We start from the raw sequence: 57,671 nt of genomic DNA, 5'->3' as shown, positions 1-57,671 counted from the left end.
AAGATCAGATCCTCCATGGTCGGCTTTCGCCAGCCATGCTGGCCGAGGTCGAGTTGTCTGGCGCCGATCTGGACGAAGTCGGAAAGGCGTTGCGCGACCTCTTGCACCTTTTGCTCGGTCGATAGCATTTCAATCCAGGGCACATCGCGTTGAGCCAGTGCTTTGGCCATTCGGACTACGACGCTGGTGCGGAGACCGTCGAAGCTCGAAGCGACAGCGCCGAGCAGAAAGCGCTCGTGAGGTTCGAGGAGATCCACCCAGACGATGTCCAGTATTTTCCAATCTTCGTTGTTCGCGAGGCTTCGCTCGACGCGCAGCCGGAAGCCTGACTGCTTACGACGGAGATGCGACAGCTTCTTCGCTATGTACGCGAGCTGGTATGTTATCCCGCTCACCTTGAACGACGAGGAGGACGTCTCATCGACTTCCGACGCTTCTCTCAAAAATTTTAGATCCCGGTTGATCAGCAATCGCCGGGGCAACCGGAACACCTCCGGCCGGATCCCCCGACGCGAAGCTTCTTCCTGCATTGGGCCGAACTTGTCATGATCGTGAGCGGTCAGGACGACCCGTGTCTCGTGATTTCCGGAAAGCAGATGGCTGACTATTTCCGCGACGCGATCGTGATGAAGGCTTCGCACCAATTCGTCGCTTTCCATCGGCGCGACGTCGGCCAAGATGACGCAAGCCGGCTGCCTTTTGCAAAGGCGCTGGACATGCTCCACCTTGGCGGCGACGGTCAAGCCCTCGTCGCCCTCGGGCGTTTTCACTGCGCTGGGATCTCCATTCCGGAAGAATTGGAAGACCTGGTCTACGAAATCGCCGGGCGCCAACTCGTCCAGCGCGAGCGCAAGCACGGGAATATGAGACCCGCTTTCCAGCTTCAATAGCTTTCCATTTCGGAATCTCTTGCACAGGTACCTGAGACTTGTCTTCTTGCCGGAGAGATGGGGGCCCGCGACAAGGATAAGCCTCGCTCCATCCAAACCGCGCAACTCATCATGTATTTGGTTCGCCATCTGCTCGAGCGGCGCCGGCGATGCGGCTTGAGGCTCGGCCGCGAATCCCGGCCCCAAGATGGAAGCGAACGGCGGCCTCGCCCGGTAGGTTTCGGGAGCCGCCGGCCGAAGGCTGCCCAGCACAAGTTCCAAGCAAGCCGACGGTGAGATGTGACGCTGCTTCAATACGTGGTCGATCGCAGCGCCTTCCCTGTCCCTGCTCCCGAATTCGCGGATGGCAATGCCAGTTGCGGCTTCGGCGACCGCCTCCCTCTCTTCTGCATCGGGCGTGATCGTGCCTCCACGGAGGTAGTTGTTGAACGTGATCGTATCCCAATCAGCGGTCACGACCTTCGTTGTCCCCTTGCCGGCGCCCTTCTGAGGAAGGGCTCCCTCCATCGCTACTACCAGCTCGTCGCAAAATGCAGTTCTCTTCTTCAGCTGCGGAATAACGAGTTCGAGGGCTCTTTCTATAATCAAGGTACGCTTGAAGGCCGAAAACGCGCCGGATAAGTGGTCATCCCGCCACCACTCCTCGTGCTCCTCGAAAGTTTCGCTTTCGAGTTCACGCAGCTCCTTGTCGAAGGATTCGACCTTCGGGTGCTTTCCCGGCTTTTTGTGACGCTTAGCGTACGCCATTCTGGCTCCCCAATTCTTAGGCTTTCAGACTCCGCTGGTTTCGTCACCGAAACAAGCCAATGCAGCGCGGATGCAGAATTATGCGGTCGCTCCCCGCCTGTCGGGAGTGAATCCGGTCGGCATGCGAGCGCGACGGGAGACAAAACCTATTTCTTCGGTCGCAATCCGGGTGGACGGTGTCCAAGTAGTTCTGGCAGGCGGCTCCTGCGATATTTCGTTTCGGTCGCTCATGGATTTCGAGTTTCCGCGGCTTCCATATGCCGAGACCGAAACAGGCCCCCCGAACACCGCAGGCCGGCGGATGCTCAAAACGCCTCGTTGCAATCCGTCCCGCGCAATGCGCAAGTGCAGCGACCACGGAATTCAGCCAGTAGGTGGATCAGATAGGGCGCAAGGTATTCCGGTGGGACGATCGCCGTCTTGAACGCAAAACGACGAGTTGTCGCCGGGGGCCGCGGGCGCTGTCGATTGACCAGCCATTTTGGCCTCGGGCGCGGATGTGTCGATCGGTCTGGCACGCATAGGGTCTCCTCACCTCCGACGCCCAGGTCGAGGCCTAGTTATTCGGGTGTCTGGCGGAAGGCTTGATCCTGCGCCGGCAAGCGATCAGGGGAATGCCTTCGAATAGGTCGAACCTAGGCCTAGTACCGCGCCGCGCTCTCGATCGGAAATATCCGAGCAGCATTGCTCGTCTTTTCGGGCACTAGAGCCATGACGTTCTGCAGGTTCTCAATTTTGTTGTCAGGTGGAGGAAGACTCGCCGGAAGTTCTCTGCTGGACGTCAGAACCTTCCTGTCTCCATTTGACTGATACTGCAGCTTGCCTTCGTAGACCTTCGCCAAATATCGACGTGTCCCTGCAGGTAACTCCCAATATATCTTGTAGTATCCATTATCCGTCGTTGCTACGAGGGTTCCCGATTTTTGCTGCTTATCGAAAGCCACCCGCTCTATGAAGCCTCGTTTCGTGGGATTTTCCGCGATGGTCGCCAACAGATGATACTGGGCGGAAGTAATTCCGTCATATCCCTCGACAAGATGGAAAATTGACTGCGCCAGTACGATGCCGACGACGAGGCTGCAGATGCCGCCCATGACGAGGCCCGACCACGCTCTTGTAGATGGCAGACCCGTTGCGAGAAGCCAGGTCAACAGCAAGGTGCACGCTACGATACCTAGGACGATAGCCGCTACGGCGGGCATCTTGTCCCTGAGCAATCCGAACAGGATTACGTCGCTTTTACTCGTGAACGCGAGACCGACCAACATCATTAGGAGAAACACGAGAATGGGCGCGGTATAGCGCGTCGCTGTCATCACGGGGTGCTGCGGTCGTGGAGGCGGCTGCTTGGGTTCGCTCGCAGCGTCTTTGATCGCATGGCCGAACACATCGTCGAACCAACGAACCGGAGGATCCGCCACTTCGATCATCGCCGCACACATCGCGCACGTCTCTATGTGAGACGCACGATCGTCCGTGAGATCGCCCGTGAAGAACCGATCGACCTCACTTGGATCGAGACACGTCGGGGTGGGGTATTGCGATTCGCGCAATACTTTATGATCATGCTCTCGAAGCTGATCAAGTCGCAGGTTCAGCCGCTTGGCGCGGGCCGTGAGGACGGCTTCCATGCGGGTTTTTCCTTCGGGACGCACCAAGGCGTCCGGTTCGGCTTCTTCGATTCTCGTCATAGGGACTGCTCCAACCGGTACTTAGAGAAACCGCTTGGAGCGCCGGTTTATTACAGCATTCCACAAAATTAAATTACTTCACGATTTCAATAGCTTATCTAGCTTGCGGCGAATTCGATGCACCCTCACGGCAGTGGCGGAATATGCGAGCCCGAGTTCGCCCGCTATTTCGCGAATTGTGAGGCCGACTACGAGGCGCTTCAAGATTTCGTTCTCGTCCTTCGAAAGATCCTCTTGGGCAAGGCCCATCACTTCTTCGAATAGCAGACGTTGATCGGCCGGATTGAGTTGGACCCATTCATCGGCCCTTCCAAATTTCGACACGGCCTCCTGGATACGGTCCGAATGTTGATTTTTTCGGGCGATGTCGTTCGCCACATTCACTGTCATCCGCCATACGTACGCCTTGAACTCTTCTGGCTCGTTGATTTCGACGAACGGCTTCATCTTCAGAAGTCGCAGAAAGACCTCCTGTGCCGCATCTTCCGCCGCGGTCCTGTCCCTGAGACGTCGCCAGGCTATCGCGGTGACGAATGGCCACAACCGGTCGTAGACGGAGCGCCATGCGGTCTCGTCGGCAGGCTGTGCCGCCAGCCGTTTGAGACCTTGTGAAAGAACCTCTTCCCTTCGATCAGAGCTCATTTTCGCCGACGATCTGTTCGATATAGGAGGCGATCGCAATGTGCGGATGAAGGGAGCGGGCTACTCGTTCGTTCAGCGGGTTGTTTTGGGAAAAATGCTCCCTGTCCGCGTCCGACACCATATTGTGCAAACCGAATTTTACCTGTTCCGCCAGCGTCGAGACCAATGGTGCAGTTGGCTTCCACCGCAGATGCTTGACCCGGGCGGCAATCTCACTTCTTACGTAAGCCTCCAGGGTGCGGCCGCCGGTCCAGGAGTAGGTGCGCTCCCATATCGCATCGATCAACAGCTCTGCTTCGCGATAAAGCCCGTTCGCGTGATGCTGGGCTGCTAGGTCACAATCGTCGACGAACGAAATGAACTCCTCCACTTCCAAATTCCAAAGGAAGGGAAGCCACAACGAACGCGCATGATTCCGGGTCAAGAACTGGTCGCGATGCCCGAAGTTGCGCAGACGAACGTTATGGACGACGGCTTGATTTTCAGCGGTGCATCGTGTGCACGTTTCCATGGGCCCCTGAACGGAGTGCACGTCTGCGCCTTCAAGAAATCCGCGGTTTCCCGCGGTTCCCACATCTCGGACGAATAGTCGTATGAGTCCGATTGCCCGGACCACGTTGTCCGATAGTCCACACTCACTGCGAACCTTGCGGATACTGCTTTTTCGTTCCCTCAGGATGCTCGACCAAGGGAATGAACGCGGCAGTATCGCGCCAACCAGAACAACGTTCTCGACTCGAAAGTCCGGAAACTTGTCGAGCGTTCGTCCAATGAGATATGAGCCGAAACTGTGGGCGATGACGTGGGGCCGGCGCAATGCCCTGACGTCGACGTCAGCCCTGAGTTCCTCTGCGGTAGCAGATCGCTTCATATATGAGTAAAGGAAGCCGGATGCCACTACTCCCGCTACGGCGGCTACCGCCCAGAAGCTTAGGGCGATCGCATGGAGGGAAAGAGGCCAGCTGAGTTTGACGAGGCCGATTTTGAATATACCTACGCTCAGGATCGCGATCACGAGGGCAATCACCGGCGACCAAGGGTAGATTACAGCCCTCACCACGCCGTACTTACCTTCGTACCCGCCATATTTGTACGGATGACAGTCGAAGTGCGGTGTCATCAATATCTGCAATTCGCGCTGCCAAACACCGTCCGAATTCGCGCCGTGCACGGTAAGCAACGCCGGTTTCCGCCGAACATTCCGATCGTCCGGCGGCTTCTCTTCTGTCATGTGAAGCCCCCACAGCCGCTCCTACCCCGATGAATGAGGGATCGCTGGGGGTGTGTCGCCTAGGGAATCTACGAGGTCCAACAGTTGCTTCGAGCCGGAGACGAGAGGCGATGTGTCGCTTGCTCCCGATTTGAGGGTCCAATCGATGCTCGGCGGATGGCGTGGCGACGCACCCCTCTTTTCCCACCTGCGACGGCTGCGGACCAGGAGGCGTTGGCCCCTGCAAGTGCTCCCGGGGCTTATCCTAGAGGACAATCGCTGATCGGCCGTGTCATCCTTAATGCACAGCTTGCGCGACCATGGAGGATACTATGTCTAGCGGAGGACCCCAGACGACGATCCGGTTCGGCCGGCTGCGAAGGCGGTAAAGCCGAAGGGAAGAAAGGGCTCGGACGGAGGCGGCACCGGTGATGGCGCCAGCGCTTGCAACATTGTCGAACGAACAGAAGTCAATTCTCCGGATCGCGGATGGACTTGAGGCAGCCAGTAGCGTTGCAGCGAGAGCGGGTACTGTTGACTTCATATCCGAATTGCCTGTGCCGGAAGCGGCGGCGGCAAACCATTTTCTCCACCTCGGAAGACTTTCTGCCGGTCGCAGTTGCCCATCAGGAGTCGGATACCGCTGAAGAGCAGCATCAGGCCGAGGCCGAATACCGGAATGGTGAGGATCCCGTAGGCGATCCTGAAGAAGCCGGTCTGCGATCAGATATTGTGGCGGTCGACGACGGCGAGTCCGTCGGCTCTCAATCCCCAAAGTTGGCACCTCAATGTGTTGTTGCTGTTGAACAAGCAGTCCACGTAAAAATGTCCGCTTTGCCCGAGTTCGAGGACAGCGCCGATGTCGTTGCAGACGGCAACCTTCTCGATCAACGTTCGCCGCCCCGAAACGTCGGTTATCGCGATGTAGGCGTAGATCATGACATTATTGTCGAAAACGTTTTGACCCAGCGCCGTCACCGTACCTTCAACCTCGAACAGATTCATGCTGATCCTCCTGCTGAACCGCCCGAACTTAGCGGTTTGCGGGTAAATATATGATAAATCACATAGACCAGAATCGACGTATTGCCCGACCGTGCCCCTATGGCACGGTCGGGATTCGAAAAGAGATTTCCAACGCGGGATTCGGTAGCCACCAAGGCTCTGGCTGCGAACGTCCGGCGGATCAGGAAGGAAAAAGGATGGACGCAGGACGTCCTGGCCGCCGAGATCGACGTCGAGCAGGGCTTCATCAGTCGAATCGAGAATGGGCGCGCGAACCCCACTCTTCTTGTTCTCGAAACGCTCGCGACGACGCTGGAAGTGCGGGTCGAACAGCTGTTCGAGGTTCAAGCGAAGTCGAGACGCGCCAAGGATCGTTAGGGAGGCATCTCAATGGCTAACAGGATGGCAAAGCTATTGATGGTTGCGGCCGGCTTGGCCGCATGTGGAGCAACATACGCTCAGCAGCCCTCGCCCGAGATCGCGCGCTTCACATTCCGTCAGATGTCCCCCAAGAAGGAGCTGAAGCACTTCGCTTTCGAGGTCCGCGGCAAAGCGGGGATCGACGAGTTGCGGGCCGCACTTGCCAACCCATCGAACGCCAAACGTCACGTTTCCGGTGTCATCGATCAGCACAAGGCGACCTATAATCCAGAATGGTCGTTCCATCTCATCCCCGAGACGGTTCGCCTGTTCGAGATGCAGATTGAAGTTTGCGACGCCAACGTCACCTACGTCGAAGAGCATCTCGACGAGGTAGGCGGAAGCTTCCTGCCCAAATCGTTCTGGTGCCCCTGGTCTTCGGAGTTAGAGTCCGAGATCCCCGTCCGCCCTTGATCCACCTGGCGTAGCGACGTCGACGGCTTGGCTATCGTCTCACTTCCGTCGTGCACTGCGCATTGCTGCCATGCCTCCCAACACTGACACCAGGAGATCGGCGTCCTCTGGAGTGCCGTCCCACACCGCAAGCGCACTTTCCATGATGCGCTTCTTGGCAAACTCGTCCTCGCGCGAAGGAACGAAAAATCGCATGGGATCAATTCCCAGATGTATGCAAATTTGCATTACATTATGGCTTACGCCTTTGAAGTCGCCAGCCAGCACCCTGCTGATTTGGCTTTGATCAACCCCGCAAGATTGCGCAAACTGCGTGGTTACCAGCTTTCTAGCCTCCATCCGGGCTTGTATCTCTCCCACGAGCGCCCGCTTCGATTCGCTTGCTAATTTCATGCAAATCTGCATAAATTGGAATATACGATTTTGCAACCTTGTTCAAAGAGGCGTGTGTGGCAGACGCGGTCGATGGAACAACACCGGATTTCCGGGTTATAGTCGGAGGGCTTTATGGCGTGGGAAGCGAATAAGGTGATTGCTGTCAGGATAGATGTTGGACCGTCGATCATGCTCCAAAGCGGAGCATGGTTCGATTTCGCTGCGCCGCACGCCAGCCCCTTCACCATCGAGGACATCGCGCACGGGCTTGCGCACATCTGCCGGTATTCGGGACAGTGCAATGGCTTCTATTCGGTTGCGGAACACAGCCTGTTGGTGAGCGAGACGGCCACCGGCTTTGAGTTGGAAGCATTGATGCACGACGCGGCGGAGGCCTTTCTCGGCGACATCACGCGGCCGCTGAAGCAGATGCTTCCCGAGTACAAACGGATCGAAGGCGAGGTGGAGCGAGCGATCTTCTCCCGGTTCGGCATTCAGACACCAATACCTCGCGAGGTGAAGCAGGCCGACCTGCGCGTGCTCGCCGCCGAACAGCGCCAGATCATGCCTCGAGGAACGGACGACTGGCTGCGTGGACAGGATGTCGTCCCGGCCCCCATCGTCGTCCGCAATTTGCCCCCGGTAGAGGCGAAACGGGCTTGGCTCGAGCGCTACGAGGCGCTGTATCCCTTGCGTTCGAGAGTCAATAGCCTTCGATCCGCCCGGTGAAATGCGGTGATATCCGCGCAGCGCGCTGGACGTAGCGGGCGCCCGCCTGTAGCACCCGCGTTAGTTTAGTTCTCGATCATGTTCGCGACGAGGTCTTACAATGTCGCTCAGAAAAGACCAATCGCTCGATGAACTCGCGAGGATCGGCAACGTTGCACAGTTCATAAGTTATTCGCCCGGCGGGACGCTTCCTCTACAGCAGTACTGCCGTGTCGCGGGTTACGAGCCGAACCATTCGTTCGATTCCGTTCGTGGGGGACTGGTCAGTCTCATCGAACGCAGCCCTGAAGGCACAATCAACCTCCGCAGCTTCACTCCGGATAGTCCGCGCAGCAGGGATTTCCACTACGGCCTGGCGAATGTCGACGAAGCGCAATCCCTCCTCGCTCGGATGTCGGCGGAAGGCTTGTTCGTCATCGCGAACGAGACGGTGGACATTTCCGATGGCGGCGTTTCGGGCGTAATCCAAGGAGGGGTCGCGGAATTCGCTCCGGACGACACTCCGCGATGCGTCGAGAAGGAAGGCACCGCGTCCATGCCGTCCGACCTGGCGCGAGCGGTCATCCGCATCGTATTCGGCTTCGAACCCGAAACGGTGGCGGCCGATCGCGGCCGCTTGGAGTTCAGCATCCATCCGAAACCCCGCGGCTGGCGCCGGACGCATACCCTGATGTGGGAATACGAAGGCACGGAATCGGCGCCGGCGCGACCAGCCATGAAGTGGCCGAACAGGTTCAGCCAGCACATCGGCGACAAGACGTTCGGGCTTCTCGTTGCCCACGCGATAGGTTTGCCCGTCCCTCGCACGACCTGCTTCGCGAGAAGGGTCGCGCCCTTCACGTTCGGCCAGGATACCGCATCTCGCGAGGTATGGACCCGAACGTGTCCGAGAGAGCAGGAACCAGGCCGTTACACGACCGTCAAAGGCTGGACCGATCCTTTCAAGCTACTTGCGATCGAGGATCCGCAAGGCACCGCCATCCCGGCGGTACTCTGCCAAGCCGCCGTCCCGGCGACCTATTCGGGTGCCGCGATCACGGACGCTAACGGTCAAGTGGTCATCGAGGGTACCGCCGGCGAAGGCGACCATTTCATGCTCGGTCGCAAGGTACCGGAGAAAATTCCGACTTCTATTTCTGCCGACGTCCACGGACTCTACGAACACGCGAAGGCGGCTCTGGGTCCCGTACGGTTCGAGTGGGTTCACGACGGCTCTCGAGCGTGGATCGTCCAGTTACACAAAGGCGCGACGGACAGTGCAGCATCCACCATCGTGCCGGGCGACGCCCACCGTTGGGAGGTCTTCAAAGTTTCAAGGGGATTGGAAGCCTTGCGCGGCTTCCTCGATCAGCTTCCGGGCGACGTCGGGGTCCGCATCGAGGGTGAAATCGGACTTACCAGCCACATCGCCGACCTGCTGCGAAAGGCACGGCGGCCGGCTCGGATCGACAACCCCGCGCTAACGCGCTGAATTCAGGGACCGTCTGCGGAATTCGTTCCCTTCCGGCGCCAAAGCTCGGTGTGCTTGCCATTGTGGATCGAATGCACAGCTATCGCGTGATCCCTGATGTCGGACACGCCTCCGAGAACGGTGAGTTCGACGATCGTATTTTGGAGCGTCCGCGTTTTCCGCCTTTTCTCGAACGGGAAGTCCGATATCGGGAGAAATGTATCGAGCCCCCGGGGTGCCGGATTGTAAATAGTGGCGCCACTGTTGATCGGGCTCAATCTGACGCGCTCCCGGTTGGCGCCGACCAGGCTCGCCGTGTCCAGCGTCAAGACGGTCTGCGGTCGGTCCCGGTAGGCTCTTGCGTCCAGCAGCCCTCTGAGCTTTTCCTTCGAGAGCCAGAAGAAGACGCGTGAATTGAGCGTCTTAAACCATTCCGCCGGCGTGGTGCCGTCGGTCAGGCATTTTTCGAGAGCGGATGCCGTCATCGGCTTCTGGTCGCGTACGATTGCATGCGGCAACCCATCGGACGCGATCAGGACCGATTCCGGCCGTCTTGCAGCTTCGAGTTCGCGCCGAGCTTTGCCGGTGTATCCGTAGAGATCTAGCAGCGACGACGTCGAAAGGAGACCGTGCTTGCGGATCGAATCCCAACTGCCGTCCTCGGCCATGTGCCATAGACGCGGATAATGGCGGAGCAGATCTTCTTCCTTCAACGCCAGTTCCTCCGGTCGATGACGCCAAAGCGTTCGAAGCGAGTCGAAATCAGCGACACGGGGGCGTTGGCGACGCGTTCGACGTCGGCGACGAAGGCCCTGGTTTCGTCCGTGAGCTGCTCGAAGCGCCGAGCCTGGCGATTTTCGACGCTGATGTAGTCGGAGAACGACAGCGCGATGTCGGTCGCGCCGTTCATGACGGCAGAGCGTCTAAGCTGCTCCCAATCGAATTCGGCTACCCTCCTGGGGTTGCCCGACACCGATCCGATCTCCTTTTCCTTGAGCTCTGCGGCCGGGATGCCGGAACGGTCGGCGATCTTGTCGAAGTCGATCACGATGCCCATCGGCCCCGAAGCGCCGCCGACACGGATGGGATATCTCCTGACCACCATGACGATCCTTCGCACCCGTGTGGGCGCCACGCCGGCATCCGCCAGACAACCCGATGCGGTCGTCTCTCGCGCCGTCACATGCGGATAATGTCCGTGATGCAGGCTCAATCCCGTTCCCTGCGTGCCCTCGATCATGATCCGCGTTCCGTTTGCATAGGCATTCTCCAGCTCGCGCTGCACGGGCTTCACGTAGGGAGCCAAGTCAGTTTGATTTTTGGCGAGCCGGACCTTTGGCCCCAGCATCGGATTGTCGCTGCGATTCAGAATCTTGCGCGCGAGTGCTGCACCGGCGCCCTGCTTGGTCGAGCCGATCGCCCCCAAGCCACCGTCCTGACCTTCGAATTCCCTGTCCCAGTCCTCGATCACCATCGCCTGCTCGTCGATGACCAGCCGATCGGGCGTCAGACCGCACTCCTTGATCTCCTTCAATATTCGTTCAGGATGGATCGTAGAACCTGCGGCGATTAATATCTTCGCCCTGTCGTTTGACTGCGTACCTGACGGAAGTTGTCGATAGTTGTACGGCGGAAAAGCCACCTGATGACCGGCATTTGGCCCGCCGACACGGACCATAACGCCGTATCCCTTGGCAATGTGGGCGCAAACGTGCCCCTTGCCCTCGCTGCCATATTGACCACTGATGATCACATCGACCAGCGGTTCAGCGACCGACGGGAAAAGACCCAATCCCACGACCGCGCGCGCCAGCAATGATGACGGCTCGCACCTCCAGTTTTCCACGACGCGATCTGCGATGCGGCCGAGAAGCCAGACCCCGCTTTCGGTGGAATCGGCCCGAACCTGATCGTATTCCATGCCGGTGTCGGCGACCGAACCGCGATCTTCGTAGCGCTGCTTGATAACCTCGTATGGCGCGGTCACATGCATATGCACGAATTTCTCGCCGAACGTTTCTCTCAAGTGTTTGACCTGGTCGGCGGTCCTGACGGAGTCGACGAGGACGATCTCCTTTTCGCCGTGCACACCGAGATGGTCGACCACGCCGTCACGAACCCACGTGCCGCCGGTCTGGACGTCCAGGCGCTTGCCGGCCTCAATCAGTTCAGAGCGCTCGTTTTTGGTCCCGGCATCGATAAGCAAGGTGCGCGTCGAGATCCGATAGGCACCGAAACGCCGTTCCAATTCGCCTGCAAGCGCCGACTTACCGACCGCAACCGGCCCGGATATCGCGATGACGTATCTCACAAGACCTCCCTCCCTCGTCGTGGCGACGAGGACGAATCCCGACTTTTCATCTCAAGCTGATTAACGGGCGGGCAGTACCTGACAAGCTAGGCATTCTCCGAGGTCCGCCAAGGCGTCTCCTGCCCTAATGAACACAAAACTTTTGGTAGCAAATCAATGGGTTGCGCCTCCGCTCGACCGTCGCTCAAGTTCTAGCCATTGAATATATGTTCCCTATATGTTCTCATGCTGAGTGAGATGATACGGCGGGATCCGCAGCGAAGCGAACGAGCGCGCCGCCGAGCTGGATAGAGGTGTGGACATCGCTTCCATGCCGCGTCGCAGAAATGGCGAAGCAGCCCATACCGGGTCTAATCCCGCAACGGATCGAACGACGGGGGAATCATGACCTTCACAGCCACGGTAACAGAGGCGCACGAACCGGTGGTTCGATGCCCCAACTGCAGTCACGACATAAGGCTGACCGAGTCATTAGCGGCCCCCCTGCTGGAGGAGAATCGCCGGCGCTTTCAGGAGCAGATGGCGCATAAGGACGCGGAGATCGCCCGCAAGAACGAAGTGCTGGTCAAGGAGCGGGACGATCTCGCAAAGGCGCGCGATCAGGTCGAGGACCAAATAAAGCAACGGCTCGCCGTTGAGCGGAATCATTTGGTTGCAGCCGAGGCGAAGAAGGCGCGGGAGGCAGCAGCCATCGAACTCCAGGCGAAGTCCGCCGAAGCCGCCGAACTTCGCAGAACGCTCGAGGCCAACAACGTCAAGCTCGCCGAGGCCCAGAAGGCGCAGGCCGACGTATTGCGAAAACAGCGCGAACTCGATGACGAAAAGCGGGAAATCGACCTAACCGTGGAAAAGCGGGTGCAATCCTCCGTCGAGGGCGTCCGGATCAAGGCCCGGCAAGACGCCGATGATGCGGCCAAGCTGCGGATTTCGGAAAAGGACCACACGATCCAATCCATGACCCGAACCATCGAGGAGCTCAAGCGCAAGGCCGAACAGGGCTCCCAGCAGACGCAAGGCGAGGTGTTCGACTGGAACTTGAGGAGATCCTTCGCGGCAGGTTCCCGACCGACATAATCGAACCGGTCGCCAAGGGAGAGTTCGGTGCTGATGTGGTACAGCAGGTCAATGGCGCCGGCGGGCAGCCGGCCGGCATCATTCTTTGGGAAACCGAACGTACCAAAAACTGGAGCGATGGTTGGCTCGCCAAACTGCGCGAGGACCAGCGCCGTTGCAGCGCCGATGTCGCGCGTCTCTCACGCCCTTCCCAAAAACGTCGAGTATTTCGATCTTGTCGACGGAGTGTGGGTCGCTCATCCCCGTTGCGCCCTTCCCGTCGCGGTATCGCTGAGGCAGGCGCTAATCGCCGTGTCTAACACGAGGCTGGTCCAGCAAGGACAGCAGACCAAGATGGAGCAGGTCTACAACTATCTGACGGGTACGAAATTCAAGCAGCGCGTCGATGCCGTCATCGATAAGTTCAACGACATGCGGGACGACCTCGATAAGGAACGCAAGTTCATGAACCGACAATGGGCGAAGCGCGAAACGCAAATACTCTCCGTCGTCGAGTCGACCGTCGGAATGGTCGGGGACCTGCAGGCGATCGCCGGCAAGGCGATGCCCGAGATCCCCAGCCTGGATCTTCCGCTCCTTGAGATATCTGACGCGGCCGAATGATGGAGCGCCGAGATGCGTCTTGCCCAAGAAATTGGCAGACGCAGTCCCGGCGTACGCATCGCTCGCTCAGATAACGGTGCTCGTCCACTTGCGGACCGAGCGCATGATCCGCTCCACCCATCGGTAGCCCTGCCGGTCGCTGGCCATGAGCTTGCGGATGTCAAAGGTCATGTCGCCGACGGCCGCACTCGGGTAATGCGTGCAGGAAGCCGACCAGCGCCGAAATCGTTCGGTCTCGGTGACCAAGCCGGAATTGCCGTCGTACGAGAGATAGGCGCCTGGCCTGGCCCGTCGACTCCAGGGCGTCACCATCTGCACGACCAGCCCGACCGCCAGCGACGCGAGCACACCGTTCGACCACACCACCTGCGGTCGTCCGCCGGCGGCACCATACTTACGGGACTCTTCTGCCAGCGCCGCATCGGTGACGATTCCCATGCAGCGCAGGCACGGGCTGCCGGGCTCGGACAGCACCACCTGGCCCGCGACCAGGTGGCCGTGGCCGCCGCCCAATTTGTGCACGTCCATTCCCTGATCGATGTACGGTATCAGGAAGCGTCGGCAGAAGGCATCAAGTTCGTCCTTGCCGCGCACGTTGTCGAGACCGCCCACGATGACCTCGCAGCGCTTCAGCGCATCGCCCGCAAGCTGCCACTGCTTGCAATGAATCTCGACGCGGGCCTTCGGATTGATCGCAAGGATCATCCTTTTCATGATCGCGACCTTTGCGGTCCGCTTCAACACGTACCACCAGGTGCCCCCGATCAGTCTGTTGTGGTTGGTCAGCGAGATGTGGTCCCCGTCCGCCAGCACGAAGTGGCCGACTCCGGCGTGCGCAAGCTGCTGGGCGACGTGCGAATTGCCACCACCGAGCCCAACCAGGCCGACGGTCATCTCGGCCAGCCGCTGCTCGCTGTTGGCGCCGAGAAAGCTCTGACGATCAAGCCAGCTCATATTTCGCACTCCATTGCTCGACGATCGGCTGATCGATGCGGATGAAGCGATCGATCGACACGGAAGGTTTGCCGGCCTCGAGCCAGAGAAGGCCGGTCGCGCCGTTGTTGCTCAGCACCAGCAGCCCGTGCGGCATCTTCGGGCATGAATGGAAGAACCCCGGCACGAATTTGTTGCCGCTCTCGAGGTCCACCCCGCTGAATCCGGGAAGGCCGCGACCGCCGTGGGTATGGACATGCAGAAGGGCCGCGGCTGGTCGATAGGCCGCCTGCGCAGCCTTGCGCATTGCGTTGGAGCCGATCCGTGCGCCGACCTTGGGATCGACCTCGTAGTCCTCGTCGGCAACCGGCATGTATTCGCGAACCAGCAGCATCAGGCCGCCCGGCACCGCGGCCGCACCTGCGGTCAAGAAGCCGACGCGCTCGTGTGCGAAAAAGTGGAGCCGAGCGAGGTCGCGCCGGACCAGATCCAGCAGCGAACCGGTGATTTTAAGTGCTACTTTCATTGGAGCTGTCCCAAGTGGATGGCGAGGATCTCGGACCACGGCAGCGCTGCCGGCACGTTGTTGAACGACATCGTGTGCCAGGCGCGGCCCATGATCTGGTGCGCGGTCCAATTCTGGCCGCGGTTCGGAAAGGCCTGCGACAGGAACAGCCGCGTGGTGTAGCTGGCGTGGTTGCGGGGACAGAGCAGACCATCGACGGTCACTTTTCCCCCATTGTGCTGTACCGGCATGCTCGGCAGGTAGACGAGGGGCTGTCCCCCCTCGTCCCAGATTTCGGCGCGGCGGTTGATCCGCCGCAGTGCCGCGAGTTGGAGTTCAGCGGTCACGAAGACTGTCCCACCGGCGGATGGGAGGCGAACTCCATGCCGTCCTTGACCTTGAGGCGTTCGCCCGGCGCCATCTCGCGGAAGACGCCGTCGGCACCGATGAAGTCCAACTTGTAGCCGGCAGGAACGCCGAACACCGTCATCAGTTCCTCGGTGGTGTAGACGCGGCGCTCGAGTTCGAACTCGGCATCGCCACCGTAGATCACCGTCACCGTCTTCTTGCGGTGCCGTAGCTTGAAGCGTTCGGCACCGCCACCGCCGATGTCGACGACGTCGTCATCATCGAAGACCTGGTCGACGCCGGGACGCTCGAGCGACAGGGACTGATCGTCGCCGGCGCCGGCGAGGAACTTGATCTGCGAGGCGAGCAGCTTCGCAAGCGGCCATTCCATCGCCAGGCCCTCGACGAAAAAGCGGTGGATGTCGCCGCCCTTGATGACGAAGAAACGGCCGACGTTGTTCTTGTCGAGGTCGGAGGTCTCGGTGGGGCGGAGCGTTTCCAGTTCACAGGTCGCGAGGTGCCGCAGCACGACGTAATCCTCGACCGGGTGCTTGCCGGCAGCCATGCAGACTTCGGCCCCGGTGACCTTGGCGTCGTCGAACGCCACCGTGTGGAACTCGAATTGGTCGTCACCGACCTCGGCTTTGAACGAGCGGGCCCGCTGGGCCATTTCGCCGCCGGGGATCTTCAACACCGTATCCATGCGTCTTCTCCGTCTCATGCGCCCGGACAGGCGTCGTTTGGCTTGACGAAATCCCGGAAGAGACCGATGATTCCGAATCAGTCCGTATTGGGACTATATTTAATGGGACTAAAATTGTAAATCAAGTCCCATTTGGCACAAACCGAGGAGCCCTATGGACATCAGCAACCGGACAGAGACAGCACAGCAGCCACAAGGACCACGCCCATCAACACTCGATTTCTTCTTCAAACTTGCGGAGATCTGGGATTTGAGCACTGATCAACAGATCAAGTTGCTGGGATCGCCTGGCCGCTCGACCTACTTCCGTTGGCGCAAGGACGGCGGCGACGTTTCTGCGGATACCCTCGAGCGGATTTCGCATCTGGGATCCGTCTACAAGGCTCTCGGCATCCTGCTCGATTCGCCGGAAGCCGCCGTACGCTGGATCCGCCAGCCAAACCGGTTCTTCGAGGGGGCATCTGCCCTCGACATCATGCTCACCGGCAATCTGAGCGACATCATCAGGGTACGACAGTACGTCGATGCCCAGCGCGGAGGCTAAGTTTGGCGTATCCGCAAATCTCAGTCGACGGCCAGTATCGGCGGTTGATTCCCTCGAAATGGCCGACCATCGACATCTACGAGAAATTCGGTTCTCGCGAGATGCAGGCGGTTGCCGCCGAGATCGAGACGATCACCAACCCGCGTCTTGCTGCCAAGGCCCGCATCACCGGCGGCGACATTTCCGCCGATTCAAATTCGCCGAGGCTTCAGAACTGGAATCACGCGCCGTTCGCCTATCCCATGCCGGAGGGCACGTATTCGCTTCCGCCTCCTTATTCGGTCCTCGAGCTTGCCGCCGAAGAGCGCGGCGCTCTTGCCCGGGCAATCCTCCGGCGCGAGGAATTCCTTTCCCGTACCGACGAACCGGCCTGCGGCATCGACATGAGGATGATCACGAACAGGGTCGTCGGGAATTTCGTCGATCTTCGCGGACTGCCGGCCGACACATCGCAAACCGCAAGGTGGATGATGGGGCGGCAGCTATATGAGGATGGCGTTCACGGCGTCCTCTTCAAGATGACCGAACTGCCAGGCAGTGAATTCATCTGTGTTTTCACCAACGAGGTTTTGGTGGACCGTGGCGTGCAAGGCGCCCATTACCGTTTCCGATGGGATGGTCAGCGTATCGGCCGCCTTTATGACTTCGCCGCCGACCGCGACATCGATCGCAACGACATTATCGCCGGGTCCATGGCGGCTTAAGTGCGGTCGAGCACGGCGCCGCCGGAGGACTGGCCGCTGCGCCGCTGCTAGTCATTGCGGGAGCAGGTTCGGGAAAGACCAACACCCTCGCCCATCGGGTCGCCCATCTGATCGTTCAGGGCGCCGATCCGCGCCGAATCCTGTTGATGACGTTTTCCCGGCGCGCCGCCGCCGAGATGACAAGGCGGGTCGAACGGATCGCCCGCAAGGTACTGGGCGAGAACGCTGGGATCATGACCGACGCGCTCACCTGGGCCGGCACCTACCACGGCATTGGCGCCCGGCTGCTGCGCGAGTATGCCGAACAGATCGGCCTGGATCCCGCCTTTACGATTCACGACCGCGAAGACTCTGCAGACCTGATGAACCTCGTCAGGCATGAGAGAGGCTTCTCGAAGACCGAGAGCCGCTTCCCTACCAAAGGGACGTGCCTCTCGATCTACTCGCGCTGCGTCAACGCCGAGATGCCGATCGAGCAGGTAATCGGCGCTTGGTATCCATGGTGTTCCGGGTGGGCCGCAGAGCTCAAGGAACTGTTCGCGGCTTATGTTGAAGCCAAGCAGAAGCAGAACGTGCTGGATTACGATGACCTCCTTCTCTACTGGGCGCAGACGGTCGGCGACGCTGCCTTGGCTGACGACATCGGCGGCCGCTTTGATCACGTCTTGGTCGACGAGTATCAGGACACCAACCGCCTGCAGTCCTCGATCCTGCTCGCGTTGAAGCCCGGAGGCCGGGGGCTGACGGTCGTCGGCGACGACGCTCAATCGATCTACTCGTTCCGCGCCGCGACCGTGCGCAACATCCTCGACTTTCCTGCACAATTTTCGCCGCCCGCCAACATCATCACGCTCGACCGCAATTATCGGTCGACGCAGCCGATCCTTGCCGCCGCCAATGGCGTTATCGACCTTGCCAAGGAACGCTTCACCAAGAACCTATGGACCGAACGCACCTCGGCAGCGAAACCGCAGCTCGTCACCGTACGTGACGAGGCTGACCAGGCGCACTTCATCGTCGAACGCACTCTCGAGAACCGCGAGTCCGGAACGCTCCTCAAAGAGCAGGCTGTTCTGTTCCGGACATCCAGCCACAGCGGTCCGCTTGAGATCGAATTAACGCGTCGGAACATCCCGTTCGTAAAGTTCGGCGGACTGAAGTTTCTCGATGCCGCTCACATCAAGGACATGCTGGCATTGCTGCGGTTCGTCGAGAATCCGCGCGATCGTGTGGCCGGGTTTCGTCTGCTGCATTTGCTGCCTGGCATCGGCTCAGCCACCGCGCAGCGTGTGCTTGACCACATGGCGCAAGCCTCCGATCCGATCACAGCGCTCGCGGACATACCGACGCCACCGCGCACGGGCGACGACTGGAAGGGCTTCGTCGAAGCGTTGGGCAATCTCCATTATTCCGAGTGGCCCGTCGATCTCGAGCGTGCCCGCCTCTGGTACGAACCGCATCTCGACCGCATCCATGAAGACGCCGAAACACGGCGGGCGACTTGCTCCAGCTCGAGCAGATCGCCTCCGGATATCCTTCCCGAGAACGCTTCCTAACTGAACTCACGCTGGATCCGCCCGACGCGACTAGCGATCAGGCCGGCGTGCCGCTGCTCGATGAGGACTATCTGATCCTGTCGACGATCCACTCCGCCAAGGGTCAGGAATGGAAGTCGGTCTATCTGCTGAACGTCGTCGACGGCTGCATGCCGTCCGATCTCGGTGCCGGGACCTCGGCCGAGATCGAGGAGGAACGCCGCCTGCTTTACGTCGCCATGACCCGAGCAAAGGATGACCTCCATCTGGTCGTGCCGCAGCGCTTCTTCGTTCACGGTCAGCATTCGCTGGGTGACCGCCACCTCTACGCCTCGAGGACACGGTTCATCCCAGAAAAGCTGCTGGATCTGTTCGAGCGGACGACTTGGCCAGTTGTACCTGCCGGCGCACGTGCTCCTAGCCAAGGACCCAAGGTGGATATCGGCGCGCGCATGCGTGGAATGTGGCGGTAGCTGACCGCCACAAAAGGGGCGAAGGCGCATCATAATACTAGTGTCGCTACACGGCGTAATACTAGTGTAACTACACAACATAATACTAGTGTTTGAACACAACATAAAAGTAGTGTAAACATACAGCATAAAAGTAGTGTAATCACCCAACCCAAAGTTAGTGCGCGCAAACGCCGGAGCCGGAGGTTCCAGATGCCGAGCCTGAACCAAAAACTGGCCGATTCTCTTAGTAATCTCAAGAAATTATCTGGAGACCCCTCTCGGCGGGTGTTCAAGTCAACTGACTTGTCCCGCACGGACCGCGAGCGCCTAACCGAAGCCGGCTTTCTGACTGAAATCATAAAAGGATGGGTTATGACCACCCGTCCGGCCGACCGCCAGGGCGATACCACCTCTTGGTACTCGTCGTTCTGGGAGTTCGCGAGAGCCTACCTGGATGACCGCTTCGCCAAAGCGTGGGTCCTTTCTCCTGAGGTCTCCGTCTTGCTGAACGCCAAGAACCTCAACGTCCCGCAGCAGATCATCATCCATGCCCCGGACGCCAACAACCAACTGCTCAAGCTACCGCACGACAATTCCTTCTATCTGCTCAGGGTCCCGAAGCTCGCCGTCACCCCGATCGAAGTCGCTGGAATGCGGGCATTCCCGGCTGAGGAAGCCTTGTGCTCGGCTGGACCAGCCTTCTGGCAAAGCAACAAGAACGACGTCGTCGCCCTGATCGGCGCAGTCCGCAGCCCCGTCATCCTGCGCGTTCTCCTGGCCGGAGGGCATGCGCTGGTAGCCGGACGTATCGCGGGCGCCTATCGGACGCTCGGAAATACCCGGGTCGCGGACGAAATCGTCGCCACAATGCAGCGCGCAGGACACGATGTCCGCGAGGATGCCGATCCGTTCAAGGGGCCGGTGCCCATGCAACTAACGGGCGCGCGCCAGGTCTCCCCGATCGCCACCCGCGTCCGTCTCATGTGGGCGGAGATGCGCGACAAGGTCCTGCAGAACTTCGACATCGAGCCGCGGCTGATCAACGATCATGACGCATACATGGCCTCGGTTGACGACATCTACACGTCCGACGCCTACCACTCCCTGTCGATCGAGGGATACACGGTCACCGAAGATCTGATCGAGAAGGTCAGAAGCGGAAAGTGGAATCCCGACGATGATCCGGAAGATCGCGAACAGAAGAATGCGTTGGCGGCCAAAGGATATTGGGATGCATTTCAAGAAGTCCGCAAAGCCGTCGACCGCATTCTCAAGGGAGAGCAATCGGCAGAAGTCGTCGAGGCGGAGCACCTCAATTGGTACCGCGCGCTGTTCCAGCCTTCGCTCGCCGCCGGCATCGCCAAGCCAGAGAACATGGCCGGATACCGCCAGCATTTCCTCCATATCCGAGGCTCTCGGCACACTCCCGTGAACTGGGAGTCGGTACCCGATGCGATGGAAGCGTTCTTCGACTGCCTGAAGCAGGAGAAAGACCCGCGCGTCCGCGCGATACTCGGGCATTTTCTCTTCACGTTTATCCATCCGCTGCCGGACGGAAACGGCAGATCGGGCCGTTTTATCATGAACACGATGCTGGCATCGGGCGGCATTCCTTGGACGATCATTCCGGTCGATCGGCGGGTCGAGTACATGCAAGCTCTCGAAAATGCCAGCAGCGACGGCGACATCGTTCCCTTCGCCAAGATGGTTGCCGACTGCGCGAAACATGAACCGCCGCCGCCGAGGCGCAGCCGCCCAGGCGAGAAGCTGGCGGAAATCGTCGAAGCGGCGTCTCCACTCAAACCATAAGGGATTCCATCCGCTCCGCGCGAAACAGGGATGAGACTTCCCGCCACAAGCTCAAAGATGTGCAACCTCTATTCGATCACCACCAACCAGGCTGCCATAACCGCGCTGTTTCGCGTCGTGAACCGATACGTTGGCAATCTGGCACCGATGCCGGGCGTGTTCCCGGACTACAAGGCGCCGATCGTGCGCAACGGCGCCGACGGACGCGAGCTTGTCACTGCGCGATGGGGGATGCCGTCGTCGCAGCACGCGCTCATGGAGGCGACCAAGAAGCGCGCCGCGAAACTTGAGGCCAAAGGCAAGTCGGTCGATTTCAAGGAATTGCTTCGAATGGAGCCGGACGGCGGAACAACCAACATCCGCAACGTGAAGAGCAAGCACTGGAGGAGATGGCTGGGAGCGGAAAACCGTTGCGTCGTCCCGTTCAATTCTTTCAGCGAGTTCAACAAGCCCGAGGGCGGCGATATATGGTTCGCGCTCGATGAGACGCGTCCCCTCGCCTGCTTCGCCGGCATATGGACCAACTGGACCTCCGTCCGGAAGGTCAAGGAAGGTGAGACGACCAACGACCTCTACGCGTTCCTCACGACTGAGCCGAATGCCGAGGTCGGCGCCATCCACCCCAAGGCGATGCCTGTAATCCTGACGACTCCGGACGAGATCGAGACCTGGATGACGGCTCCTCCGGACGAGGTCTTGAAGCTGCAACGGCCGCTTTCGGACGGGTCGCTCAAAATCGTCGCCCGCGGCGTCAAGGAAGACCCGCCCGGACAGACAACGTGACCATCGAGTACGAGGACGACCAGGCAGTTCCCCCGGGCCGCCAGCGAAAGATCATCCACGTCGACATGGACGCCTTCTACGCGTCCGTCGAACAACGAGACAATCCGGATCTCCGCGGCAAGCCGGTCGCCGTCGGCGGATCTCAGGAGCGGGGCGTCGTGGCGGCAGCCAGCTATGAAGCTAGGAAGTTCGGGGTGCGCTCGGCCATGCCGTCGGTAACCGCCAAGCGGCAGTGTCCAGATCTGATCTTCGTGAAGCCGCGCTTCGAGGTCTACAAGGCGGTATCCCAGCAGATTCGTGAGATCTTCGCGGAGCACACCCCGATCATCGAGCCGCTGTCGCTGGACGAGGCCTATCTGGACGTCACGGAAAATCTTCAAGGCATTCCGCTGGCGCGGGACGTCGCCTTGGCGATCCGTGCCAAGATCAAACAGGAGACCGGCCTCAACGCCTCCGCCGGGATATCCTATAACAAATTTCTGGCGAAGGTCGCCTCCGACTTCCGCAAGCCGAACGGCCAGTACGTCATCACGCCGGAGATGGGGCCGGCGTTCGTCGAAGCTCTCCCCGTCGGCAAGTTTCACGGCATAGGTCCAGCGACCAACGCTAAGATGAACTCGCTCGGATTGTACACCGGTCTCGACATGCGTAACCAGTCGCTCGAATTCATGCAGGCAAACTTCGGCAAGGCCGGCGCGTACTACTACTGGATCTCCAGAGGCATCGACAATCGTGAGGTCCGCGCCGACCGCATCCGGAAATCCGTCGGCGCCGAGAACACGTTCTCCAGCGATCTGACCTCGACGCCATGCTTTCAGAATTGCAGCCCTTAATCGACAAGGTCTGGCGGCATTGCGACGACAGGGGGTCTCGGGGCCGAACGGTGACCCTGAAGGTGAAATTCAACGACTTCGAGATTATCACGCGCAGCAGGTCCGTACCTGTTCCGGTTTCTAGCCGGCGCGAGTTGGAACGCCTTTCGGTCGCCTTACTGCAGGATGAGATCCCCTTTTCCAAACCGGTGCGTCTTCTGGGGGGCGCGCTCTCGTCGCTACAAGGTGACAATCAGGCAGAGCCGCAACTCGGGCTACCGATCTAGCTAACTGCTATCAACGAGGGATTCCGGTGTCCTCACCGACCCTTTACCCACTCCCAGCACGATGTTCCGGCGGACCGCATGTCCGCAATCTCGATCACCTAGCGTCTCACAAGGAAGGCTGATCGACCGCAGCCTGTGGCGGCGGTGCGTTTCGGTCGGCTTTAGCCTTCTGAAACTTGATGTGGTCCGCGAGGTTCTCGGGCGAGTACTCCTCGGTGGAGTAGAAATGCGGGACGCGCGCGGCGGCCGCCCTTGCGTAGACGGATGAATGCAGGATCGCCTCCGGATCGACGTGACGCAGCCCCTTCGGCCATCGGACGCCCCAGAAGCCGGGTTCGCGCTCGTCGTGCTGGGGTCCCAGTGCATCCGGCCGAAGCTGCAGCAGGAGCGGGTTGACCTTGATGCCGGCGCCGTCCGGTCCGGTCTCGTCCGGAAGCGCGGTCGCCGCGTGCACCATCCATTTCAGCGAAATATCGGAGAGCCGGGATTCGTTTTCCAGATAGCTACCACCAACGTCCGAATGGTTACCGGCGAACCAGACCTGTTGCAGCCAGTCCGGATCGCTGTCCTTGCGCGGCGGACCTTTGTTGCTCTTGCTGCCCCATTTCACGATGGCGAAATCGTTACGGTTCTCGTCGAGCGACAAGGCGTGGCGGGCATACCGCACCTCATTGTCCAGGTGCGGGTCGTAGAACCTCATCTTCGGCGAGGTGAAGTGCAGCGTTTCCCAAAATGTGTAGCCTTCGAGGCCGGTGGCATAGCGCAGGTGGGAAACGACATACCAAATGCCGGCGACGGCAACGGCGAGCCCTCCCAACACCAGCATCCACGTCCAGAACGTCAGCGCGAACATAGACAGGGCCCAGCTTCCGAGCAGCAGGAGCGCCGCAGCGCCGGCCACCATGGCCGCCGACAGCCGGTAGCTTCCGAGCGATGCGACGGTGTCGAACACGCCGATGAAGTACGGGTTGACGTTCGGAATGCCGGCAACATCTGAGTTGTATTTCCGGCGGAAGCGGAGCGCGATGGCCTTGCGCTGGCCGACGTATTTTTCGTCGGCCGGCGAACTGACGTGCTGGTAGACGTTCTTGACGGCCTCGTTTGCAATCTTCTTGATGGATTTCGCATCGCGCCGCAGCGGCGTCTTACCGTCCGCCATGGTGGTCGGTACGCCGCACATCGACAGCACCGCCGCGAGGCACCGGACCGTGTAGGCGCCCCTAGAAAATCCGAACACGAAGATCCTGTCGCCAGGCTCCCACATGCTCAGGATCGCGCAGTAGCAGTCGATGATGTTGGTGGTGATTCCGAGCCCTGTAGCGAGGCTGAACAAGTTGTGCAGCCAGCGGTAGGCGCGGACGACGAAAAAGGCGCCCTCCGGCGGCATCGACCCGAGCCCTGCGTCATAGAAGGTGACCTGGTCGGCCGGGTCGATGTCGGAGTCCGGTCCGCAACGTGTTGCCCGGTAGAGCTTGTAGATGTTGCTGCGGCGCTCGTCCGGGCGAAGACCACCGACCTGTCCGGTGCCGTCTGAGAAGATTAGTATGTTCTTTGCCATGATGTCCTGCTCCTACCGGGGATACGACTTGTGCAGACCGTAGCGCTGCCGCAACGTGTCGCCGTTGGCGTCGAGAATTCCGCTCTTCTTCGACACGAAGTCGACTCGGGACGATTCCTTGCCCGATTTTTCGATCAGGTTGATGGCCTGGTACGCGCCGGTGTGGTCGCCGGTGGAACGGACGATCACGTCGCCGGTCTTGGTGGTCATGAGCCGGATGCCTTGCTCGTGCAGCAGTTCCCGGATCTCTTCGCGTGGATGGTCATACTGGTTGTCGTAGTCGGCCGAGCAGATCGCCAGACTGGGCCCCAGATGGGTAAGGAATTTTTTGGTGGTGAAGCCGTTGTCGGCACCATGGTGGGCCAGGATCATGACGTCCGTTTCCGTCGTCAGGACCGGTGACCGGCGAAGCCGCGCGCCGATCATCGGCGACTCGACGTCGCCGAGGCTCAGGACGTTGAAACTGCCTTTGCGGAAATGCTTCACCGTCGAGTTGTCGTTGGCGCAATCACCGATGTGATAGGGGTTGTACAACGTGTTGCGGAAAGCCTGACTCTCGGCCCGCTCGAGCCCATTGATATAGGCCGGCGTGATGTGTGTGATTTCCGGAATCCGATTGGTGTTGCGACGGCGGTCTCGATAGTCCGCGATGATCTCCAGACACCCTTCGCCGTGGTCGGTATAGGGGTCGTAGCCGGGACACTCGATCCTCAGCGGTTGGATCAGGTTCAGCAAATCGAGAAGCTCGTGCCTATTGCAGTGATCCGCGTCCCAACTCGTGATGTGGAGAAGGTCGGCCTGCTCAACGCCGCAACGGTTCATCATTTCATGCTCAAGCTGGCGGCGGCTCTCGTCGGTGAGCCGTCCTTCGATGACGGTGAAATGGCCGCCTGCGAAATAGGAGAACGAAGAGCCGGGACAACCCAGGTGATAGGCACGGAACCGGGTGATGATACTTTTCATGATCGGGTCTCCCACTGAAGCGATCGCGGGAAACCCGCCGGGGTATATGTCGTCAAGGTCACGTCAGCGACTTCGAACCCGTGCCGCCCAAGAGCGTCGAACTGCGTTTCGGAGAGCGCCTTGAGGTCGGTCGGATATTGCAGGGCCGTCACTTCCTGCTCGTCGGACTGGAACTCGTCGTAGAACCCGACCGGGCGTGCTCGGTCCGACTTGATGTCGACGCTGCGCACCGAATTGCCCATGCGCAGCAAGACGCCGCTGACGTTGCCGGACGCGATATCCGCGATGAGCATCCTGCTGCGGAGCGCGCGGATCTGGTCGCCGGCGATGTCGAACAACCGGGGCTTGGCTAGAATTCCCCTGAACAGCGCTGCGAGCGGCGATCTGCCCGGTGGCCGCAGCGGCCCCGAGGCATCGCTGCAGATCAGAAAGTCGCAATCTTTTAGGCCACAGCCCGGCTTAGAGATCGCCTCAAGGCCCATGTTGTCGTAGGCACCACCGTCCCAAAGGCGCACCGAAGTCGCCGGTGGCGGCCGCATTTTGATCTGCTTGCCGGTCGCCGGATCGGTTTCCCACCAACCTCCGGGTGGTAACCGGAGCGTCAGCGCGCCGATTGCGTACGGGACCGCAGCTGAAGCTGCCGCGGCCATGCTCAAGGGCACGTCCGGCGCGTAATTCCGGCCGAAAGTCCAGTCGCCCATTTCGCGCTTGGCGAAGCGCCAGTTCTTTCCGATCTCCAAGCAGGTGGCGTTGATCAGCCAACGCGGATGGTCCGGAAGGTCGCCGAGCCGCCCGCGGATGCCCCACTGCCTCTCAAGGAGCGTTGACAGCACCGCGGCACGGTCCATGAATAGGCGAGCATTGAATTCGACGACGCCGCTCCAGCCTATTGCCTTGAAACTGAACAGATCGGCCGCTGTCATGCGGCGGCGCAGTTCCGGATAGATGTTCTGAAGGTAGCGCCGCGATGATGGCCACGACATTCCCGAGTGCGAAATGACCGCAGCGATCACCAGGCTGCCGCCGGATACCGTTGACACGGTCGAGACCTCCTCGAGAAGCCCTTCTTCGGCGAGGCGCTTGATTACTCCCAAATGGAAGACTGCGGCACGCACTCCTCCGCCGGACAGCGCGAGCCCGATCTTCCTGCCAGCGAGACCCGCCGCAGGCGGCTGCGGCGCAACCGCGGTATCGATGCCGTCACTCATGACCCAAATAATCCTGCCCAAAAAAACACGATTAGAAAAATGGCACACAAAGTATGCCTACTCCGAACATGGAACGCGGGTTTCCATTGTCAAGCAGTTTTGGTATCGCTACTCTGAACTTATTTAATTCGTTGAATCGCTTGGAGAAAAATGAGATGGCGCAAACGTTCGGAGAAAAGATCCGAGCTCTCCGGAAGGAAAATGGGCTCACGCTCGACCAACTGGCCGACAAGACTGAGTCGTCGAAGAGCTACATTTGGGAGCTCGAGAACAAGAATCCGCCAAGACCATCGGCGGAAAAAATAGCAAGGATTGCTGCGGCACTTGGCGTGACCAGCGATTATCTGATGGATGAAAAGGATCAGAAGAAGGAGACCGCACAGGATCTCGCCTTCTATCGCAAATACCGGACGGTGGATCCCGCAACCAAGGATAAAGTCAGGCAGATGTTGGATCTGATGATCAAGAAATGACTGACGTCGGCGCGGTCATCGGTCATAAAAAGTGGGCAACCGAATTGACCCACTTGCTGCGCGCAGTTCTCGGCGACGAGCGATTTCCGGTCGACGTCGAAAAACTTGCGATGGAGGTGTCGGCAAGCCGCTTTCCAAAGGATCCTCTCAAGGCCATCAAGGGGGGTAACCTCCCCGGATTTGAGGGCGCCTTATATCCGCTGGGCGAGCCGCGCGACGGATGGGCCATAATCTACAACAATGCAAACGTATCCCCAGGACGTATAAGATTTACGACGGGGCACGAATTCGGCCACTACTTGGCTCATAGGCATTTGCTGCCCGACGGGATCGAGTGTGACGACAAAGTCGTCATCCAGCGCGCCGGCATTGGCATCGAGAAGGAAGCCGACGAGTTTGCCGCGTATTTGCTCATGCCGTTCGACGATTTCAGAAAGCGGGTGTCATCGACCGACAAGCCGGGCGTAGATGAATTGAGTGCGTGCGCCGAGCGCTACGGAGTTTCACTCGTTGCTGCTATCATGCGATGGCTTGAATACACCGAGCGCCGCGCAATCCTGGTCGTTTCGCGCGATGGCGGAGCCATTTGGTCAAAGGCGAGCGATGCGGCATTTAGGTCAGGGCGGTTTATTCGCACCGCCAAGCAGACATTTATGCTTCCAGCGGGGAGTCTAGCCGTTCGTGAACAATTCGACGGGGCTGGCCGTGCGATCGGCACCCATCCTCCGGGAGTATGGTTCCCCGAGGTGACGGAGGAGATTTCGGTTAGGTCGAACCGATATGATTTGACTCTCACGTTGCTGCATCTTGCGAAGGAATACCGCTACCAGCCGAGCGCCGAGCCCGAATTGATGGATACTTTCGAGAAGTTTTCAGAACGCCGATAAGGCCTGCGCCGTGATGCTTGGGCTCGGTCAATACTTCACGACCGCGATCATCTCTCGTTCGTCATCCGGCTGCTCTAATACCGATCCGCGAACGAAAGAATATCGGCGCCGGATATTGACTCCTGACCGACCGCAAAAGACTGCATGGGGGCAGCAGAGGCAAGAGACGGCGTGATCACTGCTGGACGCCTCGATCTGACCGAGGTTCTCCACCATTGCGCAGCCAAGATCATCCAACAATTTTGCCGGACGCGTGCGTTGAATACGAGAATTGCAAATTCAGCGAGACACAAACTGGACACCCAGTTCTGTCAGTACGCTAACTATTTGATTTGATGGCGCTCCCTAGGGGAATCGAACCCCTGTTTCAGCCTTGAGAGGGCAAGGTCGATCCACTCAGCGAGTATCTGAAACGAGTCCTATAGAAGTCAATCACGGCTCGTCTGCACGAGCAGGCGTGACCGCACCAATTTCGCACCAGAAACGACCTCACGGGAACGCAACAAACGCGATGGAACGCAGACGAAACCGCAGCAAAATCAACAATCGCATTCTCTATCCTGCCGCTCATAACGGTCTGGTTGCAGGTCGCGTCCGACTCGGTCCACCAGTGAGATCAGAGCACTATACCCAGGAGCGCAAAAAGCGCCCCCACAGTAATCGCCGTGGGGTCGAGACGACAGCGCGTTGTCTAGCGGATCATCCGAGCAGCAGCTATAGAACGCTCTTTTCCCATGCGATTTAGGTTCCGGGCCGCGATTGGAGGACATGCCGCAGCGATGCGCCGCGTAACAGGCTGGAAAGAGAAGACCGAGGGACTCTGCTTCCCCGGAATTTGTGAACAGCCTGTGGTCAAGCCCGATGACGAGATCATCACCCCGATCATGATATTTTCGCGCTTGAGGCCACACACATAGCCGGCAAGTGTCGATGATGAATGCAAGAGCGCTTCCCGGCGCGTGAAACCAATCGATCGCAAATCGACGGATGGCTCGCGACAGATGCGGAGCAGATACGTCCAATGCGTTGTTCTTCTTTCGGGTGGGCAAGCTTGTACTACCAATGCCGCCGCCGGCCTGGTTTGCCGTGGTGGCCTCGATGTAGATCTCAAACGCCATTTTGTCGGTATGAAGCCAGCAGGTCGGTGGCTGCGATCGATCGCCCTAGCTAGACGTCCTCTCGAGTCTTGGTTTGCGCGTCATAGATTCTGACTCGAAGCATGGGAAACCGCTTCTTCAGCTCGCGCGCCAGTTTTGGTCCCGTCTCCCGTCGCTAATTCAGTCTCGAGTCGCCTATCGATTTCAAGTGTGTAATCTGAATGCGGTAATTCACGGGCCATAGCGACCATCTTTTCGCTTGAGCACAGTCGGAATCGAGGTTGGCTATTTAGCCCAAGTCGCGCAAATAGCGCCAGCTCACTCCTATGTTCACTGCGTTTTCGACCGTTGAAATTCTCGATTTGCTGCATGAAGGCACGATGGAGATTTTCGGTTGTCGACTGCGGCCGAGGGCACTCGCAATCGCAATCCCAACGTCGCGCGGCGGATTCCGACCACCACGATCACGATGACGTGGTGCTCGGGGCAGCGGCAACGCCGTCACATTTCATAGAAACCCGCAATTCAACTCATTTCCGAAAGAGCTTGAATCGTACGTAAGGTCATATTGTACTCTATCGATCGCGCTGAGCTGCGCCTCGGTTGCCGCAATTGGGACGACATTCATCGCGAACGTGTCGACTTACGGAAAGCACCGCCTGGCATGAGTGATGCTTGTTGAAGTAAACGAGACGTTAGACCAAATCAATCGATGCAAGCGCACACGGCAGCGCCCGATCCTGCTGGACTAGGCGGGAGAGAGCCGTGGCGCTTTCTTCATCTTTCGCAAGCGCGCTTGCAGCGGTGCCGTGTCGCGCTGATGGGCGACGAACGAAAATGATGCATGAGCGAACTGGCATGAGGGATACAGCTCGACGGTCACCCTCAAGATCACTTATTGCAAACGGGGAAGCGCGGAAGTGGATAATATCAAATCGATGACGCTACAGGAGCTGCGCTCTGCAGTCGCTGGCGGCAGGGTCTTGGAGATAAGTACGACAACGGGCTGTGTCGTCGGGTGTTCTTATTGCTCGCAGGACAGGTTTGCTGAACGGCAAAGAGCGAGATCCGACGTGAAGCATCTTTCTCTGCAAGATTTCAAGCGATGCCTGGGGAGCGTACCAGCAGCTGTCGACATCAGCTTTTCCGGGTATTCGCAGCCTTGGCTCAATCCGGCTTGCACCGAAATGGTTGAGCATGCCTACGCGCGTGGCCATGGAATTCGGATTTTCACAACCCTGGCCGGAATGAATGGGCAGGATCTAAGACGCTTACGTGCGCTGCAGTTCGGCGTTTTCCTGGTGCAGGTTGTTGATGACGGCACGTACATGGATAGCGGTCTCGTCAGGCGCAACTATGTCGATTTGATGCGCCAACTTGTCGACGCCGACATTTCATCACTGCTCTTCATAGTCATGGGCGAGGTTCATCCCGAACTTGTCGACATCATTCCTGACGAAGCGCTGGTCCGCTTGCGTCCGCCGCGCAGGAGGGCTGGCAGCGGCGAGCTTGAGATGGTTGAAGCACGACAGCCAATCGTTGGAAGACTGACATGTCCTGACGAACGGCAATATCGTAATGTTCTTCTCCCAAACGGCGATGTTACTTTCTGCTGCATGGATTTTGACCGACGACACGTCTTGGGCAACCTCCTGCGCGACAGGTACAAGGATCTCTTCGAAGGGGCGACTTTTCGTAACATTGCCGATCGCATGAACGGAACGGACGGCTTTCTGCTTTGTCGATCGTGTGAATTCGCTGAACCAACAACGTCGGAGAGCTGATCTTTGAGAGCAGTTAGGCCGCTGCCTGATCGAAGCGAATCGCGAGCCCTGGCGAAGGTCGGCCTGCAGCTCATCATTACATCAGCCGCGGGCACGACCCTGCCATAAACGGAGGGTCGCCATGGCCTGGAGCATTTTGTGGGTCGCCGGTCTGCTGGAGGTCGCCTGGGCTACCCGGCGGAATCTGATTGTTGTTTCCGTGCCACGCCCTTGTCTTGTCAGGCCCTGGAGAACCCCATCATTCTTCTGAGGCGAATGCCGCTCTCTCTCGAACTCAAAAGGCGGCGTCTTGGCATAACCGCGAGTCCCTGGTTTCCAAGAATCAGGGCCGAGATGGCATCGTTCCTGCCGAGCTCGCGACTTTGTGTCTTGCGCCGTTCGCGCTTACGAGAGTTTGAGACCATCTTACTCCTTTGAGCATGGTCGGGAGGACGTGGCGCCAAACCGGACGCTAAGGTAAACATGGATCAACTTGCGCCCGGCAGGCCTGCCATCTGCGGAAAAGCGGCGTCCGCCTCGCCGCTGCTTGGCCTTCTGCCGTGATTTCCCTTGCTAGGCTGTTAACGAACGGTTCCGTGATCCGCCAGCAGCGCACCGCGCGTGCTGCAACTGAGCAAGAAAGCTCAGAACTGCGGATCTTGTGATCTTGTGCTCACTATAAAGACCCGAGCTTGACGCGGCCGGGGACTGCGACCGGGCGTGCATAGCGGCTCCGCGTCGGGATAAACGTCAAACGGAGGACAAAGGAACTACGCCGCGACTTTCGACGCGGTTTTGACCCTCTGCAGGGACTGTCCTCAAAGCGCCCTGAACACTCACACGCCGTCGGCGGCTCCCCTCAAGTCCGCGTTCGAACCGATCCCGGCATGACGATCCTTCGCTGGCTCATTCAGCAGCCCGGCGAGCCTGAGGCCTTCAAGGACTCCTTCGAGCCGCTGTTCGCGAATGATTGCGGCGAGCAGCAAAACGGCCTCCTCCCGATGGACGGTGAAGCAGACGTCAGGCGCTTGCTGAACCAAGAAGTCCAGCAAGTCCGGAAGGTCAACAACGTGGTGGCGTAAGGTCGAGACCGCATCATTGGCGAGATAGGTCGCCAAATCCGCATTCGCCGGCGGATCAAAGTCCAAGTCGACCTCGGCGCGCTTCTCGATCGCCTGTCGGATCAACTCGCCCTGCCGTCTTGCATTCATCGAGAGCATGAACACCGCATCCGCGAGCTTCTCGCGCGGCAAGCTTCTCAGTTCGGCTATGCATGCCTGGATGTCGACAACCGAACTCTCACGGCCTACCTCTGCTCCCCGCGCGTTAGCGGCTGCCCTGCTCTTTTGTACTCGAATCATCATAATGCTCTCCGGCCGGCGATATATCCCCGCGATACAATGCGTCGCGCCCTTGTTTTGGATCCGCTCGATTCGGCTGTCTTCGGGAATATCATGGGGGAAGCTGGGAAGCTGCGGTTGTCCACCATGCAAGGGCCTGCCCGTGGCCCCGATTGAATGTGCCCGGGTGAAATCTCGAGTCCCGCGCATCTCGTTGCATCGCGACAACGCCGCATCCTGCCAAAGTCAGGCGCTCCCCTGAAGCTTCAACCAAACTTGAATAGCACACCGTAACCGCCCCGTGGGTAGCTCCACTTGATATCACCGCTTCCTTCGCAAATCACCCGGCAGGTGCCGCACTCGAGACACCCGTCGACTGTAACCTCAACATGACCCTTATCGTTGAGATCGTAGCACCGTGCTGGGCAAGCCTTCAGCATCGATAGCAGCTGCGACGATGGCGTGGTGTGCGGCCGCACCTTGATATGGGCGCGGCCGGAATCAACAAGATAACGGTTGTAGAATAGTTTGTCCTCGACACGTTGGGATGGCTCGCACGGCATTGATTCTGGCTCCGTCAATCGTCGTTATCTTTGCTTCGTGATCAGCGCCAGGCCCGGGCAATGCGGACGGCATCGCTGAACAGTCCACTCCACGATCGCGCCTTGATGAACGAGTTCAGCGTCAGCTTCTCTTTCTCGAGCTTTGGTGTGCCGTCGACGCGCACGTAATCCTGCATCGCCTTCGAGAAGAGCTGCGGATATGTGAGAAAGAAGTTCTGCGAGTGGGTATGCAACAGTGCCGGCATATCCTTGTACTTCTTCAGGTCCTTGATTACGAAGGAGTCATTCAGCATTTTTTTGTAAAGCGAAAGATTCTTCGCCGTCATCGGATCCTTTCGCGATCTGATAAGACAGATCGCTTCCGCCGCGATACGGCCCGACGTCATCGCCAGATTGGACCCCTCGCGATGGATGGCGTTGTTGAGCTGGGCGGCGTCCCCGACGACGACCCAGCCCTCACCACAAAGCTGCGGGATCGCCTTGTACCCACCTTCGGGGATCAAGTGCGCGGAATATTCCTTTACTTCCGAACCCTCGATCAGCGGCGCAACGGAGGGGTGACGCTTGAAACCCTCGAGCAAGCCGTAGGGCGTCTCGCCGGTACGCTGGAAATCGGCAACAAGACAGCCAATACCGAGCGAGATGCATTCCTTGTTGGAATAGATGAAGCCCATGCCGGTCATGCCGCGGGAGATGGTTCCGACAGCTTCGATGACGAGCCCCTCGTCGCCTTTGAGACTGAAGCGAGCATCGATTGTCTCGCGCGACAGGAAATGCATCTCCTTGACCGCGAGTGCCACCTTATCCGGCTTCGGCCGTCCTCTTAACCCCGCACCCGTCCCGAGCACTCCGTTCACCCCCTCGGCCAGCACGACGACATCTGCATGGATTTCACCGCCATCGCGGTCTGTGCGCACCCCGACTACCCGCCCATGTGAATCCTGGAGGAGCTCGGTCACCGTGGTCTCGCACAGCACCGTGGCGCCGGCCTCGCGGACCTTCTGCGAGAACCATTTATCGAACTGAGCGCGGATGATGGTGTAGCGGTTCGGCTTCTCCTCATTGAAATCATCGGAGCGATAGTGAAGCCCCGTGTGCGAACGCTCGTCCATGATCCAGAAGCGCTGCTCGACCAGATGCCGCTCAAGCGGTGCATCCTCGCGGAAATCCGGGATCAGCTTCTCCAGCATATCGGCATAGAGGATGGCTCCTTGCACATTCTTCGACCCCGAATACTCGCCGCGCTCCAGCTGAAGCACTTTCAGGCCACGCTGGGCCATCGTAAGCGCCGCCGCATTCCCGCCCATGCCAGCACCCACGACGATCGCATCGAATTTTTCCTCGATCATAACAAGCTCCCTAGCCGGCGATGCGGTCGTGCGAGTGCGGCGACAGCCGCGCGCGGAATGCAGAGGTCAATGCCGGCAACAGTCGAATCGCGTCGGTGACGATACCGATATGGGCGAAGTCGAAGATCGGGGCGTTCTTGTCGGTATTGATGGCAACGATGAGGTCGCCACCCTCAACTCCGACGCGATGCTGGATCGCCCCGGAAATGCCGGCCGCGATGTAAAGCTTTGGCCTAATGGTTTTCCCAGTCTGGCCGATTTGTCGCTCCGAGGTGACCCAGCCCTTTTGGACCAGCGGCCGCGAACAGCCGTATTCGGCGCCAAGCACGTCGGCAAGTTGCTGTACCAGCTGGAAGTTCTCAGGCGATCCCAGACCGAGCCCTCCAGCGACGACCACGTCCGCATAGGCAAGGTTGGACTTTTTGGAATCGCGGTCCGGCAGGAACGAGAGGACTTTTGTGACGATATCTTCTTCTACAAGCCCGAGCGGATGCGCGATGACGCGCCAGACGGCCCCCGTCACGCGCTCGGGCATCGGCATCACGCGCGGGCGGACGGTTGCCATCTGTGGACGATAGTTGAGTGTGTAGATCGTGCACAGCAGTGAACCGCCAAACGTCGGCCGCGTCGCTGCAAGCGAGCCGTCGGGATCGACATCGAGCTCGGTGCAGTCGGCAGTTAGGCCGGTGAGCAGTGTGGTGGCCACTGAGCCGGCGAGATCCCGGCCGAGTGTAGTTGCCCCTAGGAGTAGGATTTCCGGCTTGTACGTATTGACCAGCTCTGACAGGGCCTTGGTATAAGATTCATTGCGATAGTCGGCCAAGAGATGGTCCGCGACGATATAGGCGAGGTCGGCGCCGTAGCAGAAGGATTCGGCGACCGCCTGCTCCGTTGTCTCCCCGACCGGGCCGATGACAACCGCGGCGAGGTCGACGTTGAGCTTGTCAGCGAGCCGGCGGCCGGCACCCATCAGCTCCCAGGAGACGGGGTGCACAACCCCGCGTTCCTGCTCGATGAAGACCCAGACGTGCTTATACGCCTTAAATCGTTCGGGTAGCTCCCTCTTGGTCGCTGCGCGACCACCACCCGCGGCCGGAGCTGCGCTTTTGGGTGCGGTGCTCATCATCTGTACTCCCATCCGTTGTTCAGTAGCGGTTCGCCAGCGGAGCGCGCTCCGCCCCCAGCTTTGAATTCGTGCTTGAGGATTGCTTCAGTCAAAAGTTCGGCCGGGTGCCCGCCGCCATTCAGTCGGCACCGCCTGCCAGCAGCGCGGGGCCGAGACAGACATTGCTCGATGTGTCGACGAGCCCGGAAGCACGCGTCTCGGGTTCTCCACGCCGCTCACGCGAGCTGATCGATTGGTCCCCCTCATCTTCGAGATGCAACCGAGCTGGAACGGATCGAGGATATGGCGGAGGCTCGGCTGATATCATTATCCGCTGCGTGCTTGCCTGTGAAAACGCGATCCATTGCTCCGAATGCGCTCGATCTCTCGCCGATCGCAGCGGCAAGTCCGCAACTCTTGGCGAGGGCGCGAGCGCCGGGGTCACCCCCCCCCGTCAACGGCGCCGCGCGACCGGCGCTGGAGAGCAAGGACTGCCCCCGCGAAACCTCGGCCATGGATCGGCCGACGGGGGTGATTTCGTCGACGAACCTTTGGCGCGGATCAAGCGCAGCTTTCAGCTGAGCCGGGTCGGAATATGCGGCCATCGCTTTGGCGTCGCGACGCATCACGGTGCCGACAGGCAGCGCGCGCGAACCTGCGCGACATCAAAACCAACATCGATGCGGACCAAGATGTGCATGCGCTTCTCCAGACTGGCTGAGCATATGTCAGCAATTGTCGTACCAATTGCGTAGGCGATTAAAGTTGGGCGCCAATACAGACTCTTGCTGAAGGAAATTGGGTTGGCTGCCGCTCACGACGAGCGGACCATTCGATAACCGAGTCGAGGCGTGTCCGGAATGCGACACAAGGCAGTCATCCGAATCTGGTGGGCTTTCCTCGCCAAATGTGCGCTTCCGCTGCCGGCGTACATTGGAGGAGATAGGTGCGCCATCGGCAGCAGCTTGAAAGGATGGACAAACCAGCGCTCAGTCGTGATTGGCAAAGGAGAGCGGATGAGTGTTAAAGCTGCGGATCCACGAGGCCACCCGCAACTTCCGTTTGAATTGGAAGCCCTAGGGCTGTCAGCTCCGGACATTCACGGTCCAGAGCACGAGATATAAACTCGATTCACTCCAAGGAACCGAGCTGGACCAATGCTCGATGCTCATTCGGTTGTGGCGCTGCCGCATCCTTGAGGACCTTGAACACGCGCTGTTCGATCGGGGAAGACGTAACGAAGTCGGCATAGGCGCGCTCAAGCGTAGCCTTACAACGCAAGGCGATGTCAGGATCGGATGCACCGGTCAACTCCTCACCCGCAAGATATTGACCCATGCGACGCAGGATGTGAAGCCGCGCCACGTTGATGATCTTCTCGTCGTACTCGACGCCGAGCAGTGCAAAAAACTCCTCTGCTGCCGAGGCCTTCTGCAATTGCGAAAGGATGCCGTCCGTCATCATTCTCAACCTCCATCTAGAGATCCGCGCCCAGAAACCATCCGGGCCGAATGTTTCAACCTGATCGCGCGGCGCGCATGGCTGACCAACCGATCACCCGCCGTTGACGAGGGAGCCCTCGTGAATATCGCGCCAGCTTGCCACCACCGTTGCTGGGCAACCGGCCTTTGTGCTCGTGGCATGCTTGCGGACGCGCGCGATGATGGTTCCGTTTGCTCGGCGGTTATCGATAGCTGCAACCGGACAACAGCGAAGTGATCGCGGCAAGCCCTGAATGCTTGCCAATCACAATGCGGTGGGAGCGGCCAAGCAATCGCGGGTCCAGCGCTTGGTAGGTAAGCCGGTCTTTTCAACGGAGTCATCGCGACGACGCAGATGATCACGCCGTCGTCCTGCCATCCGGCTCTCTCCGCTCTCCTCGCCGAAGCAAAGATCAAAATCATTGCATTCCGTGCAGACCGGCGTAGTACACATCACCAGACCGTCATCTTCGCATAGCATGCGATAGAAGAAACGCTTCCAGCGCATCTTCTTGGAGTTGCGAGCCGCTAACGGCCCGAAATGGCGCGTCAGGAGGCGGGACAATTCGTCCCGCTTCCGCAAACCGAGATCTTCCCACAAGTGATTGGGCTCCATGGCGCGCCGCGCGATCATCGTCGCCAACCAGCCGCCGACCTCGCTATGGGTGGAGCGTTGCGCAAGCAGGAGGTCGCGCACCATAATTGTCTCGTCAGGAGACGCTAACGCGGGCTGTTCGCGCCAAGTACACCTTCTGACCGGGCTGGACGGGAAGTATTGCACTAGGAGCGCATTGAGCTCCTGGTTAGTCAGGCCAGCCCGTTCGGGAAGTTGGCCGCCATCCATAGCGGATGCGGCGAGAACGCAAGCGAGCACATGGCGATCGAAATCGTAATTATCGCTGATGTCGACTTCTGTTGGATGGCTGCCAGTCAGAAGGCCGTAGAGCTTACTTCCATCGCGCTGCTCGGCGACGTGAGCTGCCGATAGAGGAGGTAACACCGTATCGGCCAATTTCCTTTGTGTACCAATCATGAGGGTCCCCCAGCATCTGAGTGGACGATGTCGGCCTTCCCGGATCGAGAAGGCCGACAACATGAATTATGCCGAAACAGCGGCGAGCTCGGCGGCGGTCTTGCCGACCAAGCTCTCGTCGACGGGCTTGATGATGCCGTGCTCCATGAGCATATCCTCGAGCTCGTCCATGCTGATTGGCGTCGGGATAGCGCCTTGTCCAGCATTATTGTGGATCTTGGTCGCGAGATTGCGATAGTGATCCGCCTGCTTGGAATCTGGCGCGTACTCCAGCACCGTCATGCGGCGCAGCTCCGCGTGCTGAACGACGTTGTCGCGCGGCACGAAGTAGATCAGCTTGCTGCCGAGCTTCTTGGCAAGAGCATCTGCAAGCTCCAGCTCCTTGTCGGTCTGCCGCTCGTTGCAGATCAGGCCGCCGAGGCGCACGCCGCCGGAATTCGCATACTTCAGAATACCCTTGGAGATGTTGTTGGCGGCATACATCGCCATCATCTCGCCGGACATCACGATGTAGATTTCCTGTGCCTTGTTTTCGCGGATAGGCATCGCGAAGCCGCCGCAGACGACGTCGCCGAGCACGTCGTAAGAGACGTAGTCGATGTTCTCATAGGCGCCATTTTCCTCCAGAAAGTTAATGGAAGTGATCACGCCTCTTCCGGCGCACCCGACCCCCGGCTCCGGACCGCCGGACTCGACGCATCGAATGTCCTTGTAGCCGAGCTTGATGACGTCCTCGATTTCGAGGTCCTCGACGCTGCCGGCATTCGCCGCCAGGCTCAGAATGGTGTCCTGCGCTTTGGCGTGCAGGATAAGGCGGGTCGAGTCTGCTTTGGGATCACAACCGACGATCAGAATCTTTTGGCCCAGCTCAGCAAGGGCCGCCAGCGTATTTTGCGACGTCGTCGATTTACCGATGCCACCCTTGCCATAAAACGCGATTTGTCTCAGCGAAGACATGTTGCTCTCCATCAACCGATTGCCAACTTTTTCGCGCCGAACGCGCGAGGCTGTTTCTCTCTCAGAAACGTGGGCACACGGGTTTCGGGAAGGAGGCCATCGCTCGCCATCGGCGTCGGCGTGCCCTCAGCCCTCACTCGTTGTTGCTGCATTCATTTAGCAACCGGCGTGCCATTTCGTTCGAAGGTGCGTCAAGCGCCTGACCATGCTCGACTAATCGCGCGGCGTCCGAGACCGGATGCCGTGGCGGATGCGACAGCCGCAAGGGCTTTGACAGAAACCGGACAAAGCCTTGGCGCGTTTGTTCCATTACCAGCGCCCGGCGAAAGGGCGCAGAACGGGGAACGCCGGGCCTTAGCCCAAGGCGATTGAGGAGATCATACAGTGCGAGATCGGGTTCGAGGACACCGCCATCGAAGGCGAATGTTTCATGACCGGCACGGTGGGTACTTGCCGTCTGATGGGGTGGCATATCGCTTGCTTTACTAGTCCCGGAACGCAGTTTGCGCGTGACGCGATGTTGTTGTGAGGACAATATGTCTGGAATTGGAAGTAAGTTGCCGCCGTTCGACATCACAGGCGTGAAGCCCGGCTTTCACCAGCACCAGGAGAACGGGCAGAGCGCCTTCGAGACGCTGACTGAGAGGAGCTTCCCAGGCAAATGGAAAGTCATCTTCTTTTATCCGAAGGATTTTACATTCGTCTGCCCAACCGAAATCGCAGAGTTTGCCCGCCTTTCCAAGGATTTCGCCGATCGCAATGCAGTCGTACTTGGTGGCTCGACCGATAGCGAGTTCTGCAAGCTCGCCTGGCGGCGTGAGCACAAGGACCTGCACCGTCTATCGATCTGGCAGTTTGCCGACTCCAAGGGCGCGCTGGTCGATGGCCTTGGAGTGCGCTCGCGTGATGGCATCGCGCATCGCTACACCTTCATCGTCGATCCTGAGAACACGATCCAGCATGTCTATGCGACAAGCCTCAATGTCGGCCGGAGCCCAAAGGACACGCTACGCGTTCTGGATGCGATACAGACTCACGAGCTCTGCCCTTGCAACCGGGAGATCGATGGCGATACGCTTAAAATTGCCTGAGGCAACATGTTGATCGTGCAGTTGAAGGAGCAGCTCCCGCATTCGAAGGACATCAGACTCGGTACCGTCTACATGGAGGCTATTTCCTAGAACCCCTAGCCGGCAGAACCACATCGCACCGGCCGTCGCCGAGCTGGCGCATGGCTGCCGTCACCGACACGACTGTTTTGGCGATGCGGCAACCCGACAGTGAGGCAAACAGACCCATGAGCATCGTTGCAAGCCCGATCATCCAGATCAGCTTCCGCCGAATTTCTTAAGCTCGTATTTCAGCAGCCCGCGGATTGAGTTCGGCCGACAAGTCGGAGAGCACCGGCCCAACTCAAACCCACTCATTTCAGAGTGAGCCGATCCGCCTGGCCAGCTCGAAGGTGTCCGCGGCCACATTAAGAACATCAAGGGCTGGGAAGTCACCGAACCGATTGCGCTCGCGACGCTGTCCTTTACCAAGTACCTGATGTGGAAGGATCTCGTCGACCGCGCAGATTTGCTCAAGAGTAATCCGGTTGCGCGTCACCTGATCGATACCCCGACCCACAGCTACGGTGGGTCCCGGGCGAGCTTCATCGATGCGCGAACCATCGGCGAGATCATCGATCCGATCGAACTGTTCGCGCCGCTCTCGGCCGATTCCTTGTAGATCCCTAGCGTCGTTGCCCCAAGCGCGGCGCGGACTATGTACTGTTCGGCCCGCCCGGGCTAGAGTCCAGACTATCGCCAACTGCCTCGCACGCGAGAAGACGGTGCTGTTCGTCTCGCAGAAGACTGCGGCGCTCGAAGGCGTCAGGCAGCGGATGCAGGCCACCGGGCTCGGCAACTACTGTCTCGAGGTGCACTCGACCAAAGCCGAGAAGTCGAGCGTGCTGGAGCAACTCTCGACCGCCTGGCGCGAGCGCAATCTCGTCATCGAAGAGCACTGGTCGACGGCCACCGGCGACCTGAGGAAGAAGAGCGATCAGTTGAACAGGCTGTTCTCGGCGCTGCACTGATGGCGCGCGAACGGGATGACGGCCTACGAGGGATTGACGTGTGGTGGCGGATCTGGACCGCCTCGCCGACATCGAACTGACATGCGTACAACGCGGCCGAGTCCAGATCGCAAGCCGCGCGGGCGTACTTCGAACTGCCGACCCCTTATTCGTGCGTCGCAGAACGCGAGCGAACTGAAGCCTTAGCCCGATCTGCTGGTATACATGCGCGAAGTTGTAGCGCGCACCGCAATCGCCGAGACGATGCCCCTCACAGGTCACGAAGAACGCATCCGGGCTGCGCCCGAGCAGCAGGTATCGCTCGCGACCGTAACATTCCAGTCGCTGCTCGACGCTCGGGTCCAGCGGTAGGAACCGTTCCTTGCGAAGCTTGGCCAAGTGGAAGCGAAAAGCAATCGGGCAGCGGCCAGGGACGCAATGTCGAGCGTGGCTTCCGTGGCGAGAAGCGCAAGAACGACACGCATTCTTCGACCGACCCCGACGCCCGCTTGTTTCGCAAGGCCGCTGGCAACGAGGCCAAGCTCTGCCACATGGGGCATCTGATGATGGAGAACGGCAACGGGCTGTACGCCTGCAGCAGCAGCGCCCGCAACAGCCGCTCCGGCGGAATCGACGGTCGGCCATGGCGCGCGTACAGCCTGGCAAAGTCGCGACAGATCCTTCAGCGCCGCGTAGGCCACGTCGCGGATGGCACGCTGGGGATGATCCGCTGGAACGCGCTGCTCCAGCGGCAGGTAGCTGAATATGTCTTCCGACCGCTGATCTGCCCCGCGCATCGCATCCCCAGCCCAAAGGAATCAGACACATGCACGGAATCACACTCCAAGCAACTCGCAAAACCACTGTTTAGCAGCCCGCTAGCTCTTTCAGGTCCTCGATGAACTGTTTTGGAAACTTGCGAAGCTTGTCACCATCAGTCCTGGTAGTTCTCCGACTCAGACCACAGGCAGCTTCAATGAGATCATCGTCTGCCTTAGAGGGGCAAGCGGCTTGACGCCGACCATCGAGCCAGCAGCCCTTTCGAAATCGAGGAAACATGCCCAGCGCGCCAATCACGTGGTGGTCATGAAGTCAGTACTTTTAGACGTGAGCGGCAAGGATGCATCGTCTGCTCTAATCATCCGTCCCAGACGTCCGAGATCATTCGCCAACTTACGAAGACAGAGTAGGCTCTCTCTCAGGGTCTTAGCTGCCGGGTCAGACTTTTCAGCGGCTTTCTCGAACAGGTCGTCGAGGTAGTTCAGGCTGTCGGAAGAGGCGTGAGGGTAATTTCTTTCGGATGGTCTCGGGGGGTGGCGCGCTGCTTACCGCGGCTGCGCCGCTTGCTCAGCTTGCCTCGGCTTCTCAGCTTGCTGCTGTTGGTACGCCAACCACCACTCTCCAAGGAATGGATTGAACCGGCTTGGGTGGAATGCATCAAATTTTCGAGCGCCGTCCACGTTAACCCATTCGCCGACATTTTCCCCAGTCCACCGACGAGCAAGAGCTTGCCGCTCAGTCAATCGTTTGTATGCGCAGCAGGGTCTCGAGCCGGTGCCGACCGTCGTCGATCGGGCCGGACCAATGGCCGAGCCGCTCCTGCACGACAACCTCGAATGAAGGATACCAGAGGGGCTTGCCATCCGCCTGAGCCCAATACCAGGGATAACCGCGCGGAACAAAGACTACCCCTGAAAGGCCGAGCGCTCCGGCGATATGGACGGCGAAGCTGTCGGGCCCGACCACGGCGTCGAGATTGGCGATCGCTGCAATGAATTCCGCAGGGTGTTCGATATGCACACCAACATCAATCGGACGGCTCCATCGCTTCAAGTCATGCCGTCGCGCGTCGGTCATCAAACTGACCGGCGTCACCGAGTGAGGAATCACGGCGGCGATCTGCTCCATCGATAGGCCGAGAGCGCCGCCCTCCCACACGATGCCAACCCAAGGCCTTGGGAAGGCGGCCAAGGCATCCCGCCATCTCGCTGACAGCTCGGCGTCGGGGCGCAGGTAGGGAACATCAACGGCAATGTTCCGCGCGTCCGTCGACAGAATGGGCAATAACGATTGCAGGGGGGTAGTTGAGAGCCCGGGCCTCGGCTCATCGAGAATGGCCTGCTCGGCTAGATTCCTAAGAAGAACCTGGTAACGTGGCTCCGCGACAACATGCACATTTTGCCGGCTCGTCGCCCGACGCAAGAGACGAGCGAGTGCGATGAATTCGAGGGCGCCAGTCCTCGGCGGCACGATTACTCGCATCCCAACTCCCAAGGCGGCCGGCTCGGGCCTCGGGAAGCGACCGAGCGTCAATTCAAGCGCGGTCGCGAGAGATTTAGCCGCTTCATCTTGAGTTTGCGTTCGCGAGACGTAGCTGGCGAGCCTTAGGGCTTCATCAAACCGGCCAACGAACCGCAAAATGTCGGCCAGAAGAAGCGCAGCAGAAGGGTGCGATTTGTGCGCGCGTACGAACGTTGTGAGCTCAGCAATTGCGCGTTCCTCCTCGCCATTGGCAATCATGACGCGGGTAAGGATTTCGCGCGCGCCAAGATGGGTCGGTGCATAGGCGAGCAATCTCCTGCAGGTTGCTTCCGCTTCCGCCCAAAGTCCCATCGCGGCACGGCAATAAGCGAGATGCGAGAGCCCGGCCGTGTCGAGCGGCGCGCGCAGATGCGCGTGTTCAGCAACATTGAGCGCCTGCTCGAAGCAGCCGCATTCAAACAAGAGTACCGACAAATTGCGCAGCGTATCGGGATCGTTGGGAACAAGCTCCAGGGCACGAAGCAGGGCGATCTCGGCCGACGAGTAATCGCGCAAGCCGATATCGAGTGTGCCGAGCTGAAGGAGGGCGCGCGCATTGCCCGGCTCGTGTTCGACAACAGCCTTTGTGATCGCGCGGGCTTCAGCAACGTCACCGCGGCTCTCCAGCGCATGAGCCAGCGTGAGCTTGATCTCCTGGCTGCGTGGGGCGAGCGCCGCTGCGCGTTTGAGGCAAATAACTGCCTCGTCAAACCTGCCGAGCATCTCATGGGCGATCCCGAGGTTAGTAGCAAGCCCAGCGTGATCGGGATGACCGGTCGCCGCCTCCGCCAGCAGCTCGAATGCCAATTCCGTGCGTTGCCGTGCGAGCGCTAGTGCAGCCTTTGCACTGAGCGTATCGGGATCGCTTGTGGCGACGACCTGCTCCAACAGCGCCTCCGCTTCCTCGAGACGGCCGGCCGCAATAAACTCCTGCGCCGTCCTGAGCCGGTCTTGTCGGGTCGGGCCGGCCATGCCAGTGGTCGGCATGCGCATTATGCAACCGTCACGCGTTTGCCGTCGAGGCGGAGATCCTCGCTCACCGTGATGACTTTGCTGTGGGCTGTCTCGGTGGCAATGCCGGTGACCCTGATAACCTGGGTTTCGGTCTGCAATGAGTCGATACGCTCGATCACTGAGACACGTTCGCCCGCCTTCACCGTAAGCAACTCGGCGCTCGCTTCCTGGGTCCGCGCCGAGCATCGGACACGGTCCGCGATTAACGTGTAGAGCTTGCCGATCCAGGTGCCTTTGTTCGCGAGCACGGCAAACAACTTAGCCTGCAGATCGATACTATCAGCGCGAAAGGATATCCGCTGGCGCGCGGCGATGGTGATGGTCTCGCCCTCAATCGATATGTTGCGACATCCTGGTAAGCCGAGCGTGCCATCATTGGAAGCCGCCCGCTCGAGCACGGTCACGACGAAGGCTTGCTCCACGTTAGCGAAGAGCAGCACTCTGTCCCGTGGTATAGGCCGGATCAGGCAACCAACAGCCACCGTCGCCGTGTGACGAGCGCCAGCGACTTCGACCTCCATCACACTGCCGTCATCGCTGACTGACACTACATGGGCTGTGTGATGTCCAGGTTCAAGCATGCGCTCGGCCATCGCCAAGCTGTCGCTGTTTGTGACGCGGATTGTCATCGTCATTCCCGCTCTCCAGTCGGCTACATGAAATTTATCGACTTCTTTTGTATGACTTCGTCCTTGCCGGTGCTGGACACGATCTCCGCTGTTCGGTTCACAACCTCGTACTGTTCAGTATTCAACTTTCCCTTTCTCAATTCTTCTTCTGTGACGGACACGCTGGTCTTGCTGACCTTGCCGTCGCGGCCGACCACCTTCAAATCGTCAACTGGCGCGAGCTTGAAATTGCTTCTTCTGAGAATCTTGGTATCACTATCGGCCGACTTGAAGTCGGGTCCAACGACAGATTTGGTCGAGTTTCCGATCACTTGCTTGACGTCGTTTCCCTGGACAATATCAAGTCTGTTGCCGATCGTTATCGAGCTGAAATCACTGAGATTGACGGAACATTCGCGGGAGACCTTGTACGTGAACGCTTCTCCGAGGAAAATCGATACTTTGCGGGCCATCGTCAGCTTGGTGGCTGCGCCACTCATGCAAGTGAATTTGGTGCCTAGGAAGAGCTCCTTGGTGTTGCCCATCGTCTGCTTTTCCACGTCACCGGTGGTAGTTTCCGACTTGTTGCCTTTGTTGATTAAGTTGACGCGGTTCGAGGCCGTGAGCGTGATGTCGGCGGGCGTCCCGTTAGCGCCAGCCGTGATTGATATGCCCTTCTCGGCGGAGATATCATAAGTACCTTCCGAGACCTTATGTTGGGAGTTGCCGTTCATGACCTCCGTGGTCTGACCGCGACCGATTTTCATCAATGCGGCACCTTCGACGTTTGCCTGAAAGTCCGTATTGGTGAAGGCAAGCATGCCGGTGTTGTCGCTTTCATACTGACTCGTTCCAGCAAGGCCCTGCTCGACAGTCGTCGTCAGTCCAGTGACAATATTTGCCTCCTCCTCCGAATAAGAACCGAGGCGCAGATACGTTGATTTCGTCATGGGAGAGACTGGTGTTTCTGGGACGAACAGTCGCGTGTAGGCATTTGGCATCGTAGGCTCCCCAATCGTAGGACTGTCGGCGCCTTAGCGTTGCGCCATCAAGCGGGTTTGAGAGGGCGATAGTGAAACTCCGAACGCGTTCGGATTGGCTCCATTCTGTTTAGTCGGCATCCCCATTTTGGTTGCCGGGGACCCGCCGATCGACAAATTGTCGGACCCGGCCTTGGCGCGCCCAGGACCCATGACAAGGCCAGAGATGACGCCGAGGGCCAAACCCGCATTGTCGCCGTACGATACCGCACGCTCGGTCGTCATGTTGTGCGCAGGCATGCACATGATAAGACAACGAGACTGCGTGGGAATGGCCGCCGTGTTCGTCGCGATGTTCGGATAGGGTGTAGGCACGACGACAGGGCCGAATGGTGTGTTGCAGACGTCGGGAAAGCCGCAATCCTTCGCCGACATCGGACCATTTGCATTGACAAAGGTCATCGTTTAGCACCCTCCTTTAAACGGGACGATGCGGCTTGCATCGTAGAGTTCGGCGATAGCGCGTTCAGATACGGTATGCAGTGCGTTGCCTTGCTGGGGCACGAACAGACGGCCGCCGGTCGACGCGCAATGAAAGTCAGTGCGCAGAAAGCGCGAGCCGGAAAAGTCGCTGCCATCGACCTTGGCATGATGCATCAGCGCGTAGGACATGTCGGCACCGGCAAATGAAACGAACCTGGCCGATGCACCCGTGAAAACGGCCATCCCCAGTTGTGCGCCCGAGAGATCGCAGCCGTCGAGGCGCGCCTCTGTGAAAACGCACTGCGTCAAATTGGCATTACGCAGCTGGGCCGCTCGCAGGTCAGCCTTAAGAAAAAGTGTGTTCGGGGCGGTCGTGTTGGAGAGGTCGGCGCCCACGAGGCTCGCGCCAGTCAAAATAGAGCCGGAGAGGTCGACGCCGGACAGGTTTGTGCGGTTGAGCTTGGCGCCGCTCAGGTTCGCTCGGGCAAGCAACAGCCCGGTGAGATCTCGCTCCGACAGATCGCATTCCGAGAAAACGATCGTGTCGCAACGCATTCCCGTGACCCGCGCACTGCGCAAATCAGCTTGCGTGATGGCGGCGTTCGTAAGCGTGGCATTGTCGAGCACGACCTCGGCAAGCCCGCAATCCATGATAGCGCTTTGAGATAGAATCGCGCCGCGCAGGACGGTGTGGGCCAAGATGCAACGCATCGCTGTCGTCTGGGTAAACCGCGTCTCGCTGAAGTCGCTATGGCCCAAATCCGATGACATGAACGTCGACTGGGTGAAGCCTGCTCGTCGCCAGTCGGATCCGGCAGCATGGCAACTAACGAACGTGCATTTTTCGAAGCGAGCGTCGGCGAAGGAAGCACCGTTGAAGTCGCAGTCTTGAAACATCATGCCAGTCAGGGAGGCGCCCGAGAAGCTGCTGTCGCGAAAGGAGGAACTCAGCACAACGCCATCATTCAGGCTCAGTCCAGATAGCATCTGGCCATCGACGCGAGCGTCGCGTACGGGGAAACCATGGGCGATCGACTGCAATAGCAGATCAACTGACATGACGCGGGACCATCATAACGGTACGATCGATATTGGCGTTGCTCAAATCGGCGGAGACTAAAGCAGAGCCCATCAGGTCGGCACCATAGAGATTTGCATGGCGCAGGCTGGCGCCGGTCAGGTCGGTCTGATTGAGATGTGCCTCGAGCAGGTTGGCGGCATAGAAGTCGGCGCCGCGCAGATTGTTGCCGGTGAAGACCGCGCGTTTCAGCGATGTCATTCGGAAGGAGGCGCGTGCGAGAGTCGACTTACCAAAATAGACACCGTTTATTCGGGCCAGGGTGAAGTCGCTGCCGCTGAGGTCGGCTGCCTGAAAGGAGAGCGCCTCGGCGCTGCTGCGGCCGAAGCGGGCGTCGCGCAGATCAATGTCGCCGATGAAGCTGACTTGGTCTAATTGCGAGCTGCTGAGATCGAGTTGGGGCGCTGCCACCCTGAGAAAGCAGGTTTGCTCGACTCGCGCGTTAGCAAAGCTCGCACCGGACAGCGATAAATCCATGAATTGCGCCCGCCGGAGGATGGCGTCCTCCCAAACGGTATTATCGAGGGTGGCTTGGATAAAGCAGCATTGATCTAGCTGTGCAGAGCGGAAGGTTGCCGCGATCATCGGCACCCCCAAGATTTGCAGCTCGAAAAGACGCGCTCGGTCGAAGGAAGCGCCCGCCATGCGCGCGCCGAGAAGATTGCTGCGCACAAGCAGGCTCCCCGCGAAACGCGTTCCGCGGCAGTCGGCTTCACCAAGATTGGCTTCGGTCAGGTCGGTCCTACTTAAATCAGCGTTGATGAGCGCCGCGCCTGACAGTGTGGCTTTCATGAGTTTGGCGCCGGCGAGATCGGTCCCGTTGAGATTCGCGCGTTCGAGAAAGGCACCGGAGAAGTCCGCGTTCGTGAATCGTCGCCTGGAGAGGTCGGCGCCGGCCAGATCGCGTCCGGAAACCGTGCCGCCGCGTCGAAATTCCTCTTCCACCAGATCCCCCAGCGCCCGCGCGACAGCTGGCGCCAGCATGGTTTTTGGTCTGAGCGGCTTGGGTGAGGCAAGCCTGGCCGCGGCCATGCCGGCTGCCAACGGACCTTCCGCTTGGTCGATCTCGGTCCGCAGGGCAGTCAATGCCTTCGTAGATTCCGTTTTCGCCGCGGCGATCGCTGCTTCGGGTCCATCGGCGGTTGCCGTTTGATGGGTTGCACCCACGGCCTCGAATGGCGGACGCTCATCGGCGGCTAGTGAAGGAAGGACCTTATTGAGCGCCGCTTCTGCATCGGCGAAGCCGGTCCGTAGACGTGCTGCGGCGTCAGAAGGTGTACCGGCGCTCTCGATCTGCGTCAGTATCTCGTCAATCGACAGGCGAGGCGGCGCCTCGGGCGCGACGCTGCGCGCTTCTTCCGGCAGGACCAACGCCGGAATATCGGGAAGTGAAAAGGCGTCGTCCGCTATGGCGTTGCGTATCGGCTCTAGCGGCCGTCCAGCCGCCAGGTTAAAGAAACGAGCATGCGCAAGCTCAAGTTGCTTTTGCTCGTCGAGCGGCTGCTGTGCCGCGCCGACGAGGTTGCCGCGCCAGTTCCTAGCGCGCGTGAGCCTGTCTTTGATATCGCCCAGGAAGGCCGGATCAATGTCCACCGGCAGGGGCAGATCTCCCTCCAGGCTCGCGTCGATCGACCGCGCAGCGTCCGTGGAAGAGATCGCGGCAAGCAACGCGTCGATATCGTTCGATGCGGCGTTTCCGTCGGCAATCTTTCCATGGGCTGCGCGTGCGGGTTCGTATTGCGCTGCGAGCTTGTCGATGTCGGATTCCGCCTTCTCCTGTACTTTCTCCAACGCGTCGAGGATCTCGGCCAATTCGATCTCGCCGCTCTCGAGTTCTTCGGGCAACAGTTCCGGAATACTCGAGGGTTCGATGGATGGTATCTCGATCGCGGGGCGCAGCGAAGGCGGAAGGTCAATTCGCGCGAGTTCCCGATCGAGCGCCCAGCGCATGGAGGCCATCTTCCGCTCTGTACGCTGTTCGGCCAGGTGGCGCCGCCGCGTTGCGCGGCGCTCGCGTTCGGCAACCGAAGGCCCAGGGGTGAGTTGATGTTCCGAAAAGGCATAGCGTGCGGCCGTCTTCGGGGCGAGCCGCAACTGCCGAACGGTCAGATAATGATCTAACGGACGCGCGGGCTCGCTTTGGCGCTCGTAGGCGACCATAATGTCGCCAACGTCACCGCCGTCCAATTCCTGCATGGCAATCGAGGTGCGGTAGATCATGATGCCGCGGCGGGCGCCCGCGAACAGCCACAGGGTATCGATGCGCGTCTGCAGTTCCGTGACGCCCCGCGCCGCATCGCTCCAGCCGATGAAGCAGCGCACGCGAAAGGCCGGTAGACGATCTTCAATGAACGGATGCTCCGCCGAGAAGTTCTGCAGCGCATAGGGTTCTCCGCCGCAGATAAAGCCGGTCATGCGCTGGTCTGGCGGAGCGAATAGAAAAAGGCGCGGATCAGCGTCGGTCGCCAGAGCTGGCGCGACCGATTTCAGCCACGCAGCGTCATAGGTTCCCGCGTATTGCAGACGCTCCCTATCATCAAGCGCCATTGGTCCGAACGTTGCAGGCGGTGCGCTTGTGTCAATGAACTGAATCGCATGCTCGGGGTTTTCGAGGTTGGGCAGGGCCACCAATTCGCCGGCCATGCTGCGGCGGAGAGCCTCATGGCCGGCGCCGAGTCGGTTCGCAGCGTAGTCGGGCCCCCCAAACGCGCGTTGGCGCGTTAGCGGTATTTGATGGAACGGTTGCACGGCTGTCGGTCGCCAGCCGGAGGCTGCCATCTGCCAATAGCGGTCGCCCGTCACCAGAAGGTGCTTCTGCATCGACCCGACGGTCCAGCCCAACATCATGCGCTCGGTCAGCCGCCCCTCTGGTGCCGCGGCATGTCCGCCGATGAGCACTTCCGCTTGCGGCTTGGGCATGCCGATGTCGAGAGGGTTGCCGGGCGGAAGCTCCTTCGCTGCCATAACCCAGAGGTCCTGCTCGCCTTCCAGACGGCCCGCACCCGGGTTGGCCAGGTCGAACATCGCGAAAACGGAAATGACGAGGCTCGCCCCTGGCGGATGGCGCTCGCATTTCGTCAAAAGACCCAATGTGCGCGGCTTTACAATAATAGGCATAAGACCCGCCGAGACAATTGTCGCTTCTTAGCTATATTTCTCAAACATGACGGACTTTCGGTCCGCCCATGCGGACGCGTCTTTGTGTCACCTGCCAAATCAGGTGGGTAGCCAAGTCAGCAGAGGGGGGCGTAGATGGCCGATCCGAACTGCAGGAGATTGATCAAGAAAGCCGCGACTTGCTTCTGTGGCGCCCTCATCGGCTCGGAACCCGCTCGCGCGACCAGATGGAAGACTGCGTCGGGGTTTGCGGCGATTGCCGAAAAGGACAAGCGCTCCGGTTTGCAGAACCCCAAGCGCTTCGCTGTCGTTGGAAATCTGCCCTCTGGAGACGAAGCTGTTGGTGCACTGGGAGCCGGAATCACTACATTGCGTGGCCCGCCCGTCATTCTAGCCTACGCGCTGTGTTTGGTCGCAGTCGAGGAAGGCAAATCGTCGATGTCGGTCGGGTACCAGGCTGCGGATCGCAAGTGATCAAGCTTACCGAATGGGCCGCGCGATCCAAGTGGCAATACCGAACGGCTGAGCGCGTATGCCAGAAACTGGGAGACGAAAGTGTCACTTGAAGCCTACATGACAATCAAGGGGAAGAAGCAGGCGATATATCCAAGGATGCCTGCAAGCCGGAAGGAAAGAATTGCCTTCACCATCGTTCCGCGTGACATGACGAGTGGTGTCGCCACGGGCCCGCAACCACCAGCCGGTACTCTTCGCCAAGTTCTTCGATCGGGGCTCGTCGCTGCTGCCAACGAGGTGCTCGAACAGGAGGTCTGCGAGTCGGACGAATTGTCCAACGCACAACGTAGATACGCGGGGAATATACACCGATTCGTTTGGTGGCTTGAGATCTCGCGGTACGATCAAGTCGATCTGTTCGGACCAAAATATCGAGCGCATGTAGCCGCAGGGCGCTGGGATCGTACCGGTGAGCCTGCGTCACGGTCAGTGATTCACCAAATGAGATGCGAATTGGCAACAACCAGCCTCCGCGCCGTCCGAGACTCAACCGGTGGATCGTTCATGGACGGCGTGAGGCCTTAAGTGCGATGACCGCGTTCCACGAAATCTCGCTTGCTTCTCTTCGTTCCCGGGTTTGGCTGATCGTTGGCGGCCAGGCAGAGGCCCCAAGTACACTCAGTGCGTCTCACCAAGCGGGCCATTCACTTGCTACGCTTCGCTCCCAGGTTTGGCAAATGGTCGGCGGACTGGCCGAGGCCGCGAATGCGATGACTGCGCTCAATGGAGAGGGGCTTTCACCTCATCGGCTCTTTGCCGGGGGCGGGGCAACTCCAGCTTCGGGGAGCGCTGCAATGCGACAGGTCGAAAAGGGAACGAATAGTGGAGGCGAAAGGGGGCGCGGGCCAAACTTTGCGAGCGCAGTAAAATGCGGATTGTGCCTTGTTGGCGCGGGCTACGCCTATAATGAGGTCGCAAACGACTTCTTCCTTTCGACCACGTCACTGCACGACGGAAAGAAGGGCTTCACCAGTAACGAACGGCTCAGGTTGGCTCTGGCGAAGGCGAGGGAGTATTACACATCGTATCACGCCGCCGACCCTGACACTCGGCGTTTCAATGAACGTCCCCTCAACCCAATCTGCACCTGCGGTATGAACCTGTTCGTAACGATGATCGACTACCGGGCGGCGACTTACGTGCACGTTGCGCACCTGGTCGATTCCATGCCGGCGCACGCTTCGCTACTTCTGAACCTGAGTTGCATGAAGGGCCATCTTGTCAAGGACGAGTGCGTGGCCAAGTATAAACCGCCGAAGGTGCCGAAGGATCCGGACCTGACGAACAGTCCCTTATACGACAGAAAGAACAAGTACGCATTGACGGGCGTGCTTAACGAGACAACTGGCGCTTACGGCTACACTTCGCGATCGGTCACTCAGCCCTTCGTGAACAAGGGCGTGCAGCACTTCCGGGGCGCCTTCCAAGGCGAGAAGGGACTAACTTTCAAGCGATGCGTCGAGAGGCTGGAGCCACTGCTCAATAAGCACCGCGGCCTCAGAGAGGAGGCCCAGTTCGCGGCTGGGCAGACCATCCTGAACTTCAGGCAGGTGTACGCTGCGGATCCGCATTGGGGCCACGCTGAGAACGTCGTGATGCAGACCTTGCGCGAGCACGGCTGGCTGTCACGGGCGGAAACCGACAGGCTCGATGCGACTCTTATGTTCGAGGATCCAAATAAGAATCTGCTCAAACGCAACAAAAGCTGGGTTGGGCCAGGACTGCACCAACTCGACACCTGGTTTCAGAAATGGCGAGCGGGTCATGATCGCGCGATAGGCCAAGACTTTAACCACCCGGACATCGATGACATGAAATATCTGCCCATCGCGCACGTCAAGTTGAACGAGCAAGGCAATGGATTCGAAGACTGCTCGGGGCTGGGTGACTCGTTCACGTGCGCCAATGCCGTTGCCTGCATCAATCACGCGCGCTTGATGAGTGGACAGCCACGCCTCTCAAAGGAGGACGTTATAGTCATCATCGCGTGTCTGAACGCCGTCTACGAAGACACGACGTCAATACGGCATACGCTCCAGGAGACGGCACGTGGCTGCTTCGCTGGTGCTGGTTACACCATCGAAGACGCGGATGAGTTCTACGAGACGGTGTGTCGGAAGGCCTCGCGAGAGTATTACGGTGGCAGATATCTCTCGAAGCAGAGTTGACGCCGTAAGGAGTCGTGCATTAGCGAGCGCCGCTATCGAGGCAGTCTGAACCGCAACGCGAATTACGTCCGATCATCGCGTGCATGCTTCCTGAGACTCTGGACATCAAATCCGATAGGTTGAAAAAGACGGTTCGTTCCAGCAATGATAACGCGGGACGTGACCGCATGTTGCCACTTCAAGAACGATTTCGGTCGCGCTCTAAGAACGGGAAGTTGGCCATGACGGTGCCGCGGTCACCCCGGAGAGCGCAGCCTTTGACCGAGGCTTTGTCTCTTGTTGGATAATGAGCGGCCCTGGTCCACTGCTCGACTGCTCTGCCAAATGCAGATGTCACCATCGCCCAAAAGCGCATGAAGAACAACGTGATTGTCTATTAGACGTGATACTTTCATCGCCGATCAAGTCGCTCGAGACGGTTGCCAGTAGCCGAGCCCCCAACGCGCGTTGCCGCGTTAGCGGTATTTGACGGAACGGTTGCACGGCTGTCGGTCGCCAGCCGGAGGCTGCCATCTGCCAATAGCGGTCGCCCGTCACCAGAAGGTGCTTCTGCATCGACCCGACGGTCCAGCCCAACATCATGCGCTCGGTCGGCCGCCCCTCTGGTGCCGCGGCATGTCCGCCGATGAGCACTTCCGCTTGCGGCTTGGGCATGCCGATGTCGAGAGGATTGCCGGGCGGAAGCTCCTTCGCTGCCATAACCCAGAGGTCCTGCTCGCCTTCCAGACGGTCCGCACCCGGGTTGGCCAGGTCGAACATCGCGAAAACGGAAATGACGAGGCTCGCCCCTGGCGGATGGCGCTCGCATTTCGTCAAAAGACCCAATGTGCGCGGCTTTACAATAATGGGCATAAGACCCGCCGAGACTATTGTCGCTTCTTAGCTATATTTCTCAAACATGACGGACTTTCGGTCCGCCCATGCGGACGCGTCTTTGTGTCACCTGCCAAATCAGGTGGGTAGCCAAGTCAGCAGAGTGGGGCGTAGATGGCCGATCCGAACTGCAGGAGATTGATCAAGAAAGCCGCGACTTGCTTCTGTGGCGCCCTCATCGGCTCGGAACCCGCTCGCGCGACCAGATGGAAGACTGCGTCGGGGCTTGCGGCGATTGCCGAAATGGACAAGCGCTCCGGTTTGCAGAAAACCAAGCGCTTCGCTGTCGTTGGAAATCTGCCCTCTGGAGACGAAGCTGTTGGTGCACTGGGAGCCGGAATCACTACATTGCGTGGCCCGCCCGTCATTCTAGCCGACGCGCTGTGTTTGGTCGCAGTCGAGGAAGGCAAATCGTCCATGCCGGTCGGGTATCAGGCCGAGGATCGCAAGCGATCAAGCTTACCGAATGGGCCGCGCGATCCAAGTAGCAAGACCGAATGCCTGAGCGCGTGCGTCATTTTGGTTCATCTTTCTTGAGACGATGATCAAGCTATATTTATTGAACGGAAGGGTAACGGTAGCTCAGACGCAAAAGGATGACTTGTGACCCTCGTCGTCGTGTCGAACCGGGTTGCCAGCAGCGATGCCAATGAACCCAAGATAGGCGGTCTTGCAGCGGCGCTGCTCCCCGTGGTGCACAAATCCGGAGCAATCTGGGTGGGGTTCTCGGGCCAATTGGACGATGGTCATGAGAAGGAGCCGCCTACCGAGACGCACGGCGGAGGCAGGCTTGTAAGGCTGGATGTGCCCGCCGAGGATTATCGCCGCTACTACGACGGTTTTGCCAATTCGGCACTATGGCCGGCCTTGCATTGGCGCGCAGACTTGGCTCGCGCCGGCGCCTCGGAGGAGGATTACGATAGCTATCGCAAGATCAACGCCATCATGGCGCAAGAACTGGACCGGATCAAAGAGGCGGCGGCGTTCTGGGTGCACGATTATCATTTCCTTGCTCTCGGCAAGGAGCTGCGCAAGCTCGACATCAAAAAGCCCATCGGTTTTTTCCTGCACACGCCATGGCCGCCGCGCGCTATAATAGAGAGTGTGCGCCATCATGACGAACTGATCGGGGCGATGTTGGATTACGACCTGATCGGCTTTCAGACCGAGGAGGACCGGACCAACTTTCTCGAGTATCTCGGCACCGATCCCATGGTAAACATCAACGGCTATGTTGCGACCTGTGGTCGTCGCCAAACCCGGTGCCAAGTGTTTCCGATAGGCATCGATGTGGACACGTTCACGCAATGGAGCGCGGACGCCGTCTCGGAGCCTTTGATCTCTTACATACGACACGGCCTCAACAGTGAAAGGATAGCAATCGGCGTCGACCGGATCGATTACTCCAAGGGTATCGAAGAACGCCTACATGCTTTAGATCGCCTATGGACCCAAAAGCCCGATCTGAAGCGGAGGATCTCGCTATTGCAGATCGCGATTCCGTCCCGCATCGGGAATCCGATCTATAAGAAGTTGCAGAAGGATGTCTCGGATCTCGTCTGCGACATCAACAGCCGCCATCGTAAGGACAACTGGATTCCGATTAGCTATGTCAAAGAGGGCTTCAGCCAAGCCGCACTTGCGAGTCTGTACCGCGCCGCGGAGGTTGCATTGGTAACGCCGTTGCGTGATGGCATGAATCTGGTGGCGAAAGAATATGTCGCGGCGCAAGATCCAAAAGATCCCGGCGTGCTGATCTTGTCTAAATTTGCTGGCGCTGCCAAAGAGCTGGAGCAGGCGCTGCTCGTCGACCCGAACAACATCGACGACATCGCAGACAAGATTTCGACGGCAATGTCGATGTCGCCTGGCGAGCGCATTTCGCGCTGGCGCGACATGATGGCGAGACTTAAAGCATATCCCATCGCGCGATGGAGCGAGGACTTCGTTACGGAGTTGAAGAAAACTCCGACTGAGAAACTCGCCGGCCCGTTCGGTCCGCGGAATGTGGGGGAGCCTAGCGGCTCGAAAGGGAAGGTCGAGCGGACGTTAGCCGGCGGGTCGAGTCATTTGGACCTGTCGCGGCAGTTGTCACGTCCGGCGTCCGATGTGACGACTAGGAGATTAGATCATGATTTCACGAACATAGTAGGCCCGGGCTGGAACCATGGTCCCCAAGCGGCCCCGGACGTCCTGCTTGGCGTCCTGAATAGAATGGCCGCGTTCCCGAGGCCGTTGCAGGCAACGACAAGTCTTTACATCCACGGTCATTCCTACATGGCGCAGTTGGCTGCGGGGACAAGGGAGGTGACCCTTAACAATCCGCTAGGCGTCAACGTTATTCTCATACCGCAGCTTAAGGGCGGCTGAACAGCTCGTCTGGACTGCAAATCGTCCCTAACGCTCTTCTTCTATTACCCATATCTATCTGTGTCTGCTGATCGGCTTGAGCGGAAAGAATCACTTCTGATTCCTTCGCGAGCATTCGAGGCGCGAGGGAGCTTTAAGGAATCAATTGACCGAAGGCTGGCTGCGATCTCTGCAGAGAGCACATAGCACAATGTGTGTCGCTCGTCTGCCGAGATTGAGTGAGGGCCAAGGCAGTCACCGCTCCTACGACAGGTTAGCGAAGTGGCATCGATGCCGTAGGCTTCGCGCGAGCGATGTGTTACATCGCGATTGGGACTGGAGCAGATGGTTCTGATCTCGCTTCGTGTCGCCGCCGACATCGCGGCAGAATTCTCGGCTCTTGCTGTCAACCAAGGCGCCAAGTCCGCGCTGTTGCGGCACCTCATTGCAGACGCAATAAATGCGCCAGCACGGAGCGGGCGGCGTTGCGGATTCGGGTGAATCCGATGAGCCTGGACGTCGACGACCGTCTCTTAGGGTGAGGGCAAACAATCTCCCGAACCACGATGTGAACCAGCCGCTGCTTGGTGCGTGTGTCCGTTGACGGTGCATTCCGAACCCGCGGCAGATCATCTCAAGTTGCAGTAGCAGGGCGCGGTCGATCCTTGCACTTTCCGGCGATGCGGCGCGCCGCTCCTTGATCCGCCTCTCAAGCTCGGCAACCCCGCTCCAATGCGCCATTTTAGCGCGCCTCGAGTTCACGGGCAAGGAGACGCTTCGCCGGATCTACCAGCTCGTATCGGCTTGCGGCGTAGGACGCTTCGTTTCGTAGGGTCCGACTTCAGGCTTCCCGACGGCGGCAGTGATTTCTTGTCTCGACCGCTGAACCTGGCCGGACGCCAATATCGCTGCTTCAAAAGCCCGATCGGAGACAGTCTCACGTATTTTTAGCGCGACCCACGATCGACCCGCACTGCGCCGATGCTATACATAGGTCGGCACCGACATGGGCATCGTCGCCGCGTTATTGATAACGATGGGCATTTCCTTTGGCCTGGCCAAAGACCACGGGCATCATCTGCCTGCAACGACGCAGCGCATCAACACGGCCAGCAGTGCACGTCCCCGCGCGCCGATTTCCGCGAGCAATTCTTCTTCATGTCCGTCAATCACGACCCATGACGTAGAATCAACAATACGATTGTGAGACCCTGTTCGGCTACACGCGCGATACTCGGTCCGAACACGAGCCGATTTGGTACATGGGACGCCCAAAACCGTCAATGGGACCGGGGTATCTTTGTCGCATGTCGACGTTGTACGTCGGACAATTTGTCTGATCAGCAGGCATATGAGCTCGCTTGCTCAA

General features: G+C 59.3%; 49 protein-coding genes, 1 tRNA gene and 5 pseudogenes (1 of these 55 cut by a window edge). 25 read left to right on the top strand and 30 right to left on the bottom strand.

What is annotated here, in order from left to right; all coding sequences use genetic code 11:
• The 4 genes from QCM77_RS05860 to QCM77_RS05845 all read right to left on the bottom strand — a co-directional run.
• A protein-coding gene (locus QCM77_RS05860; RefSeq protein ID WP_279682343.1) for a hypothetical protein crosses the window boundary here: on the bottom strand, positions 1-1,637 show its beginning. Its footprint begins 1,900 nt before the window's first position; the window shows 1,637 of its 3,537 coding nt (coding positions 1-1,637); the start codon lies at positions 1,635-1,637; the stop codon falls past the left edge of the window.
• Between the two features lie 641 nt (positions 1,638-2,278).
• Complete coding sequence (locus QCM77_RS05855) at positions 2,279-3,328, bottom strand: hypothetical protein (protein WP_279682341.1); 1,050 nt, start codon at positions 3,326-3,328, stop codon at positions 2,279-2,281.
• Between the two features lie 78 nt (positions 3,329-3,406).
• Positions 3,407-3,970 carry an RNA polymerase sigma factor gene (locus QCM77_RS05850; RefSeq protein ID WP_279682339.1) on the bottom strand — a complete coding sequence of 188 codons (564 nt, stop codon included), beginning with the start codon at positions 3,968-3,970 and terminating at the stop codon, positions 3,407-3,409.
• Positions 3,960-5,201: an alpha/beta fold hydrolase gene (locus QCM77_RS05845; RefSeq protein WP_279682338.1), complete on the bottom strand. Its 1,242-nt coding sequence runs from the start codon at positions 5,199-5,201 to the stop codon at positions 3,960-3,962. The genes QCM77_RS05850 and QCM77_RS05845 overlap by 11 nt, the downstream gene beginning before the upstream one ends.
• Before the next feature lie 513 nt (positions 5,202-5,714).
• Between QCM77_RS05845 and QCM77_RS05840 the strand changes: the two genes are divergently transcribed.
• From QCM77_RS05840 to QCM77_RS05830, 3 genes are read left to right on the top strand one after another with little or no spacing between them, the layout of a single operon-like run.
• Positions 5,715-6,239: a hypothetical protein gene (locus QCM77_RS05840; RefSeq protein ID WP_279682336.1), complete on the top strand. Its 525-nt coding sequence runs from the start codon at positions 5,715-5,717 to the stop codon at positions 6,237-6,239.
• 27 nt (positions 6,240-6,266) lie between these two features.
• Entirely contained in the window at positions 6,267-6,563 is a 297-nt protein-coding gene (locus QCM77_RS05835; protein ID WP_279682334.1) for a helix-turn-helix domain-containing protein, read from the top strand.
• 39 nt (positions 6,564-6,602) lie between these two features.
• A complete protein-coding gene (locus tag QCM77_RS05830; protein WP_279682333.1) occupies positions 6,603-7,019 on the top strand; it encodes a BP74-related protein in 417 nt (138 codons plus the stop codon).
• A gap of 39 nt (positions 7,020-7,058) precedes the next feature.
• Here the strand turns inward: QCM77_RS05830 and QCM77_RS05825 are convergent, their stop codons facing one another.
• A complete protein-coding gene (locus tag QCM77_RS05825) occupies positions 7,059-7,412 on the bottom strand; it encodes a helix-turn-helix domain-containing protein (protein ID WP_279682332.1) in 354 nt (117 codons plus the stop codon).
• A 114-nt stretch (positions 7,413-7,526) separates the two neighbouring features.
• On the opposite strand from QCM77_RS05825, the gene QCM77_RS05820 reads away from it, so the two are divergent.
• A complete protein-coding gene (locus QCM77_RS05820) occupies positions 7,527-8,123 on the top strand; it encodes an HD domain-containing protein (RefSeq protein WP_279682330.1) in 597 nt (198 codons plus the stop codon).
• A 100-nt stretch (positions 8,124-8,223) separates the two neighbouring features.
• Positions 8,224-9,594: a hypothetical protein gene (locus QCM77_RS05815; RefSeq protein WP_279682328.1), complete on the top strand. Its 1,371-nt coding sequence runs from the start codon at positions 8,224-8,226 to the stop codon at positions 9,592-9,594.
• A gap of 2 nt (positions 9,595-9,596) precedes the next feature.
• Here the strand turns inward: QCM77_RS05815 and QCM77_RS05810 are convergent, their stop codons facing one another.
• Positions 9,597-10,286, bottom strand: coding sequence for a DUF7002 family protein (locus QCM77_RS05810; RefSeq protein WP_279682326.1), 690 nt, complete (start codon positions 10,284-10,286; stop codon positions 9,597-9,599).
• Positions 10,283-11,884: an adenylosuccinate synthetase gene (locus tag QCM77_RS05805; RefSeq protein WP_279682324.1), complete on the bottom strand. Its 1,602-nt coding sequence runs from the start codon at positions 11,882-11,884 to the stop codon at positions 10,283-10,285. The genes QCM77_RS05810 and QCM77_RS05805 overlap by 4 nt, the downstream gene beginning before the upstream one ends.
• A gap of 384 nt (positions 11,885-12,268) precedes the next feature.
• Between QCM77_RS05805 and QCM77_RS05800 the strand changes: the two are divergent.
• Both QCM77_RS05800 and QCM77_RS05795 read left to right on the top strand, forming a co-directional pair.
• Positions 12,269-13,071 (top strand): annotated as a pseudogene (locus tag QCM77_RS05800) (DUF2130 domain-containing protein); the annotation flags it as partial.
• Positions 12,992-13,561, top strand: a complete 570-nt coding sequence (locus QCM77_RS05795; protein ID WP_462804295.1) for a DUF2130 domain-containing protein — start codon at positions 12,992-12,994, stop codon at positions 13,559-13,561. The pseudogene QCM77_RS05800 and the gene QCM77_RS05795, both read left to right, overlap by 80 nt.
• A gap of 66 nt (positions 13,562-13,627) precedes the next feature.
• On the opposite strand, the gene QCM77_RS05790 is transcribed toward QCM77_RS05795, so the two are convergent.
• Genes QCM77_RS05790 through QCM77_RS05775 form a run of 4 tightly spaced genes read right to left on the bottom strand, consistent with a single transcriptional unit; the run spans position 13,628 to position 16,050 of the window.
• A complete protein-coding gene (locus QCM77_RS05790) occupies positions 13,628-14,515 on the bottom strand; it encodes a HesA/MoeB/ThiF family protein (protein WP_279682321.1) in 888 nt (295 codons plus the stop codon).
• Complete coding sequence (locus QCM77_RS05785; RefSeq protein WP_279682319.1) at positions 14,502-15,020, bottom strand: hypothetical protein; 519 nt, start codon at positions 15,018-15,020, stop codon at positions 14,502-14,504. The genes QCM77_RS05790 and QCM77_RS05785 overlap by 14 nt, the downstream gene beginning before the upstream one ends.
• Positions 15,017-15,346, bottom strand: a complete 330-nt coding sequence (locus QCM77_RS05780; RefSeq protein ID WP_279682317.1) for a hypothetical protein — start codon at positions 15,344-15,346, stop codon at positions 15,017-15,019. Before QCM77_RS05780 ends, QCM77_RS05785 begins: the two co-directional genes overlap by 4 nt.
• Positions 15,343-16,050, bottom strand: a complete 708-nt coding sequence (locus QCM77_RS05775; RefSeq protein ID WP_279682315.1) for a multiubiquitin domain-containing protein — start codon at positions 16,048-16,050, stop codon at positions 15,343-15,345. Before QCM77_RS05775 ends, QCM77_RS05780 begins: the two co-directional genes overlap by 4 nt.
• A 154-nt stretch (positions 16,051-16,204) precedes the next feature.
• On the opposite strand from QCM77_RS05775, the gene QCM77_RS05770 reads away from it, so the two are divergent.
• From QCM77_RS05770 to dinB, 6 genes and pseudogenes are all read left to right on the top strand, one after another.
• A complete protein-coding gene (locus QCM77_RS05770) occupies positions 16,205-16,594 on the top strand; it encodes an antitoxin Xre/MbcA/ParS toxin-binding domain-containing protein (RefSeq protein ID WP_279682314.1) in 390 nt (129 codons plus the stop codon).
• A gap of 2 nt (positions 16,595-16,596) precedes the next feature.
• Complete coding sequence (locus tag QCM77_RS05765; protein WP_279682313.1) at positions 16,597-17,298, top strand: RES family NAD+ phosphorylase; 702 nt, start codon at positions 16,597-16,599, stop codon at positions 17,296-17,298.
• Positions 17,299-17,300: 2 nt separating this feature from the next.
• A pseudogene (locus QCM77_RS05760) lies at positions 17,301-19,306 on the top strand (ATP-dependent helicase); the annotation flags it as partial.
• Positions 19,307-19,498: 192 nt separating this feature from the next.
• Entirely contained in the window at positions 19,499-21,097 is a 1,599-nt protein-coding gene (locus tag QCM77_RS05755) for a Fic family protein (RefSeq protein ID WP_279682311.1), read from the top strand.
• A gap of 57 nt (positions 21,098-21,154) precedes the next feature.
• Positions 21,155-21,880 carry an SOS response-associated peptidase gene (locus QCM77_RS05750; RefSeq protein WP_279682387.1) on the top strand — a complete coding sequence of 242 codons (726 nt, stop codon included), beginning with the start codon at positions 21,155-21,157 and terminating at the stop codon, positions 21,878-21,880.
• Between the two features lie 65 nt (positions 21,881-21,945).
• Positions 21,946-22,979: pseudogene (gene dinB / locus QCM77_RS05745) on the top strand (DNA polymerase IV).
• 106 nt (positions 22,980-23,085) lie between these two features.
• On the opposite strand, the gene QCM77_RS05740 reads toward dinB, so the two are convergent.
• The 3 genes from QCM77_RS05740 to QCM77_RS05730 are packed head-to-tail and all read right to left on the bottom strand — an operon-like array spanning position 23,086 to position 26,708.
• A complete protein-coding gene (locus QCM77_RS05740) occupies positions 23,086-24,537 on the bottom strand; it encodes a T6SS phospholipase effector Tle1-like catalytic domain-containing protein (RefSeq protein ID WP_279682310.1) in 1,452 nt (483 codons plus the stop codon).
• Between the two features lie 12 nt (positions 24,538-24,549).
• Positions 24,550-25,500, bottom strand: coding sequence for a ComEC/Rec2 family competence protein (locus QCM77_RS05735; protein WP_279682309.1), 951 nt, complete (start codon positions 25,498-25,500; stop codon positions 24,550-24,552).
• Complete coding sequence (locus QCM77_RS05730; protein ID WP_279682307.1) at positions 25,497-26,708, bottom strand: patatin-like phospholipase family protein; 1,212 nt, start codon at positions 26,706-26,708, stop codon at positions 25,497-25,499. Before QCM77_RS05730 ends, QCM77_RS05735 begins: the two co-directional genes overlap by 4 nt.
• Before the next feature lie 155 nt (positions 26,709-26,863).
• Here QCM77_RS05730 and QCM77_RS05725 point away from each other — a divergent pair, with 155 nt between their 5' ends.
• Together QCM77_RS05725 and QCM77_RS05720 are read left to right on the top strand one after the other, a co-directional pair.
• Complete coding sequence (locus QCM77_RS05725; protein ID WP_279682305.1) at positions 26,864-27,181, top strand: helix-turn-helix domain-containing protein; 318 nt, start codon at positions 26,864-26,866, stop codon at positions 27,179-27,181.
• A complete protein-coding gene (locus tag QCM77_RS05720) occupies positions 27,178-28,068 on the top strand; it encodes an ImmA/IrrE family metallo-endopeptidase (protein WP_279682303.1) in 891 nt (296 codons plus the stop codon). Before QCM77_RS05725 ends, QCM77_RS05720 begins: the two co-directional genes overlap by 4 nt.
• A 336-nt stretch (positions 28,069-28,404) precedes the next feature.
• On the opposite strand, the gene QCM77_RS05715 is transcribed toward QCM77_RS05720, so the two are convergent.
• Positions 28,405-28,469 (bottom strand) — tRNA-Glu (locus QCM77_RS05715).
• A gap of 1,769 nt (positions 28,470-30,238) precedes the next feature.
• On the opposite strand from QCM77_RS05715, the gene QCM77_RS05710 reads away from it, so the two are divergent.
• Positions 30,239-30,949, top strand: coding sequence for an SPASM domain-containing protein (locus QCM77_RS05710; protein ID WP_279682302.1), 711 nt, complete (start codon positions 30,239-30,241; stop codon positions 30,947-30,949).
• 815 nt (positions 30,950-31,764) lie between these two features.
• Here the strand turns inward: QCM77_RS05710 and QCM77_RS05705 are convergent.
• The 7 genes from QCM77_RS05705 to nifH all read right to left on the bottom strand — a co-directional run bounded on the left by QCM77_RS05705 (position 31,765) and on the right by nifH (position 38,756).
• Positions 31,765-32,292, bottom strand: coding sequence for a hypothetical protein (locus tag QCM77_RS05705; RefSeq protein ID WP_279682300.1), 528 nt, complete (start codon positions 32,290-32,292; stop codon positions 31,765-31,767).
• A 242-nt stretch (positions 32,293-32,534) separates the two neighbouring features.
• Positions 32,535-32,831 carry a ferredoxin family protein gene (locus QCM77_RS05700; RefSeq protein WP_279682385.1) on the bottom strand — a complete coding sequence of 99 codons (297 nt, stop codon included), beginning with the start codon at positions 32,829-32,831 and terminating at the stop codon, positions 32,535-32,537.
• A 41-nt stretch (positions 32,832-32,872) separates the two neighbouring features.
• Positions 32,873-34,180, bottom strand: coding sequence for an FAD-binding protein (locus QCM77_RS05695; protein ID WP_279682298.1), 1,308 nt, complete (start codon positions 34,178-34,180; stop codon positions 32,873-32,875).
• A 10-nt stretch (positions 34,181-34,190) separates the two neighbouring features.
• The gene (locus QCM77_RS05690; RefSeq protein ID WP_462804294.1) at positions 34,191-35,306 is read right to left on the bottom strand and encodes an electron transfer flavoprotein subunit alpha/FixB family protein; all 1,116 of its coding nucleotides are present in this window, start codon (positions 35,304-35,306) and stop codon (positions 34,191-34,193) included.
• A gap of 1,110 nt (positions 35,307-36,416) precedes the next feature.
• Positions 36,417-36,749, bottom strand: coding sequence for a nitrogenase stabilizing/protective protein NifW (gene nifW, locus QCM77_RS05685; protein ID WP_279682294.1), 333 nt, complete (start codon positions 36,747-36,749; stop codon positions 36,417-36,419).
• Between the two features lie 282 nt (positions 36,750-37,031).
• Positions 37,032-37,799 (bottom strand): nitrogen fixation protein NifQ, encoded by a 768-nt coding sequence (locus QCM77_RS05680; protein WP_279682292.1) that lies wholly within the window; start codon positions 37,797-37,799, stop codon positions 37,032-37,034.
• Between the two features lie 66 nt (positions 37,800-37,865).
• Positions 37,866-38,756 carry a nitrogenase iron protein gene (gene nifH, locus QCM77_RS05675; protein ID WP_279682290.1) on the bottom strand — a complete coding sequence of 297 codons (891 nt, stop codon included), beginning with the start codon at positions 38,754-38,756 and terminating at the stop codon, positions 37,866-37,868.
• Positions 38,757-39,292: 536 nt separating this feature from the next.
• Here nifH and QCM77_RS05670 point away from each other — a divergent pair.
• The 4 genes and pseudogenes from QCM77_RS05670 to QCM77_RS05655 all read left to right on the top strand — a co-directional run.
• Positions 39,293-39,847 (top strand): peroxiredoxin, encoded by a 555-nt coding sequence (locus tag QCM77_RS05670; RefSeq protein WP_279682383.1) that lies wholly within the window; start codon positions 39,293-39,295, stop codon positions 39,845-39,847.
• A 457-nt stretch (positions 39,848-40,304) separates the two neighbouring features.
• A complete protein-coding gene (locus QCM77_RS05665) occupies positions 40,305-40,487 on the top strand; it encodes a hypothetical protein (protein WP_279682288.1) in 183 nt (60 codons plus the stop codon).
• A gap of 103 nt (positions 40,488-40,590) precedes the next feature.
• The gene (locus QCM77_RS05660) at positions 40,591-40,836 is read left to right on the top strand and encodes a hypothetical protein (RefSeq protein WP_279682286.1); all 246 of its coding nucleotides are present in this window, start codon (positions 40,591-40,593) and stop codon (positions 40,834-40,836) included.
• Between the two features lie 365 nt (positions 40,837-41,201).
• A pseudogene (locus QCM77_RS05655) lies at positions 41,202-41,402 on the top strand (IS5/IS1182 family transposase); the annotation flags it as partial.
• Here QCM77_RS05655 and QCM77_RS05650 read toward each other — a convergent pair.
• The 7 genes and pseudogenes from QCM77_RS05650 to QCM77_RS05620 form a co-directional block, all read right to left on the bottom strand.
• Positions 41,402-41,612, bottom strand: a pseudogene (locus tag QCM77_RS05650) (transposase); the annotation flags it as partial. The pseudogenes QCM77_RS05655 and QCM77_RS05650 overlap by 1 nt on opposite strands.
• Before the next feature lie 718 nt (positions 41,613-42,330).
• On the bottom strand, positions 42,331-44,103 hold the full coding sequence (locus tag QCM77_RS05645) for a tetratricopeptide repeat protein (protein ID WP_279682284.1): 1,773 nt from the start codon (positions 44,101-44,103) through the stop codon (positions 42,331-42,333).
• Positions 44,104-44,108: 5 nt separating this feature from the next.
• Positions 44,109-44,765, bottom strand: a complete 657-nt coding sequence (locus QCM77_RS05640) for a DUF3540 domain-containing protein (protein ID WP_279682283.1) — start codon at positions 44,763-44,765, stop codon at positions 44,109-44,111.
• Positions 44,766-44,782: 17 nt separating this feature from the next.
• Entirely contained in the window at positions 44,783-45,739 is a 957-nt protein-coding gene (locus tag QCM77_RS05635; protein WP_279682282.1) for a hypothetical protein, read from the bottom strand.
• Between the two features lie 33 nt (positions 45,740-45,772).
• Positions 45,773-46,180 carry a DUF4150 domain-containing protein gene (locus QCM77_RS05630; RefSeq protein ID WP_279682280.1) on the bottom strand — a complete coding sequence of 136 codons (408 nt, stop codon included), beginning with the start codon at positions 46,178-46,180 and terminating at the stop codon, positions 45,773-45,775.
• Positions 46,181-46,183: 3 nt separating this feature from the next.
• Positions 46,184-47,260 carry a pentapeptide repeat-containing protein gene (locus QCM77_RS05625; protein ID WP_279682279.1) on the bottom strand — a complete coding sequence of 359 codons (1,077 nt, stop codon included), beginning with the start codon at positions 47,258-47,260 and terminating at the stop codon, positions 46,184-46,186.
• The gene (locus QCM77_RS05620) at positions 47,250-50,396 is read right to left on the bottom strand and encodes a DUF2169 family type VI secretion system accessory protein (RefSeq protein ID WP_279682278.1); all 3,147 of its coding nucleotides are present in this window, start codon (positions 50,394-50,396) and stop codon (positions 47,250-47,252) included. The genes QCM77_RS05625 and QCM77_RS05620 overlap by 11 nt, the downstream gene beginning before the upstream one ends.
• A 135-nt stretch (positions 50,397-50,531) precedes the next feature.
• Here QCM77_RS05620 and QCM77_RS05615 point away from each other — a divergent pair, with 135 nt between their 5' ends.
• Both QCM77_RS05615 and xopAG read left to right on the top strand, forming a co-directional pair.
• A complete protein-coding gene (locus QCM77_RS05615) occupies positions 50,532-50,870 on the top strand; it encodes a hypothetical protein (RefSeq protein ID WP_279682276.1) in 339 nt (112 codons plus the stop codon).
• A 719-nt stretch (positions 50,871-51,589) separates the two neighbouring features.
• Positions 51,590-53,080, top strand: a complete 1,491-nt coding sequence (gene xopAG / locus QCM77_RS05610; RefSeq protein ID WP_279682274.1) for a XopAG/AvrGf1 family type III secretion system effector — start codon at positions 51,590-51,592, stop codon at positions 53,078-53,080.
• Between the two features lie 333 nt (positions 53,081-53,413).
• On the opposite strand, the gene QCM77_RS05605 is transcribed toward xopAG, so the two are convergent.
• Positions 53,414-53,932, bottom strand: coding sequence for a DUF2169 domain-containing protein (locus QCM77_RS05605; protein WP_279682272.1), 519 nt, complete (start codon positions 53,930-53,932; stop codon positions 53,414-53,416).
• A gap of 135 nt (positions 53,933-54,067) precedes the next feature.
• On the opposite strand from QCM77_RS05605, the gene QCM77_RS05600 reads away from it, so the two are divergent.
• The 3 genes from QCM77_RS05600 to QCM77_RS05590 all read left to right on the top strand — a co-directional run bounded on the left by QCM77_RS05600 (position 54,068) and on the right by QCM77_RS05590 (position 57,509).
• Positions 54,068-54,490 carry a hypothetical protein gene (locus tag QCM77_RS05600; RefSeq protein WP_279682270.1) on the top strand — a complete coding sequence of 141 codons (423 nt, stop codon included), beginning with the start codon at positions 54,068-54,070 and terminating at the stop codon, positions 54,488-54,490.
• 66 nt (positions 54,491-54,556) lie between these two features.
• A complete protein-coding gene (locus tag QCM77_RS05595; protein ID WP_279682268.1) occupies positions 54,557-56,323 on the top strand; it encodes an alpha,alpha-trehalose-phosphate synthase (UDP-forming) in 1,767 nt (588 codons plus the stop codon).
• Between the two features lie 985 nt (positions 56,324-57,308).
• Positions 57,309-57,509 (top strand): hypothetical protein, encoded by a 201-nt coding sequence (locus tag QCM77_RS05590; protein ID WP_279682266.1) that lies wholly within the window; start codon positions 57,309-57,311, stop codon positions 57,507-57,509.
• Positions 57,510-57,671 lie beyond the last annotated feature (162 nt).

It is taken from the genome of Bradyrhizobium nivariense, from assembly GCF_029846695.2.
GTDB lineage: Bacteria > Pseudomonadota > Alphaproteobacteria > Rhizobiales > Xanthobacteraceae > Bradyrhizobium.
The sequence above is the reverse complement of the archived record's forward strand: the minus strand, read 5'-3'. Positions and strand labels throughout refer to the sequence as shown.

Bases quoted from the DNA above. Each gene is read 5' to 3' on its own strand.
- QCM77_RS05615 (WP_279682276.1), top strand. From the start codon at position 50,532: ATGGCCGATCCGAACTGCAGGAGATTGATCAAGAAAGCCGCGACTTGC.
- QCM77_RS05775 (WP_279682315.1), bottom strand. From the start codon at position 16,050: ATGGATACGGTGTTGAAGATCCCCGGCGGCGAAATGGCCCAGCGGGCC.
- QCM77_RS05670 (WP_279682383.1), top strand. From the start codon at position 39,293: ATGTCTGGAATTGGAAGTAAGTTGCCGCCGTTCGACATCACAGGCGTG.
- QCM77_RS05665 (WP_279682288.1), top strand. From the start codon at position 40,305: ATGTGGAAGGATCTCGTCGACCGCGCAGATTTGCTCAAGAGTAATCCG.
- QCM77_RS05830 (WP_279682333.1), top strand. From the start codon at position 6,603: ATGGTTGCGGCCGGCTTGGCCGCATGTGGAGCAACATACGCTCAGCAG.
- QCM77_RS05825 (WP_279682332.1), bottom strand. From the start codon at position 7,412: ATGAAATTAGCAAGCGAATCGAAGCGGGCGCTCGTGGGAGAGATACAA.
- QCM77_RS05680 (WP_279682292.1), bottom strand. From the start codon at position 37,799: ATGATTGGTACACAAAGGAAATTGGCCGATACGGTGTTACCTCCTCTA.
- QCM77_RS05635 (WP_279682282.1), bottom strand. From the start codon at position 45,739: ATGCCAAATGCCTACACGCGACTGTTCGTCCCAGAAACACCAGTCTCT.
- xopAG (WP_279682274.1), top strand. From the start codon at position 51,590: ATGGTCGGCGGACTGGCCGAGGCCGCGAATGCGATGACTGCGCTCAAT.
- QCM77_RS05735 (WP_279682309.1), bottom strand. From the start codon at position 25,500: ATGAAAAGTATCATCACCCGGTTCCGTGCCTATCACCTGGGTTGTCCC.
- QCM77_RS05630 (WP_279682280.1), bottom strand. From the start codon at position 46,180: ATGACCTTTGTCAATGCAAATGGTCCGATGTCGGCGAAGGATTGCGGC.
- QCM77_RS05725 (WP_279682305.1), top strand. From the start codon at position 26,864: ATGGCGCAAACGTTCGGAGAAAAGATCCGAGCTCTCCGGAAGGAAAAT.
- QCM77_RS05815 (WP_279682328.1), top strand. From the start codon at position 8,224: ATGTCGCTCAGAAAAGACCAATCGCTCGATGAACTCGCGAGGATCGGC.
- QCM77_RS05790 (WP_279682321.1), bottom strand. From the start codon at position 14,515: ATGAGCTGGCTTGATCGTCAGAGCTTTCTCGGCGCCAACAGCGAGCAG.
- QCM77_RS05590 (WP_279682266.1), top strand. From the start codon at position 57,309: ATGGGCATCGTCGCCGCGTTATTGATAACGATGGGCATTTCCTTTGGC.
- QCM77_RS05785 (WP_279682319.1), bottom strand. From the start codon at position 15,020: ATGAAAGTAGCACTTAAAATCACCGGTTCGCTGCTGGATCTGGTCCGG.
- QCM77_RS05700 (WP_279682385.1), bottom strand. From the start codon at position 32,831: ATGCCGTGCGAGCCATCCCAACGTGTCGAGGACAAACTATTCTACAAC.
- QCM77_RS05850 (WP_279682339.1), bottom strand. From the start codon at position 3,970: ATGAGCTCTGATCGAAGGGAAGAGGTTCTTTCACAAGGTCTCAAACGG.
- QCM77_RS05720 (WP_279682303.1), top strand. From the start codon at position 27,178: ATGACTGACGTCGGCGCGGTCATCGGTCATAAAAAGTGGGCAACCGAA.
- QCM77_RS05695 (WP_279682298.1), bottom strand. From the start codon at position 34,180: ATGATCGAGGAAAAATTCGATGCGATCGTCGTGGGTGCTGGCATGGGC.
- QCM77_RS05640 (WP_279682283.1), bottom strand. From the start codon at position 44,765: ATGACGATGACAATCCGCGTCACAAACAGCGACAGCTTGGCGATGGCC.
- QCM77_RS05600 (WP_279682270.1), top strand. From the start codon at position 54,068: ATGGCCGATCCGAACTGCAGGAGATTGATCAAGAAAGCCGCGACTTGC.
- QCM77_RS05740 (WP_279682310.1), bottom strand. From the start codon at position 24,537: ATGGCAAAGAACATACTAATCTTCTCAGACGGCACCGGACAGGTCGGT.
- QCM77_RS05625 (WP_279682279.1), bottom strand. From the start codon at position 47,260: ATGTCAGTTGATCTGCTATTGCAGTCGATCGCCCATGGTTTCCCCGTA.
- QCM77_RS05770 (WP_279682314.1), top strand. From the start codon at position 16,205: ATGGACATCAGCAACCGGACAGAGACAGCACAGCAGCCACAAGGACCA.
- QCM77_RS05755 (WP_279682311.1), top strand. From the start codon at position 19,499: ATGCCGAGCCTGAACCAAAAACTGGCCGATTCTCTTAGTAATCTCAAG.
- QCM77_RS05690 (WP_462804294.1), bottom strand. From the start codon at position 35,306: ATGATGAGCACCGCACCCAAAAGCGCAGCTCCGGCCGCGGGTGGTGGT.
- QCM77_RS05845 (WP_279682338.1), bottom strand. From the start codon at position 5,201: ATGACAGAAGAGAAGCCGCCGGACGATCGGAATGTTCGGCGGAAACCG.
- QCM77_RS05605 (WP_279682272.1), bottom strand. From the start codon at position 53,932: ATGCCCATTATTGTAAAGCCGCGCACATTGGGTCTTTTGACGAAATGC.
- QCM77_RS05645 (WP_279682284.1), bottom strand. From the start codon at position 44,103: ATGCCGACCACTGGCATGGCCGGCCCGACCCGACAAGACCGGCTCAGG.
- QCM77_RS05620 (WP_279682278.1), bottom strand. From the start codon at position 50,396: ATGCCTATTATTGTAAAGCCGCGCACATTGGGTCTTTTGACGAAATGC.
- QCM77_RS05820 (WP_279682330.1), top strand. From the start codon at position 7,527: ATGGCGTGGGAAGCGAATAAGGTGATTGCTGTCAGGATAGATGTTGGA.
- QCM77_RS05750 (WP_279682387.1), top strand. From the start codon at position 21,155: ATGTGCAACCTCTATTCGATCACCACCAACCAGGCTGCCATAACCGCG.
- QCM77_RS05730 (WP_279682307.1), bottom strand. From the start codon at position 26,708: ATGAGTGACGGCATCGATACCGCGGTTGCGCCGCAGCCGCCTGCGGCG.
- QCM77_RS05795 (WP_462804295.1), top strand. From the start codon at position 12,992: ATGTGGTACAGCAGGTCAATGGCGCCGGCGGGCAGCCGGCCGGCATCA.
- QCM77_RS05705 (WP_279682300.1), bottom strand. From the start codon at position 32,292: ATGATGATTCGAGTACAAAAGAGCAGGGCAGCCGCTAACGCGCGGGGA.
- QCM77_RS05855 (WP_279682341.1), bottom strand. From the start codon at position 3,328: ATGACGAGAATCGAAGAAGCCGAACCGGACGCCTTGGTGCGTCCCGAA.
- nifW (WP_279682294.1), bottom strand. From the start codon at position 36,749: ATGATGACGGACGGCATCCTTTCGCAATTGCAGAAGGCCTCGGCAGCA.
- nifH (WP_279682290.1), bottom strand. From the start codon at position 38,756: ATGTCTTCGCTGAGACAAATCGCGTTTTATGGCAAGGGTGGCATCGGT.